Origin of the sequence: Aeromonas aquatica (assembly GCF_000764655.1) — a bacterium.
In the GTDB taxonomy this organism is placed as follows: Bacteria; Pseudomonadota; Gammaproteobacteria; order Enterobacterales; family Aeromonadaceae; genus Aeromonas; species Aeromonas aquatica.
The window spans coordinates 1-53,366 of the sequence record NZ_JRGL01000009.1; the positions used below are offsets into that span (position 1 = coordinate 1).

The window sequence follows — 53,366 nt, forward strand, 5'->3', positions numbered from 1 at the left end:
TCAGGACTAGACACGCATTAAAGTGAAAAGATGATTTTGACCGGTTCGGCCCGATGTTTCCTCGCGGCTTCCCCCTTCTGGCCACTGCCTTGATGGTATAGGAGTGGAGCCGATGGGGGGCAGGGTGCTACCTTGTGCCACTGGAGCGTCGGCGGTGGGCTGCAAGCCGTCATGTGAGCGGCATTGACGGAGGATGGACGGATGGATCGATTAGGGGCGATGGAGGTCTTCGTGCTGGCGGTGGAGACGGGATCCTTCTCGGCGGTGGCCCGCCGGCTGAGCCTGGGTCAGCCTGCGGTGTCCAAGCAGATAGCCCAGCTGGAGGCGCAGCTTGGCAGCCGGCTCTTGCTGCGCTCGACCCGTGGCCTGACCCCGACCGAGGCAGGAGAAGCCTACTATCAGCGCGCCAGGCAGATCCTCGATGACATCAGGGAGGCGGATGCCATGGTGGCGCAGTGCCGCGGTGAGCTGAGCGGTCGCCTGCGGGTGAGTGCCCCTGTCACCTTCGCCCGTTTGCACATCATCCCCCATCTGACCGCATTTATGGGCGCTCATCCCGGGCTCGAGATCGAGATCCTGCTGGACGATGGCAACGTCGATCTCATCTCGGCCGGGATCGACGTCGCCCTGCGGCTCGGGGAGCAGGCGGACTCGGCGCTGGTTGCCCGCCGCTTGTCCCACTGCGCGCGGCGGGTTCTGGGCACGCCGGCCTATCTGGCGGCCAGGGGTATGCCGACGTCACCCCAGGATCTGCAGGAGCATGACTTGGTGATCTACAGCCCCAAACCCGGTCTGGGCCAGCAGTGGTTGTTCTGTCGGGGGGAGGAGCAGATCGCATTTGCCGGGCGCGGACGACTGACGGTCTCCGCCGCCGAGGGCATGCGCGCCGCCGTGCTGGCGGGCATGGGGCTGGCCGTCAGCTCCGAGTGGATGTTTGCTCCAGAGCTGGCCAGGGGGGAGGTCGTGCCCATCCTTGCCGACTGGCAGTTGCCCCGGCTCGAGCTGTGGGCCCTGTTTCCCGCCGGTCGCCAGCTCAGTGCCAAGTCCCGCGCCTTCGTGGCGTTCGTGGCCAGCCTGCCCGATCTACAGCTGGCAGCCCATTCCCCTCTGGAATAGCTGTTATCGCGCCGGGCCTGCTACCGCCGTGCCCCGCTCATGTTTAGGCTGTGCTCATCCAGACCGTGCCTGGCACGGCGTTCAATCAGCCATGAGGATAACCACATGAGTGCATCTGTATCCACCCAGCCAACCAGGGCGTCAGCAACCTTGCTCAGCCCCGGGCTTGTCTTCGCCATGGCGCTGTCGTGTGGCGTGGCGGTGGCCAACATCTACTACAACCAGCCCATGCTGGCGGTGATGGCGCAGGATTTTCCCGGCCAGTCCGCCATTCCCATGATCGCCATGCTGACCCAGCTCGGCTATGCCGCCGGCCTGTTGTTGCTGGTGCCGCTCGGGGATGTGCTGGTGCGTCGCTGGCTCATCGTGGGGCAGTTTGTGCTGATCGCGCTGGCCTCCCTGCTGGCGGCCATGGCCACCGGCCCCGGCATGCTGATGTTGGCCTCTGTGCTGCTTGGCATAGGCGCCACGGCGGCCCAGCAGATAGTGCCGGTGGCGGCGACCCTGGCAACACCCGCCAGACGGGGTGCTGTGGTCGGCAGCGTGATGAGTGGGTTGCTCGGCGGGATCCTGCTCAGTCGTACCCTGGCGGGCGTCATCACGGCCTATGGCAGCTGGCGCGCCATGTTCTGGCTCGGGGTGCCATTGGCCCTGTTGGGGGCGCTGTTGATGGCCAGAACGATCCCCCTTGGCTTGCCGCGCGCCAACCTGAGTTATGCCAGGCTGCTGCGCTCGCTCGTCGGCTTGTGGCGTGAGGAGCCCAGCCTGCGCCGGGCGACCCTGACCCAGGCCCTGCTGTTTGCCTCCTTCAGCGCCTTCTGGACTGTGCTGGCTTTCTACCTCGCGGCTCCCGAATACCGGCTCGGGGCCGAGGTCGCAGGCCTGTTCGGGGTGATCGGGGTCGCAGGGGTCGTGGCCGCGCCGCTGGCCGGGCGGATGGCCGACCGGCGGGGGGCGAGATCAGTGGTGCTGGTCGGAGCCTTGCTGGTGGTGCTGGCCTGGATCTGCTTCGAGGCATGGCACTCCCTGCTCGGGTTGGCTCTGGGGGTCATATTGCTGGATCTGGGGGTACAGAGTGCCCTCATCGCCCATCAACAACTGATCTACGGCCTGCGGGAGGAGGCGAGGGGGCGGGTGAACACCCTATTCATGACGGGCATGTTCCTCGGGGGCACGCTCGGCTCGAGCCTCGCCATGCTGGCCTGGCAACAGGGGAGCTGGGTCGGAGTGGGGGGCGTCGGGTTGGTGCTGGCCTTGCTCGCGCTGCTCCTTGGGGTGGTCAGCAAGGGGGCAGGCCCGATTGCCTCATGAGGTGGCACGATACTTCAGAGACACAGAGACGAGAAAGGCGACCCTGAGGTCGCCTTTTGCATGCAGTGACTGTCGCCGACTCAGAGCACCATGGCGGCAATCCAGCCGAAGATGATGAGCGGGATGTTGTAGTGGATGAAGGTGGGCACCACGCTGTCCCAGATATGATCGTGCTGACCGTCGGCATTGAGGCCCGAGGTGGGGCCCAGGGTCGAGTCGGAGGCGGGGGAGCCCGCATCCCCCAGTGCGCCGGCGGTTCCCACCAGGGCGATGGTCGCCAGGGGGGAGAAACCGAGGTGGATGCACAGCGGCACATAGATGGTGGCGATGATGGGCACGGTGGAGAAGGAGGAGCCTATCCCCATGGTGATGAGCAGGCCCACCAGCAGCATCAGGAAGGCGGCCAGGCCCTTCTGATCGCCGATCACCCCGGAGACGGCCTGTACCAGGCTCTCCACCCCGTGGGTCTCTTTCATCACGGCGGCGAAGCCGGCGGCGGAGATCATGATGAAGCCGATGAGGGACATCATACGCACGCCCTGGGTGAAGGCATCCTGGCTCTCGCGAAACTTGATGACGCCGCCACAGGTGAAGATGACGAAGCCCGCCAGCGCACCCAGTACGATGCTGTTGGTCATCAACTGCAGCCCCAGTGCCACGGCGATGGCCAGCAGGGCCACCCAGATGTGGTTGAGGTTGAGCTCCACCGTCTCCGGCTCGGCGGCCAGGATCTTATCCAGATCATATTGGCGCGGCTTGCGATAGCTGAAGAAGACCGCGATCAGCAGGCCGATGAACATGCCGAGCACCGGAATGGCCATGGCCAGCGGCAGCTGGCTGTGCTCCACCGGCACGCCGTTGTCGATCAGGTTCTTGGCCAGGATGTTGTTGAGGAAGATGCCACCAAAGCCGACCGGCAACAGCATGTAGGTCGCGGTCAGGCCGAAGGTGATGACGCAGGCCACCTGACGGCGATCGATCTGCATCTGGGCCATGACGTGCAACAGCGGCGGGATCAGGATGGGGATGAAGGCGATGTGCACCGGGATCAGGTTCTGGGAGGAGATTGATACCCCCAGTACCGAGGTGAGCAGCAGGCTCTTGACCCAGAGGATGCGCGAGCTGCTGGCATCTTTCCCCAGCTGGCTTATCACCTTGCGGGCCAGCAGATCGGTGATCCCGGAGCGGGAGATGGCGACCGCGAAGGCCCCCAGCATGGCGTAGGAGAGGGCGATCTCGGCACCACCACCCAGGCCACCGGTGAAGGTGCTGAGGGTATGCTCCAGTGAGAGCCCGCCGATCAGGCCGCCGACGATGGCGCCGATGGCGAGGGAGACCACCACATTGATCCGCAGCAGGCTGAGCACCAGCATCAGCGCCACCGCGATAACAACAGGATTCATTTGTTTTCCTTATAGTTTCTATTGCTGTCTGTCTTCTGAAAGGCAGCTAGTTTGCGAAAAACGTGACAAATGTCTAGTAAAAAATCAGGCAAAAAGGCTATCGGGCAGCATCTTGTGGCACAAAGTTGATCGGCGCCGGGATTTGGTCTGCCAGCCGCGCCAATACTGGCTTCTGGTCAAACCAGCCTGGTCGCCACAGCCTCTCTTTTTTGCCCCGATAGACAGCAAACAGGCTGCCATGGGGCAGCCTGTTTGGGCGGGGTCTGGATGCCCTCAGGCATCCGCCTCCTCTGCGGGCATCTCATCCGGGTTGGCCGGCGGCCAGCCACCCAGGCTTTTCCAGCGATTGACGATGTGACAGAACAGCTCGGTGGTGCGTTCGGTGTCATAGAGGGCGGAGTGCGCCTCTTTATTGTCAAACGGAATGCGGGCGCTCTGGCACGCCTTGGCCAGCACCGTCTGCCCCAACGCCAGGCCCGAGAGGGCGGCGGTATCGAAGGTGGCGAAGGGGTGGAACGGATTGCGCTTGAGGCCGGCACGCTCGGCGGCGGCGGTCACGAAACCGTGATCGAAGGTGGCGTTGTGGGCGACGATGATGGCCCGGCCGCAATCCTGCTCCTTCATGCCCTTGCGCACCCCCTTGAAGATCTCGGTCAGCGCCTCTTTCTCGCTGACGGCGCCGCGCAGCGGGTTGAAGGGGTCGATGCCGGTGAATTCCAGCGCGGCCTTCTCCAGGTTGGCACCTTCGAATGGCTCCACATGAAAGTGGAAGATCTGATCGGGCATGAGCCAGCCCTGCTCATCCATCTTGAGGGTATAGGCGGCGATCTCCAGCAAGGCGTCGGTGCTGGCATTGAACCCGGCGGTTTCAACATCGATGACGACGGGGTAAAAGCCACGAAAGCGGCCCTTGAGGGTGTGAACGGCGTCGGTCATGGTATCTCGGTCGGCATAAAGTAAGGCGCGCATTATGGCAAAAAAGCACGGCCTTGTCCCACCCGCGCGATGAGGCGGTTCATTCCAGCGTCATGCCGCCGGCCCGCACCATGGGTCTTGGGACCCCGCGATGGGCCCGATGCGGCCATGCCCGACTTTCCCCGCTTTGTTGCTAAAGCTTGCCATCCCCCTGCCGATAGTTAATCCGAGATCGTATGGAGGGCAAGCCGTTGAATGCTTGGGTGTTAGGGTTGGTCAGCATATCCGTGAGTATGCAATTGCAGGCGGGGGTCACCGAATTTGGTGCCGGCCTGGATCAATCCGTCTGGCGGTTGACCTCGGACAGCCAGATCGAATGTCGCCTCGAGCACCCCATTCCCCGCTGGGGAACCGGGGCCTTCGTCAGCCGCGCCGGTCGCAAGATCAACCTGGACTTCGAATTGAAGGGGCAGCGCCCCCAGGCACGCACCCAGCGGGTGAGCCTCGGCATCATGCCGCCCATCTGGCGACCGGGCGTGGCGGGCCGGGAGATCAGCCAGCTGCAGCTATACCAGCAGTTTGATGGTCTGGTGGCCGGACAGACCGCCTGGACCATGCTGGACGAGCTGGAGGGGGGGCGCATGCCGACCTTCCAGTACCGCGACTGGTATCGCCAGGACAGGCCGGTGCGGGTGTCCCTCTCCTCGGTTAATTTCAGGGTCAAATACCAGGCCTTCATGGATTGCCTGAGCGGTCTGCTGCCCTACAGCTTCAACGACATCGCCTTCAGCGTGCTCTCCTACGACAAGAACAGCGATGCCCTGTCACCGGCCTCCAAGCGGCGGCTGGCGATGATCGGTGACTACGTGAAGGCGGACAAGAGTATCGACGTGGTGGTGATCGACGCCTACAGCGACAGCTACGGCGGGCGCTGGCCCAACCAGAAACTGTCCGAGAAGCGCGCCGATGCCATCAAGCAGGTGTTCGTGGACCTAGGGATAGAGGAGGGCAAGATCTCGGTGGAGGGGCACGGCGAGAAGCAGCACGTGGCCTCCAACGAGACGGAAGGCGGCCGTGCCAAGAACCGGCGAGTGGTGATCAACATGGGCCGCAACGGCACCATCTAATAGGCAGCGAACCCTGCTGCCTTGTCACGTTTTAGTATCGTCTTATGTTGTAAAACATTTCGGTGGTGACATATTGCACTGCATTCCAGGGGCCATCTCCCGCATCTCCTGCCATAGTGGTCGTCCCTCCTCCCTGATTTACGGGTATAAAAAATGCCAGTCGGCTGGGCCGACTGGCATTTTTTTCACGATAACGCGGGCTTATCTGGTCAGTTATTTAGCCAACGATTCCGGCAGGTTCTCGCGGATCTTGCCGAGCATCTCTTTGAGGACGCGCGGGTTGGCGACCACGATGTTGCCGGAGTTCTCGTAGTTGTGACCACCCACGAAGTCGGTGACGATGGCGCCGGCTTCCTTGGCCAGCAGCTCACCGGCTGCGCTTTCCCAGGGCTTCAGGCCGATTTCCCAGTAGCCGTCGATGCGACCGGCGGCCACATAGGCCAGATCCAGCGCAGGGGCACCGGCACGGCGGATGTCGGCACACTCGATGAACATGCTCTGGAACATCTTCAGGTAAGGTTCGATGTGGTGCTTCTGCTTGAACGGGAAACCGGTCGCCAGCACGGTGCCGGCCATCTCTTTGGCCTTGCCCACACGGATGCGGTAGCCGTTCAGCTGGGCGCCATTACCACGGGTAGAGGTAAACAGCTCATCGCGGATCGGGTCGTAGACGACGGCTTGTTCGGTCTTGCCCTTGACGCGCAGGGCGATGGAGACGGCAAAGTGCGGAATGCCTTTGACCAGGTTGGTCGTGCCATCCAGTGGGTCGATGATCCATTGGTAATCCGGATTGGTACCGGCGATCTCACCAGACTCTTCAGCCACGATGCTGTGTTCCGGGTAAGATTTTTTGATGGTATGAATGATGGCCGCTTCGGCTTCACGGTCAACGTTGGTCACGAAGTCATGGCTGCCTTTCTGGATAGCCTCGATGTTCTCAGGCTGGGAGAAGGCTTTTACTACAACTTGACCGGCGTTGCGCGCAGCGCGCACGGCGATATTCAGCATCGGATGCATAGGTTCACCACTGGATGTTAAAGAACGGGGGATAAAAGGACGCGGTATCTTACCAAGATATTCCGGAATGGCAACCGTTATCCGCATGGCAGCACCGGGGGCGACTGCCAGATCTGACGGCTCCAATAAAGACTCTTTTTGGTCTAGTCTTACTGCGGCAGTCGAATAACAGGCTGCGGTGAGCATAGGGATATGAACCATGAATCTGTCATTAGTCAGTCAAAAACCGTCAGCCGCGACGACCCTGGGTGTGCTGGCTGCGCTGCGAGCCTCCAGCGGATATGGGGACTATTTCAGCGAGGTGCGGGTCGCGCAGCCAGGCCAATGGCAACCGTCGAAGGAAGAGGCGGCCATCTTGTTGCTGGAAGGGGATGATGACACTTGGCCCGAGTTGGCCTGGTCAGCCAGCGGCGATCCCCTGGGATTACCCGTATTGCCGCTGCTGGTGCACCGCCTGGATGACAGTCTTCCTCAGGGGCCGGACGTCAGGGATCCGCGTTTCTACTTTGTTTCCAATGGTATAGTACTGGATGAGGCGGCGCTGGCGGATCCCGCCTGCAGCCACATCCTGCAGAGCAAGCTTGAGTCCTATTTTCCGCTCCTCTCCCGTCTCACCCTGCTGCGACAGCGCCAACCTCTGGGTCTGCGCAACTAACCTCTGGGTCTGCGCAACTAACCTCTGTTCCTGATGCTGGACTATTCAAACGGCGCAATATTTGTCATAACAGACCGATATTGCGCCGTCCTGATCGCGTCCATGCCCGAGATTTTGCACGATGATGACAAACGAACGCCCTGTCCACGGAGAATGAGATGAAGGTGTATGAGTTGAGACGTGCCCCCAACGCCCGCCGGGTCAGGATGTTTCTGGCGGAGAAGGGGGTCGAGATGGCCTACCAGCAAGTGGATCTGGGAGCCGGCGAGAATCTGAGTCCAGCGTTTCTGGCCAAGAATCCGGCGGGACGCATCCCGGTGCTTGAGCTCGATGACGGCACCCATATCAGCGAGACTCTGGCCATCTGTCGTTATTTTGAAGAGCTTCATCCCACACCGAATCTGTTTGGCAGCACACCGCTGGAGCGGGCAACCATAGAGATGTGGAGCCGCTTCATCGAGTTCAATCTCTGGCTGCCCACCGGCATGGCGTTTCGCCACATCACGGGGTTTTACAAGGACAGGGAGACCACCTTCCCCGAGTGGGGCGAGGAGTGCAAAAGGAACGCCCAGACGTGGTTTGACAAGCTGGACGCCCGCCTCGCAAAGGTCCCCTATATCGCTGGTGAGCGCTTCACCATCGCCGACATTCTGGCCCTGTGCACCATCGACTTTGGCAAGGTCGTAGACTTGCGCATAGCCCCGACCCAGTTTCATTTGCAGGCCTGGCACGAGCGGGTCAGTGCCCGTCCCAGCGCCAAGGCCTGAATCACAAGGAGTCCATCATGATCGATCTCTACACCGCCGCCACCCCTAATGGCTTCAAGGTCACCATTGCCCTCGAAGAGCTGGGACTGCCCTACCGGGTGATCCCCCTCGATCTGTCGGCGCTGGATCAGAAGAAACCCGATTTCCTGGCGATCAACCCGAACGGCCGCATTCCGGCCATCGTCGATCGGGATAACGGTAACTTCGCCGTGTTCGAGTCCGGTGCCATCCTGCTCTATCTGGCAGAGAAGGCGGGCAAATTGCTGCCGCAAGATCCCAAGCGCCGCTCCCAGGCGATCCAGTGGCTGATGTTCCAGATGGGGGGGGTGGGTCCCATGATGGGGCAGGCCAACGTCTTCTATCGCTACTTCCCCGAGAAGATCCCGGCGGCCATCGAGCGCTACCAGAAGGAGGGGCGTCGCCTGTTCGAGGTGCTCGACAGTCACCTGGCTCATCACGAGTATCTGGCGGACGAGTACAGCATCGCCGACATCGCCACCTGGCCCTGGGTGCGGATCTATGACTGGAGCGGCATCTCCATCGAGGGGCTGACTCATCTGCAGGCCTGGATGGCCAGACTGGATGCGCGCCCTGCTTGCCAGAAGGGCATCACCATCCCGCCGCGCAAGGAAGAGACGCCGGAAGAGGCGGCCAAACGGGTGCAGCAGATGATGACCCGCTGAGTGAAAGAAGGCCCCGAGAAGGGGCCTTTTTATTGCTTTTTGTTCTGATTGTCACAGCAAAAAATCTACTTTCCCACACGGCGAATGCCCCTTGTGATTGGTCATGCTGGCCTCTGTGATCGCCTTTTGCTCCCCACATCCATATCAATCGAAGACAAGAAAATAGTTCCATCGGATTTATTTGTTATGTTATAACAAATGATGTTCGTTGTTGGTAATGATTTTCGTTTGGATGGACGGGATGACAAAGAAATACAGCTATGCAGGATGGATATCGCTGGCTCTGGTGGTCGGGATGAATGCGGCCCATGGCAAGCCGCTCACCATGGTGGGGCCCTGAGAGGACCACAGCCTGGATCCGGCCAGCAACGGGGTCTTCTTTACCCGCTTGCAGGTCGCCGAGACCCTGGTGGAGGCCGATGACAAGGGCCAGCTTCAACCCGGGCTGGCCACTGTCTGGTCCCACTCCGACGATGGCGTGATCTGGCAATTCAGGCTGCGCCTCCAGGCCCATTTTCACGATGGCAGCGAGGTGAGTGCCGGGCAGGTCGCGTTTGCCTTGCAGCAGGCCTGGCGCAAGCCGGGTGTGCTGCAAAGCGCGCCTATCAGAGCGATTGAGGCAAAAGAGGGGGCATTGCTCGTCACCCTGACCCGGCCATTCCCCTCAGCCAGCAGCTGACCATGGCCTGCCTGCTGGAAGAGCTCGGCGAGATCGGCTGCGCCCTGCTGCTGGTGACCCACGACGAGGCCCTGGCCGACAAGGTCGGCGATCGCTGCCTGCGGCTGGGGAGGACGTTGGCGAGCCAGGATGAGGGGCAGGGGATGGCCAGAGTGCGGCGGGCGGGATGATGAGGTGGCCGGACGGGTGGGTGAGGATGCCCCTTGCGCCGGCCCCTTGGCGGGGCAGGCGACCCCGCCATTTCCAATGAACCAGAGCCGCATATGGCAGAGCAATATTCTTAAAGATCAACATCAATCACTGATATTTAATTGATAAATAGCGTGATGCCCTGCCACTGGCAGGGGTGTCCCGCGATGAAAAGGGGATGAGGATGTATAAGCGCAAGCGGGTGCAACAGCGGGAACAACAGATAACGGCAAGCCGGACGGCGCCGGCTGAATGGCGCCGTCCGGCTTGTCTGTCGAGGCGCTTCCCTCATGGCGGTGTCAGGGGGAGAGCGGCTGCCAACGTCCGTCAGCGGCGTGACTGGCCAGGCTGGCTTCGATGAAGCGCATCCCCGCCACCCCGTCCTCGACCGTGGTGAGGGTCAGGCTCTCGGGGGGCGGCGCCTCCCCGGCCGCCAGAGCGTGGATCTGCAGGGCCGCGTCCGTGTAGAGCTGGGCGAAGGCCTCCAGATAGCCCTCGGGGTGGCCGGCGGGCACCCGGCTGGCGTGGCGCGCCGCAAGGCTATCCACCCGGCCCCGGGTCAGCCGCTGGCTGGCGCCGCCAAAGGGGGTCAGCCAGAGCTGATTCGGCTCCTCCTGGCGAAAGACCAGACTGGCCTTGCTGCCATAGAGGCGGATCTGCAGCCGGTTCTCCTCGCCGCTGGCGACCTGGCTGGCGTTGAGCGATCCGCGCATCCCGTTGGGGTAGCGCAACCAGATCTGCAGATGGTCGTCCACCAGCCGCCCCGGCACGAAGCTGTGCAGCAGGGCGGCGAGCTCGCTCGGCAACTGCCCTGTGATGAAGGCCGCCAGCTGGTAGGCGTGGGTGCCGATGTCGCCGAGGCAACCCGCCCGCCCGGCGCGGGCCGGATCGGCCCGCCAGTCCGCCTGCTTGTTCTGACCGGGGGGGATGGGGTTGGCGAGCCAGTCCTGCAGGTACTCCACCTGCACGTAGCGCAGCTCGCCGAGCTCACCGGCGGCGACCAGCTCGCGGGCGTGGCGCACCATGGGGTAGCCCGAATAGGTGTGGGTGAGGGCAAACAGCCGCCGCTGCTGGCGGGCGAGCCGGGCGAGCTCCTCCCCCTCGGCCAGGGTCAGCGCCAGCGGCTTGTCGCAGATCACGTGGATGCCGGCTTCGAGAAAGGCACGCGCCACCGGGGCGTGCAGGTGGTTGGGGGTGGTGATGGCCACCACCTCTATGCCGTCGGGCCGGGCCGCCTCCGCCTGGGCCATCTTGGCGTAATCCTCGTAGGCGCGGGCCGGGTCCAGCCCGAGGGCGAGGGCGCTTGAGCGGGCGTTGGCGGGATCGGCGGAGAGGGCCGCGGCGAGCAGCTCATAGTGATCGTCCATGCGGGCGGCCAGCCGGTGTACGGCGCCGATGAAGGCCCCCTGGCCGCCGCCGACCATGCCCAGACGCAGTCGTCTCTTCATTTATTCTCTCCCATCTGGCCGCCCGAACTGCCGCTCAAGCTATCGCCGAGGCCGAGCAGGCTTCTGACCGCCTCCCGCGCCAGGCCGCTGCCGGCGAAGTCATCGAAGGGGCGCTCGGCGACCCGGATAATATGATTGCGAATGAAGTCGGCCCCCTCGGCGGCACCGTCCTGCGGGTGCTTGAGGGCGCACTCCCACTCCAGCACGGCCCAACCGGGGTAGTCGTACTGGGCGAGCTTGCTGAAGATGGCGCCAAAGTCGATCTGGCCATCCCCCAGGGAGCGAAAGCGCCCCGCCCGCCCGAGCCAGGGGGCATAGCCCCCATAGACCCCCTGGCGCCCCGAGGGCCTGAACTCGGCATCCTTCACGTGAAAGGCGCGCACCCGTTCGTGATAGTGGTCGAGGAAGGCGAGGTAATCGAGCTGCTGCAACAGCATGTGGCTGGGGTCGTAGAGCACGTTGACCCTGGGGTGTTCGCCGGTCGCCTCGAGGAAGCGCTCCAGCGTGGCGCCATCGAACAGGTCCTCCCCCGGGTGCAGCTCGTAGCAGACATCCACCCCGGCCTCGTCAAAGGCCTGCAGCAGGGGGAGCCAGCGCCGGGCCAGCTCGGCGAAGGCCTCCTCAATGAGTCCGGCGGGCCGCTGGGGCCAGGGATAGAGATAGGGCCAGGCGAGGGCGCCGGAGAAGGTGACGTGGGCGCTGAGCCCGAGCCGGCGGGAGGCGAGGGCGGCCGCCTTGAGCTGGTCGGCGGCCCATTGGGTGCGGGCGGCAGGCTTGCCGCGCAGCGCCGCCGGGGCGAAGCCATCGAACAGGCTGTCATAGGCGGGGTGGACGGCCAGCAGCTGGCCCTGCAGATGGGTGGAGAGCTCGGTGATGACCAAGCCCCGCTCGGCCAGCAGGCCGCTTATCTCGTCGCAATAATCCTGGCTGTTGGCCGCCAGGGTTAGATCGAACAGGCGCGGGTCCGTCGGCAGTTGCAGGCCGCGAAAGCCGAGGCCGGCGGCCCAGTCCGCCAGGCCGGTGAGCGTATCGAATGGCGGCTGATCCCCCATGAACTGGGCGAGGAAGATGGCCGGTCCCTTGATGGTCTTCATGGGCACTCCTGAATAAGAAGAGGGATGAGTCTCAGGACGACAGGCTGGCGACCGGAGCCTCCGGTCGCCAGCCTCCCCCTTAGAACGGGGAGTCGGGGAAGTAGAACTCCTTGGCCGTCTGCGGGGTGATCAGCACCGAGGGGATGATGGTGTTGGCCGGCAGGCGCTCGCCCTTGAGGCGGGCCTCTGCGGTCAGCATGATGGCGTCATACATGAACTTGGGGGAGTAGGAGACGTTGGCCTGGATGCGAGGATCGCTGCCGTCCATCAGGGTCTTGATCGCCCCCTTGGCCCCGGCACCGCCAAACACCAGCTTGATGTCGGTGCGCTTGGCCTGATCGATGGCCTTGAGCACCCCCACCGCCATGTCGTCATCGGCGGCCCAGACCGCATCGATGTGCTTGAAGCGAGTCAGGAAGTCCTGCATCACCTTGAAGGCATCATCGCGATTCCAGTTGCCGTATTTGGCATCGAGGATCTTGATGTCCCCATGCTGCTTCATCACGCCGGTGAAGGCATCGAAGCGCTCGTTGTCCAGGGTGGTGGGAATGCCGCGCAGGGCGACTATGTCTCCCTTGCCGTTGAGGGTCTTGGCGATGAACTCGGCGGGCAGCTTGCCGAAGGCGGTGTTATCCCCGGCCACGTAGGCATCCTGGGCGCTGGTGTCGGTCAGCCCCCGATCGACCACGGTGACATAGACCCCCTTCTGCTTGACCTGGGCCACCGGCTTGGTCAGGGAGGCTGACTCGAACGGGAAGATGACCAGCGTATCCATCTTGTTGACCGTCAGCAGATCCTGCAGCTGGTTGGCCTGTTCAGGGGCATTGGCGGCGGTCTTGACGATCACCTTGAGATCGGGGTGGGCCTTCTCCAGATCCTCCTTGGCCTTGTTGGCCCACCAGACGATGCCGGCGGTGAAGCTGTGGGTCGCGGTCGGGATGGAGACCCCCAGGGTCATCTTCTCGGCTGCCGAGGCGCTGCCGGCAGCGATCATCAGGGCGCAGGCGCCCAAGGTGTGTAGCGTTAAGTTGTGTAGCATCTTGTTCATCTTGATAGCCTCTGACTGTTGGGCTTGCGCCCGTTCCTTGTCCGGCGAGGGGAGCCCTCGCCACTCGTCTTACTGCTGCTTCCACCACAAGCTCAACGTCGGCGCTGCATGAAGGCGACCATGATGATCACGACGCCCTGCACGGCCGCATTGAGGTAAACACTGATGATGCTGGTCAGATTGAGGATGTTGCTGATGACCGACAGCAGTATGGCGCCCACCAGGGTGCCGAAGATGCGCCCCTCGCCCCCCTTGAGGGAGGTGCCGCCCACCACCACGGCGGCGATGGCCTCCAGCTCCCACAAGAGCCCGGTGGTGGGGGTGGCTGAGCCCAGACGCGGCACATAGAGCAGGGTGGCGATGCCGACGCAGAGCCCGAGCAGCGCATAGCTGAGCAGCTTGACCAGATCGACCCGTATGGTGGCGTAGCGCGCCACCTGCTCGTTGGAGCCGATGGCCTGCACATGGCGACCGAAGGCGGTGCGGTTGAGCAGCAAGCCCCCGGCCAGCGCCACCAGCAGGAAGACCCAGACCGGAATGGGGATCCCCAGCAGGCTGCCGTAATAGACGGGGCTGTAGATGTCGCCGAGGGCATCGTCCAGGGTCAGGGCGCCGCCGTCGGCCAGATAGGTCAGCACGGCCCGGAAGATGCCGAGGGTGCCGAGGGTAACGATGAAGGGCTCAATCTTGCCGCTGGTGATGAGCAGGCCGTGACCGGCCCCGAACAGCAGGCCGAGCAGCAGGGCCAGCACGATGCCGATGATCACCACCAGCAGGGGAGACTCCGCCAGTGGCCCCGCGCCGAGTCGGTTCATGATGAGGATCATGGCCCCGGCGATCAGGGCCGCCATGGCGCCGACCGAGAGATCGATGCCGCCGGACATGATAACGAAGGTCATGCCCACCGCTATGATGCCGATGAAGGCGGTGCGGGTCAGCACGTTGAGCAGGTTGTCCAGGGTGGCGAAGTCGGGGTTGAGCAGGGCGCCGAGCAGGCACAGCAGGATCAGCCCCAGCAGCGGGCCCGTCTCCGCTAGCAGGGAGAGCAACCGCTCTTTGCGGGTATCAGTGGGTACCGGTTGCATAGGCGATCAACTCCTCTTCGGTCAGATGATGGGCGGGCAGCACCGCCTGGAGGCGGCCGGCTCGCAGCACGGCGACTCTGTGGCACAGGCCGATCAGTTCAATAAGCTCGCTCGAGATGACGATGACGGCGCGCCCCTCGGCGGCCAGTCGCTGGATCAGGAAATAGATGTCACGCTTGGCACCGACATCCACCCCCCGGGTGGGCTCGTCGAGTACGATGACCCTGGGGTCCGGGTGCAGGAACTTGGCGAGGGCCAATTTTTGCTGATTGCCCCCCGACATCATGCGGGCGCGGATAGTGTGGGAGCTGGCCTTGATGCCGAAATCGGTGATGGCGCGGTCGAGGGCCGCCCGCTCGGCCCCCTTGTCCAGCCAGGGGTGGGCATAGCGCGCCAGCGTCATCAGGGTGAGGTTCTCGGTCAGCCCGAGCTGGGTATGCAGCCCCTTGCCCTTGCGATCCTCCGGCAGATAGGTGAGCCCCTGGCGCATGGCGGCGAGCGGGCTGTCGATGCGCACGGCCTTGCCGGCCAGCTCTATGCTGCCAGCCTGGCGCTCACGCAGACCCAGGATGGCCTCGAACGCCTCGGTGCGACCAGCCCCCACCAGCCCGGCGAAGCCGTAGATCTCGCCGCTGCGCACCTCGAAATCGAGGCTCTCCACCCAGCCAGTGACGTGCAGCCCCCTCACCGCGAGGGCGATCTCCGTGCCTTCCGGGGGCGGGAGCCTGGGGGGGAACATGTCCGACATCTCGCGCCCCACCATGAGGTTGGCCATCTGCTGGCGGCTGAAGGCCGCCGTCTCCCCCCGGCTGACGAAGCGACCATCGCGCATGACCACCACCTCGTCGGTGATCTGCTTGACCTCGTCCAGCTTGTGGGAGATGTAGATGATGGTGGTGCCCTGGGCCTTGAGCCTGGCGATGAGGGCGAACAGCCGCGCCGTCTCCCCCGGGGTCAGGGTGGCGGTCGGCTCATCCATGATCAGCAGGCGGGCCTGGCGTGACAGCGCCTTGGCGATCTCCACCAGCTGCTTCTCCGCGACGATAAGCTGCCGCACCCGGGTGGCAGGGGCCCGTTGCAGCCCGACCAGCTCCAGATAGTGCTGGGCCCGGGTCGCCATGGTGCGCTCGTCCAGCAGGCCGCCCCTGGTCAGCTCATGGCCGAGGAAGAGGTTCTGGGTCAGGGTCAGGTGCTCGGCCAGGTTGAGCTCTTGATGGATCAGCACTATGCCTGCCTGCTCCGCCTCGCGGGAGGAGGTCCAGCGGCGCTCCTCGCCATCGATGCGGATCTCCCCGGCGCTGATCGACTCGTAACCGGCGAGGATCTTCATCAGGGTGGATTTGCCCGCGCCATTCTCCCCCAGCAGGCCGTAGACGCGCCCCGCGGCCAGATCAAAATCGACCCCGTGCAGCACCCGGATGGGGCCGAAGTCCTTGCAGACGCCGCTAAATTCGACACTGAGACTCATGAGGTTCTCCGGTTGTGCCCGGCACTGTCGGGCGGCTGGCAAAGGGGGGTGAGCGGCATCAGGCGCTCCCTCTGCTGACGAGCCGATGGGGGAGCAGGCGGCCGATCAGCGGGGTGTCGGGGGCGTTCAAGCGCTGCAGCAGCAGACGGGTCGCCTCGGCACCGAGCTCGTCCATGGGTTGCGCCATGGTGGTGAGGGGCGGGTTGAGCTGGGCGCTCATGGCGATGTCATCAAAGCCCATGATGGCGATGTCGTCCGGGATGCGCAGGCCCGCCTCTTGCAAGCTGTGCATCAGGCCGATGGCCAGGGCATCGGCGACGGCGAAGATGGCGGTCGGGCGGTGCGGGCAACGGAGCAGTTGCTTTGCCGCCTCGGCCCCGGCCAGGAAGCTGAAGCTGGTGACCCGGATGTTCCACTCCTCCGCCAGGAGCAGTCCGGCCTCTGCCAGGGCCTGGCGCACCCCGGCCTCACGCTGGCGGGCGTAGAGGTAGGCGGGATCTGCGCCTATCAGCGCGATGCGGCGATGGCCCCGGCTCAGCAGATAGCGGATCGCTTCCGCCGCCGCCGCCTGGTTATCTATGCCCACGTAGGGAACCGGCATAGCGGGGTCAAACTCACAGCAGGCGACCCAGGGCAGCGCGTTGATCTCCTGGCTCAGCCCCTGCTGGATGGAGTCGGGATCCAGACAGATGGCACCGTCGGCTCTGTGGGTACGCAACAGCTCGAAGGCCGAGCGCTCCCGCCCCGGATCGGCGCCGGTGTCGCACAGCAGCACGAAGTAGCCGTGCTGGCGGGCCACCCGGTCTATGCCGCGCACGACCTCGATATAGAAGGGATTGGTGAGGTCGGGCACCATGATGAGCAGCAGCCAGCTCTTGGCGGTGCGCAGGCTGGTGGCCAGATGATTGACTCTGTAGCCGAGCGCGTGGACGGCCTGGTCGACCTTGGCCCTGGTCTTGGCGGTGACGCCCTCCTGCTGATTGAGCACCCGGGAGACGGTGGCGACCGACACCCCGGCCTGCTCCGCCACGGCGGCCATGGAGACGGGATTGATGGGGGAGGGGGCTCGGCTCATTCAGCGACCTGTGGGTGAAATGTAATCGATTACATTTTTAGGTTAGGCCAGCCGAGTTCGCAAGGCGACAGCAACAAAAAAATAACAATATGTTATCTCGTTGATTCTATTGGCCTGTTGAAGGCCGCATGGTAGTGAGAGGTGGCGTTATTTGCCGACGACACTGTCTTCAGGCTGACTCCTTGCTTGCACAGATGATGGACAGATTGCCCTTGAACGGGTGCAAGAGGCGGTGCCCTTGCCGGTGAGCCTGTTGAGGCGCTGGCCGACCAGATGGTGACGTGTTGCCCTGAACCTGGGAGAGCAGGGCCGGATCTCTACGGTGCACAAGCGGAGGCGTTGGCCGATAAAAAAAGGGGGTCTTGCCTGGATCTGGTCGAGAAATGGCGGGCCTTGGGCGATGGAAGAGGGATAGCCTTTGCTCTACCGGTCCCATCAGCGGGATCAGGCAGGGGAGTGACTGGCAATAACCGCCTGATTCTCATCCGAAACGAGGCAGTTTTTTCGTCACATTAGAAAAACTTGGGAAAGCAGATTATAAAGATTCGTTCGTTTTTTGTGACATGAATCACTAATATTACCGCAGCCAAGAGAGCGTCCTGCTTTCGGCTGGTGCGGGTCCTCCGCCTTGTTTTTACCCTTCAGTGACCCTTGTTTGGATCCCCTGCAGATGCCTGTCAGGGGCGTGGCAGCTTTTTGATGATTTGCGGGACAACAGCTATGACTCGGCACAGTTTCTATCCTCTGTTTTTTCTGACCATCCTGATGGTCGCCGTGGGCCAGATGACCCAGACCCTGTATGTGCCCTCCATTCCCATGATGGCGGGGGACTTCAACGTGGCCTCCGGCCAGTTGCAGGCGGTGATGGCCTGTTACCTCATTCCCTACGGGCTCTCCCAGTTCGTCTATGGCCCGCTGTCGGACAGGGTTGGTCGTCGTCCGGTGCTGCTCATCGGCATGATGGTGTTCCTGGTCGGGACCCTGACCATCCAGCTGATCCCGCACTTCAGCGCCCTGCTGGCCGGCAGCTTCATCCAGGGGCTGGGCACCGGGGCCGGTGGCGCCATGAGCCGGACCGTGATGCGGGATCGCTACAACGGCGCCGAGCTGAACCGGGCCAACAGCCTGGTGAGCATGGGGGTGATCTTCTCCCCGCTGCTGGCCCCGGTGCTGGGTGGTTGGCTGACCGAGCTGTTTAACTGGCGCGCCGGTTACTGGTTCCTGTTCGGCTTCGGCGCCCTGACCACCCTGGCGCTGCTGGCCTGGTTTGGCGAGACCCTGCCCGAGGCCGCGCGTCAGCAGCCGCTGCGGGTCGGTGCCGCCTATCGCCACGTGCTCGGCAACCCGCGTTTTCAGGGCAACCTGCTCTGCCTGATGGCGACCTTCGCGGGCCTGGCGGTGTTCGAGGCGGCGGCCGGGGTGCTGCTCGGCGATGTGCTCAAACTCAGCGCCCGTACCGTCAGCGTCCTGTTCGTGCTGCCGCTGCCCGGCTACCTGTTCGGTGCCTGGCTCTCGGCCCGCCTGAGTTTTCGCCTGAGTCAGGGCAAGCTGATGCGCCTTGGCATCGCCTTCCTGGCGCTGGGCTCCCTCATCATACTGGTGCCCGGGCTGTTCGGGCTGGTGAGTGCGGCGTCCCTGGTGGGCGGCGCGGCTGTCTACTTCATCGGTAGCGGCATCCTCTACCCGACCGCCACCTCCTGCGCCATCGAGCCCTTCCCGGGTCAGGCGGGCACCGCCGGTGCCATCCTGGGTGGCATGCAGAACCTGGGGGCCGGCGTGGTCACCCTGCTGGCGGCCAGCTTCCCGATGCAGGGTCAGCTGACCCTGGGCGCCATCATGACGGTGATGGTGGTGCTGGTGGCCATGAGCTTCGCCGGGCTGCGCCACCACGGCTCGCCCCACGAGCAGATGGCCGTCTGACGCGCACAACAAGAGAAAAGCCCGCCACCCTGGCGGGCTTTTTGTTTTCTGGGGGCGACCTGTGCCGAAAGAGAAGGATAGGGGATGTGTGTCAGAGGAAACCACTGCATGTAATCAAGATAAAAGTGGTAGTCGACTGGTAGAGTGAGAATAAGCGGTGTTATCTACCACCCAGATAAAGAAAAAGCCCGTCAGATGCTGACGGGCTTTTTGCTGTTGGTACCCCGGAATGCCGTTGCCGGTTTGGGCCCTTGAACCGTGAGTTCAAGGCGGAAATCTAAACTGGCCGCAGGCTTCTCGGTCGGGCCGAGCATGCGCAATAGTCAGAAGATAGATCTCCTGTTGGGTATGATTATCGGCTCGGGGACTTGAACCGGCTGACAAACATCCCAGGGAATTTTAAAACTCGGTGCGCTTAGGGCTTGGGGCCCTCTTCGCCGGAATCGCCATATTGTCCGTGCTCGATCAGTGCCGCTTCTATGGTGCGCTGCAGCATCTTGATCCGCTTGTCCATGGTCTCAGAGTATTGATGGTTTTTCTCTTTTTCAAGGCAGAGCTCATGACAGAAATTGAGCGCCGCCATGACGGCAAGCTGTTCGTTGCTGGAGACCTTGGAGCGTTGACGCAACTCGATGAGCTTGTCGGTCAGCTGGTCGGCGGCCTGGCGCAGGGCGTCCTGTTGTCCCAGGGGACAGGATACCTTGTAGGGACGTCCCAGAATGACGATTTCTACGGCCTCTATGCTCATGCCTTCCTCAATACGGCGGGGCTGATTTCCGCCTTTATCCACGTGGACAACTGGGCGGGACTATATAGCGCAGATGCAGAAGTTTCAAGGCCTTGCTGGCTCTGGAAGGGGGAGAATGCTAGGATCCTGACCATAAATTTTGCATATTTGCCTGAACTTTGAGCGGATCTTAGATGAGCAAAACAAACCCCCTGAAATACGCGGCCGTGGCCGACCTGATGGAGCGACATGAGCTGATGGCAACGGCTGTCGAGGCCCATGGCGTGATCTGCGGCCTGGTCTGCGGTGGTGTGGTACTGGACGACAAGAGCTGGCTGCCTCCCTTCAACGATCTGGTCAACGACGGTTTCGGCCTGCCGGCACCGGTGCGCCAGGTGATGACCGATCTCTATCAGGGCGTCATCGAGGGTCTGATGGCGCAAAAAGGCGTCGAACTGATGCTGCCCAGCGATGAGGCGCCGCTCGATGAGCGTATCGACGCCCTTGTTGACTGGTCCCAGGCCTTCCTCGCCGGCTTTGGCGTGGTGCAGCAGGAGCTGTCCAGGGCCTCGGAAGAGCTGCAGGAGATGATCCAGGACATCGCCAGCATCACCCAGGTCTCCGCCGAGTTCGATCAGGAAGATGACGAGAACGAGGCCTCCTTCCTGGTGCTCTACGAACACGTGCGGCTCGGGGTCATGATGGCCTTCGAGGAGTTTGGCAAGCGTCCCGATGCCCCGATCGCGCCGCCGACCCTGCACTGATCCCCGCAAGCGGGAGACTGTCAGTTCCTATTAAAGAGAGCGCCCCGGTGGCGCTCTCTTGCATCGAGGGCAATGAGCGCCGGCGGATGATGGGCCGGCTGGCGGAGGGCTCCAATCGGTTTTTGCCCGTGGGGTCGCATCCCGGTGAGCGGCTTTGTGGTAGCATCTCTCCCATGTTTTCAGCTTCTTCCCCTCATCTCATGTCTCAATCCTCTCTGGTTCACGTCGATGTGGCTATCGTCGGCGGTGGTATGAGTGGCGCCGTGCTGGCGCTCTCCCTCGCGGCCCTGCGCGGGCCGAGCGGTGCGCCCCTGCAGATCCTGCTGCTGGAGGCGAGCGCCCCGGAACTCAATGCTCATCCCGGCTTCGATGCCCGTGCCATCGCCCTCTCGGCGGGCACCTGCGAGGCCCTGGCCCGCCACGGCCTCTGGTCCCGTCTCGCCCCGCACTGTGCCCCCATCACCGACATCCACGTCTCGGATCGGGGCCATCCCGGTCAGGCTCGCCTGTCGGCGGTGGAATACGGCCTGCCTGCGCTCGGTCAGGTGATCGAGCTGTCGGCGGCGGGCATCGAGTTGCAGCAGGGGATCGCCGCCTGCCCGCAGATCCAGCTGCGCTGCCCTGCCCAGCTGTCGACGATCGCACCGCTGGAGGAGGGGGTGCAGCTGACCCTGGCCAGCGGTGAGCGCTACCAGACCCGGTTGCTGGTGGCGGCCGATGGGGGCAACTCCTTCGTGCGTCAGCACTTCAAGATGTCGGTCAGCCGCCACGACTACGAGCAGAGCGCCATCATCGCCACCGTCAAGACGGCCAAGGCGCCGGATGGCCGGGCCTTCGAGCGCTTCACCGAGGGCGGCCCCCTGGCACTCTTGCCGATGCAGGACGAGCTCTCCTCCCTGGTGTGGAGTGTCAGACGGGATCAGGCAGACGAGCTGATGGCACTGGATGACGTCGCCTTCCTCGCCCGCCTGCAACAGGCCTTCGGCTGGCGACTCGGGCGCTTTGAGCGTACCGGTGCGCGCCATCGCTATCCGCTGGTGCTGACCGCCGCCGACTACCCCCTGGCCCAGCGCACCGTGCTGGTGGGTAACGCCGCCCACCTGCTGCACCCCATCGCCGGGCAGGGCTTCAACCTCGGCATGCGCGATCTCGACCTGCTCACTCAGGCGGTCTCTCGGGCACTCACGGCGGGGGAGGATATCGGCAGCTTCGAGGTGCTCAGCAGTTACTGGCGCCAGCGCCGGGACGATCAGGACCACACCATCTGGCTGACCTCTTCTCTTGCCCAGCTCTTCTCCAACGGCCACGGCCCCCTGGTGGCGGGTCGCAACCTGGCACTCTCCCTGATGGGGCGATTTGCCTGCCTCAAGGGGCCGCTGGCGGCCCAGACCCTGGGCTTCGTCAGCCAGACGACGAGATGAGTGTGGCGCGGCCAACGGGCAGGCTCCCCTGCTAACCGATTGATGATGCCGGTGGCCAAGGCGGCCGGCCAGCGAAGGAACTAAAGAATGCAAATGCAGACGGTGGATCTGGTGATAGTAGGGGGCGGCATGGTGGGTCTCGGGCTCGCCGCCGCCCTTAAAAACAGTGCGCTGAGCGTGGCCGTGGTGGAGGGACAGTTGCCCGAGCCCGTGCTCGGGGAGGCGCCGGACAACCGAGTCAGTGCCCTGAGCCTCGCCAGCCAGCATATATTGCAGGGGGTCGGTGCCTGGGCCGGGGTCGAAGGGCGACGCCTGCAGCCCTACGACAAGATGGCGGTGTGGGAGCAAGACAGCTTCGGCCACATCGATTTCGACGCCGCCAGCCTGCGCCAGAGCGCCCTTGGTCATATCGTCGAGAATCGGGTCATCCAGCTGGCGCTGCTCGATGCTCTGAAAGGAGCAAACAATATCCAGCTGCTCACCCCGGCGCGGGCCCGGAGCCTGCAATGCGGCGAGGCGGGAGCCGTCTTGCTGCTGGAGGATGGTCGCGCCCTCTCGGCCAAACTGGTGGTGGCCGCCGACGGTGCCCACTCCTGGGTGCGCCGTCAGGCGGACATCCCGCTCACCAGCTGGGACTACGGCCATCACGCCCTGGTGGCGACGGTGCGCACCGGCGAGCCCCACGAAGGAGTGGCGCGCCAGATCTTCACCCCCGAGGGTCCGCTCGCCTTCCTGCCCCTGTGGGATCCCAACCTCTGCTCCATCGTCTGGTCGGTGCCCGCGGCGCGGGCCGAGGCGCTGTGCGCCTGCGATGACGAAGGCTTCAACCGTCGGCTCACCGCGGCGTTCGACGCCCGGCTCGGGCTGTGCAAGGTGGAAGGGGCGCGCAGCGCCATCCCGCTCACCGCCCGCTATGCCCGCGACTTTGCCCGCGAGCGGCTGGTGCTGGTGGGAGATGCGGCTCACACCATACACCCGCTGGCGGGGCAGGGGGTGAACCTCGGTCTGCTGGATGCGGCGGCCTTGGCCGAGCAACTGCTCAAGAGCCAGCGCACCGGCGCCGACATCGGTCTGCTCGCGAACCTGCGCGGTTACGAGCGCTGGCGCAAGAGCGAGGCGGCCCGCATGCTGGCGGCGATGGAGGGGCTCAAGCGGCTGTTCGGTGGCAGCAACCCGCTCAAGAAGCTGGTGCGCGGGGTGGGGCTGCGGGCTTTCGATGCCCTGACGCCGCTCAAAACCCAGGTGATCCGGGCCGCCATGGGGCTGGATGGCGAGCTGCCGGCCCTAGCCAAGGGTGAGAAAATCTAATATTATTCGCGGTTTTTCACAATAAAACTAATCTGATGAGGCGAAATGCCCCTCCGAGGCACTAGCCTTTAATGTTGGCGAGAGGCGAAACGTTTTTCTTTAAATTGTGACGAAACGGTGAAAATCAACATTAAATCCCGCAAAAGCCGGTTATCCACTGTTTTTATCACTGTTTTTGCCTTAGTGTCTGGTGTCAGTTTTACGGGGGTGGATTAGTTTTTTTTGAGCGGTAGCATGTCGCTCTTGTCATATAATCCGCTCCGTTCAAGGAATCACTCTTGCCCGGCAAGGGCAGGAACGAGCACAGACCTTGTGATCCTGTCTCTCTTCCCGAGAGGTAAGCGAGATGGAGGGGTCGCGAGTGTTGTCGCTAACGCTTTAGGGCTCTTTGCTAAGGAAAGAATGCGATGATCCAGACTACTGTACTGCATCCCAAGCACCTGGAAGCCGGCGCCAAGATGGTGGACTTCCACGGGTGGGAGATGCCCATCAATTACGGCTCCCAGCTCGAAGAGCACCACAGCGTGCGCAGCGATGCGGGCATGTTCGATGTCTCCCACATGACCATCGTCGACTTGACCGGCGAACGCGTCAAAGCCTTCCTGCAACATCTGCTGGCCAACGACGTGGCCAAGCTCACCGTCCCCGGCAAGGCCCTCTACAGCGGCATGCTCAACCCGGAAGGCGGCGTCATCGATGACCTCATCACCTATTATCTCGGCGATACCTTCTACCGCCTGGTGGTGAACTCCGCCACCCGCGAGAAAGATCTGGCCTGGATCCGTCACCACGCCATCGACTTTGCCGTGAGCGTCACCGAGCGCCCCGAGCTCGCCATGATCGCGGTGCAGGGCCCGCAGGCCAAGGCCAAGGCAGCCAAGGTGTTCAGCGCCGAGCAAAACGCGGCCGTCACCGGCATGAAGCCCTTCTTCGGCGTGCAGGCGGGGGATCTGTTCATCGCCACCACCGGCTACACCGGCGAAGACGGATACGAAATAGTGGTGCCCGAGCCCCAAGCCTGTGCCCTCTGGCAGGCGCTGCTGGACAACGGCGTGGCCCCCTGTGGCCTGGGTGCCCGCGACACCCTGCGCCTGGAAGCCGGCATGAACCTCTACGGTCAGGACATGGATGAGTCGGTTTCTCCGCTCGCCGCCAACATGGCCTGGACCCTGGCCTGGGAGCCCGCCGATCGCCAGTTCATCGGCCGCGCCGCGCTGGAGGCCCAGAAGGCCGCCGGTACTAGCCCTAAGCTGGTTGGTCTGGTGATGGAAGAGAAAGGGGTGCTGCGTGCCGGCATGCCGATCACCTTCACCAGCGCCAGCGGCGAGCCGCGCGAAGGGGTGATCACCTCCGGCTCCTTCTCGCCGACCCTGGGCTACAGCATCGCCCTGGCGCGGGTGCCCCGTGACATCGGCAGCGAGGCTCAGGTCGAGATCCGCAAGAAGCTGGTCACCGTGAAGGTCACCAAGCCGGCCTTCGTGCGTAACGGCCAGCCACTGGTGTAACAATCTATTGCGGCGCAGGGAGTCACCCTTCGCCGATTCTTTTTGTCGAAGCGATTCAAGAGCATAAAGGAAGCACAAATGAGCCATATCCCGAGCGAACTGAAATATGCCACCTCCCATGAGTGGGTCCGTGTTGAAGCCAACGGTGAGGCCGTGGTCGGTATCACCGAGCACGCCCAGGACTTGCTGGGAGACATGGTGTTTGTCGATCTGCCGGAAGTGGGCAAGCAAATCGGTGCCGGTGAAGACTGCGCCGTGGCCGAGTCGGTGAAAGCCGCCTCCGACATCTATAGCCCGGTGAGCGGCGAAATCATCGCCATCAACGAAGAGCTGGAAGGCAGCCCCGAGCTGGTCAACTCCGACCCCTACGGCGCCGGCTGGCTGTTCCGCATCAAGCTGGACGACGCCGGCGAGCTCGCCAACCTGCTGGATGCCGATGGCTACCAGAACGTGGTGGACGAAGCGTAATCCTGTTGGGCCCTGCAATCTTTGCAGGGCCTTTTTGTATGGCCGCCAGCGACATGACGTCGTGTGGCGGTCGGGTGAAGTCGCCCGCGCCAGCCCGTCCGATCCCGTTGGATGAGACGGGCAGGCCGCCAGAACCGCGACCCCCACGGATGCGCCAGGCGCATCCCGTGTCCGCACATGGTGCCAGCGACACATAGAACATGAGTGGAGTCGGCGCCGCCGGCTCGGGAATATCTATCAGGACTTATTTAGCAGGAATAGGGAAATGACCCAGTCACTGTTTGAACTCGAACAAAAAACCGATTTCATCCGCCGCCACATAGGCCCGGGTGAGGAAGAGCTGCGTGCCCTGCTGGCGGAAGTCGGCGCCGAGAGCCTGGACGATCTCATCGATCAGACGGTGCCCGCCGCCATCCGCCGCCCCGGCCCCCTCGGCATCGGCGCCCCCATGACCGAGGTCGAGGCGCTGGCCAAGCTCAGGGGCTACGCCGCCCAGAACCGGATCGCCAAGAGTTACATCGGCATGGGTTATCACGACACCCACGTGCCCCACGTCATCTTGCGCAACGTGCTGGAAAACCCGGGCTGGTACACTGCCTACACCCCCTATCAGCCCGAGCTGGCCCAGGGCCGTCTCGAGGCGCTGCTCAACTTCCAGCAGCTCACCCTGGATCTCACGGGTATGGACTTGGCCAGCGCCTCCCTGCTGGATGAGGCCACCGCCGCTGCCGAAGCCATGGCGCTCGCGAAACGCATGGCCAAGTCCAAGTCCAACCTCTTCTTCGTGGCCGACGACGTGCACCCCCAGGTGATCGACGTGGTCAAGGAGCGCGCTGTGCACTTCGGTTTCGAGGTCGCCGTCGGTCCCGCCTCCGAGGCGGTGAGCGAGGAGGTGTTCGGTGCCATGTTCCAGTACCCCGGCACCACCGGCAATGTGACCGATCTGCGCGCCTTGATCGCCGCGGTCCAGGCCCAGAAGGGGCTGGCCTGCGTCGGTACCGACATGCTCTCCCTGCTGCTGCTCAAATCCCCGGGTGAGCTGGGGGCTGACGTGGTGTTCGGCTCCGCCCAGCGCTTCGGCGTGCCCATGGGCTACGGTGGCCCGCACGCCGCCTTCTTCGCCACCCGCGACGCCTACAAGCGCTCCATGCCGGGCCGCATCATCGGTGTCTCCAGGGATGCCCGTGGCAAATCTGCGCTGCGCATGGCGATGCAGACCCGTGAACAGCATATCCGTCGCGAGAAGGCGAACTCCAACATCTGTACCGCTCAGGTGCTGCTGGCCAACATGGCGAGCTTCTACGCCGTCTACCACGGCCCGGTGGGGCTGAAAACCATCGCCTCCCGCGTGCACCGTCTGACCAGCATCCTGGCGCTGGGGCTCAAGACCAAGGGGCTGAGCCTCAAGCACGACAGCTGGTTCGATACCCTCACCGTGTTGACCGCGGGCAAATCCGAGCTGATCGCCAAGGCCGAAGGGCTGGGCATCAACCTGCGTGCCGATCTGGATGGCGCTGTGGGCGTGTCCCTGTCCGAAACCACCACCCGCGAGGACGTGGCCGAGCTGTTTGATCTCTTCCTCGGCCTGGGTCATGGCCTGGATGTCGCCGCTCTGGATGCCAAGGCACAGGCGCACCACGCCATCGCGCCGGATCTGCTGCGTACCGACGCCGTGCTGACCCACGAGGTGTTCAACAAGTACCACTCCGAGACCGAGATGTTGCGCTACATCCACCGTCTCGAGGCCAAGGATCTGGCCCTCAACTACGCCATGATCTCCCTGGGCTCCTGCACCATGAAGCTCAACGCCACCGCCGAGATGATCCCGGTGACCTGGCCCGAGTTTGGCAAGTTGCACCCCTTCGCGCCGCTGGCCCAGACCCAGGGTTACCAGCTGCTGCTGGCAGATCTGGAAGACTGGCTGGTGAAGGTGACAGGTTATGACGCCGTCTGCATGCAGCCGAACTCCGGCGCTCAGGGCGAATACGCCGGTCTGCTTGCCATCAAGAAGTATCACGAGTCCCGCGGCGAAGGGCATCGCGACGTCTGTCTCATCCCGGCATCGGCCCACGGTACCAACCCGGCCTCCGCCCAGATGGCGGGCCTCAAGGTCATAGTCACCGCCTGCGACAAGTTCGGTAACGTGGATCTCGACGATCTGCGCGCCAAGGCCGCCGAGGTGGGGGATCAGCTCTCCTGCCTGATGGTGACCTACCCCTCCACCCACGGGGTGTACGAGGAGACCATCAAGGAGGTGTGCGACATCGTTCACCAATATGGCGGTCAGGTGTATCTGGACGGCGCCAATATGAACGCGCAAGTAGGTTTGACGGCGCCAGGCTTTATCGGCGCGGACGTGTCGCACCTCAACCTGCACAAGACCTTCGCCATTCCCCATGGCGGTGGCGGCCCGGGCATGGGCCCCATCGGCGTCAAGCAGCATCTGGCGCCGTTCGTGGCCGGTCATGCCGTAGTGAAGACCGACAAGGAGAGCCGCAACAACGGCGCCGTCTCTGCGGCACCGTTCGGTTCGGCCAGCATACTGCCCATCAGCTGGATGTACATCGCCATGCTGGGTGACGAGGGGCTGAAAAAATCCACCCAGGTGGCCATCCTCAACGCCAACTACCTGGCCAAGAAGCTGGGGGAATCCTTCCCCGTGCTCTACACCGGTCGCAACAACCGCGTGGCCCACGAGTGCATCCTGGACATCCGTCCGCTCAAGGAAGCCTCCGGCATCAGCGAGATGGACGTGGCCAAGCGGCTGATGGACTACGGCTTCCACGCGCCGACCATGAGCTTCCCGGTGGCGGGTACCCTGATGGTCGAGCCGACCGAATCCGAATCCAAGCGCGAGCTGGATCGCTTCGTCGAGGCCATGACCCGCATCCGCGCCGAGATCGGCAAGGTGCAGGACGGCCACTGGAGTCTGACAGACAACCCGTTGGTCAACGCACCCCACACCCAGGATGATGTGATGGACGAGCAGTGGGCACGCGGTTACAGCCGTGCCGAGGCGGTCTTCCCCTCCGACGCCGTGCGGGCCAGCAAGCTGTGGCCCTCGGTCAACCGCATCGACGATGTGTACGGGGATCGCAACCTGTTCTGCTCCTGCATCCCGACCGAGGATTACGCCAAGTAATAGCGGTGGTGATTAGGGAAAAGTAAGTTGGAAACAAGAAGGCCTTGCATCAGCAAGGCCTTTTTTGTCTGCCATGGGACGATACTGTGAGAGGTGGGGCACCCTTGGGGTGTTCGCGGCGAGGGTAGCCGACGAACTCCTGCACCAAGTCGGGTCTAGGCTCAAAAAACGGTTATGTGCTGCATATTTGACGGATATTGATAGATGAGTAATTATGCCCGCTTGGTGGTAGTACATACGAGGCAATCCACCCCGTAGCGCACCCAAGCGACGCCGGTCAGAGCGGCCGGATAGACTGACAGATGCTGTACCCAGCAAGGAGGATTGGGAACGCATTGAACAAACAGGACGTTAGGAAGTCGATGAAAAAGCCATTATCCATGCTCGCCATCCTGGTGGCTGTCAGCCCCCTCGCGCAGGCGTCACAGTCTCCTTTCTTCACCATCGTCGATGATGAGATCCAGGGTTATGCCACCGGGATCAGCGAGGATGGCAGCCAGCTCGTCGGGATCAACACCAAAAACAATCAGGCCGACTACTTCTCCACGGTGCCCTTTGCCGACTTCCTGGTCGACCGGTTCCGGTTTGATGACAAGTGCATGCTCTCCGACAACGCCTGTGACGCCTTCTGGGGGGAGACTGAGCCCGGCTTTGCACATCAATGGCGCACCGACTTTCTGGATGACATCGATCAACGCAGCAACGTGGGAGGCGAGGGCGGTAGCGAGTCCGATGGCCTGATCACCGCACTGGGCGAAACCGCATCCACGCGGGTGGGCTACCAGATCCAAGAAAAGACCTCAGGCAAGGTGACTGGCATGAAACTGCGCACCGCCTTTGCCGTCATCGACAATGGTGCCCCCGTTTTCCTCTTCGATGAGGCCAGCGATGAGAACCATGAACCGCATAGTCTGAGCGTGGCGACCGGCATCAAGCGGCTGGATGACGATGAGCTCCTGGTGTTTGGCACCTCGGCCACGGGCCGAAACAAATCGCACTCGGTGGATGACGAGCCCTATGAATTTTGTTTCGCTGGACTCGATGACAAGGAGGAGGACGAGAACGCATTCAGGGAACTCAGCGAATACCGCTATTGCCCGGGGGTCGATACCCAGGCCAGCTTCTGGTGGCTGAAAAATGACGGCAGCCTCAAGGAGCTGCTGCTGCCCGAGCAGTATGCCTCCGGCGACAACCAGAGCGAGGCGCTGCAGACGGCTTCCGTCCTGGGCGTCGCCGAGGTATTCGATGGTAGAGACTGGTTTGGTGTGGGTTACAGCACAGTCGTTACAGGAAATGAGGAGCAGGTAGCCCTGCGGGGGCGTAACCTCGCGACCTACTGGCAACTGGATCTGGAGGGGACTGGCAAGGTGCACGAGACCACCGTCATTCCGTTGCCCGCCGGGGAGCCGGGGGGCGATCTGCGCCACACCTGGGCGGTCGGCATCAATGAGAATGGTTATGTGATAGGTAACCAGCGCCAGGCAACCGCGAAGGGGGAAAATCGCCCGGTGGAGATGTTTGTCTTCAACCTGGCCACCCCCGAGGTGGCAGCCGTCGTTCCCCTGCAAGACGACCCCATCGTCGGTGCCGGCTCCGAGGCGGCGGCGATCAACGACCACGACATGGTGGTGGGTTGGCGGGATGCCCGTGGCCAGGATGACAACGTCGTCGATGGCGCTGCCAATCGCCTGCAGGAGGCCTTCCTGCTCGATGCCCCGACCGGCAATAACTGGTACATCAACGACCTTATCTGCGGATTGGACGACGATGGCGAGAAGCTGTGCCAGCAGAACGGTTTCTACTATCACATCGCCAATGCCGTCGACATCAGCAGCGATGGCACCGTCGCCGCCACGGCCTATCGCTACAGCAGTGAGAGCGATCTCAACGAACGCATCAACGAGACGGTCGTCAGCGTCAGGCTGGTGCCGGTCGAGAAAGATTACGAGGGTGACACACCCGAAGATTATGAGGTCAGCGAGGACGGTGGCGGCAGCGCGTTCTGGCTGATGTTGTTGATGCTGCCCTTCGTCTGGTGGCGCCGTTACCAGCGGTAACAGTGAACCTGACAGAGGGTGGTGTGCAGTGCTGCCATGAGTGACATCGCCCCTCATTTCTGTGCCATCGTTAGGGTCGACGGCTCAACCTTCACCCGCCGTGGGTATCAATCCGGCATCGACCGGTGTTTCTACATAAAGGGAGACTTTTCCATGTTCAAGCCTTATCTACTTCCACTCTTGCTGCTCGGTGGCATGGCTGCTGCGGCGACCCCTCCGGCGTCCGACGAGCCTATGATCAAGGGCGACATCACCAAGGCCCAGTTTATGGACAGGGCAGAGAAGCGTTTCGTCAGGCGGGACACGAATGGTGATGGCATTCTGCAGGTGGCCGAGAAGGAGGCGGCCATGGCGAAGATGCATGAGATGATGAAACAGGCGGGCAAGATCCCCTCCGACAAGATGGCCAAGATGAAACCCATGAATGACACGACCAAGGCACAATTCATGGTGCGGCAGGAGAAGATATTCAGCCATCTCGACAAGAATGGTGACGGCGTCATCAGCGAAGCAGAAAGAAGTGCGATGAAGGAAAAGATGCAGCAGCACCGGCAGGATATGGACGATCCAGCCATGTGATGGCGAGGGAGCCAAGTCTTGCTTGAGTACTGCACAGCAAGCAGGCCATGGCTTCCAACATTGGGGTCGCCAAGTCAGCGACTGGCATTATCCGCCAGCCCAACAGGCTGGTTTGTTCACCGACAATCGAGTGGGAAATCGGAGGCCCTGCATCAGCAGGGCTTTTTTATTGCGATGAACGCTTCAGCCTCGCCGCCTCTATGGCCGCGATGTCGATCTTGCTCATCTGCATCATCGCCTGAATGGGTGCCTGGCGCCTGGCTGCGGCGAGATCGGGGTCGGCAATCGCTTGGGTCAGGGCGATCGGGGTGACCTGCCATGACAAGCCCCATTTGTCACTGCACCAGCCACACTCGTTCACCTGGTCGCCGTTGTCGATGATGGCGTGCCAGTCGCGACTCGTCTCGGCCTGGGAGGGTGAATAAGCCATAAGCCCTGTGTAAAAGCCTCCGTTTTTTAGAGCTCGGTTTGTATCGGGTCTCGGTGACAAGTGGTTTCCAGCCGGTTTGTTGCGTCAGAAGCTGTGTTCGGGGTCAGGGAAGGATCCCGCCTCGACATCGGTAGCGTAGTTGCACGCCGCCTGGTGCAGCAGGGGGCGCATGTCGGCGTACTGCTTGACGAATCGTGGCAGACGCCCGGTTCGCAATCCCGCCATATCTTGCCAGACCAGCATCTGGGCATCGCAGTGGACTCGGGTGCCTATGCCTACGGTGGGGATGGCGACCGCCGCCGTGATCTTCTCGGCCACCTCGACCGGTACCATCTCTATGAGCAGGGCAAAGGCACCGGCGGCTTCGAAGGCGAGGGCGCGCCCTCGAAGAGACGGGAGTGATCAGGGGCTATCGCGCGCAGCTCGATCCCGGCAACCTCGGCCTTAACTTCTCCGCCATCGTGTTTGTCACCCTGAGGGAGGGGGATCGCCAGGCCGTCGCCACTTTCGAACAAGCCCTCGTGGCGATCCCTCAGGTCATCCAGGCGCAGCGGTTGTTTGGCGATCCCGATTACTTGCTAAACGTCATTACCCGGGATCTTCCCGCCTTCCAGCGTTTGTATGATGCGCAGTTGTCGGCCCTGCCCAGTGTCCAGCGTCTCACCTCTACCCTCGTCATGAAGAGCGTCGTGCAAGACAGGCCTCTGCCGTTATGAAGGGGAGAGGAAACGTTCCGTGATGATGCCAGTCATCTGCCGATATGCAGGTTCATGGGCGGGCAGCTGCCTGTTGTTTAGCTTCACGCCAGTAAAAAGCCCCCGTCAATTGACGGGGGCTTTGCATTTTCGCAGAGTGCGGGTCAGTGCATGGGGCATACAACGACGATGGAGGCCTCAGCCACGCCGCGCTGCCTCTATGGTGGCGATATCGATCTTGCTCATCTGCATCATGGCCTCGAACGCGCGCCTGGCGGCGGCGAGGTCGGGGTCGGCAATCGCCTGGGTCAGGGCGAGGGGCGTGATCTGCCATGACAGGCCCCATTTGTCCTGGCACCAGCCGCACTCGCTCGCCTGGCCGCCGTTGTCGATGATGGCATGCCAGTAGCGATCCGTCTCGGCCTGGGTCTCGGTGGCTATCTGAAACGAGAACGCCCAGCTGTGCTTGACTCCTGGTCCGCCATTGAGGCCGAGGCAGGGTATGCCCATCAGGGTGAATTCGACCGTCAGCAGATCCCCCCGTTTGCCCGACGGATAGTCTGCCGGGGCGCGACACAGTGCGCCGACGGACGAGTCGGGAAAGGTGCTGGCATAAAACCGCGCCGCCTCTTCGGCATCATGGTCGTACCAGAGGCAAATTCTGTTCTTCGCTGATTGCATCATCTCAATTTCTCCGTTGATAAACCGCCTTTCGCCGCCGTCAAGGAGCGAACACTGCGCTGCAGATCACCATCTCTCATCGGCCATCTGCTGGCGCCTTGCCAGCTCCCTCTCGCTCGGCTCGTTACCCGGGAAGGTGCCGGGCTGGATGTGGCCGTCCAGCACATAGGTGCTCATCACCACGCCGGTGTTTGATACCAAAGAGCGGACGAGCCGCAGCGCCGAGGGGCTGGCGCGCTCGCCGAACAGGCGCTTGCCTCGTCCAAGCACCAGGGGGAAGGTCCACAGGTTGTATTCGTCGATCAGGGACGCGGCCTGGAGCGTCTGGATCAGCTGGCTGCTGCCAATCGTCTGAAGATCGGGGCCGGGCTGGGCCTTGAGCGCGGCGATGGCCGAGACGACATCCCCCTGCAGCAGGCTCGAATTGTGCCAATGAAGGTGCGTCAGGGTGCGCGAGGCGACGTGTTTCCTGGCCGCATTGAGGGTCCTGGCGATCGGGTGTTCCGCCGACTGATAAGGCCAGTAGGCCTCGAAGATCTGATAAGTCCGGCGGCCGAGCACCAGCTCGCGATCCTTGCCGTCAAAGCCCGCGGCCGAGATGTCCATGCCGGGATCTGCATAGCCGACCATCCAGCCGCCGAGGCCAAAGCCACCGGTGGGATCTTCTGCTGGTCCGCCGGGGGCCTGCATGATGCCGTCGAGGGAGACGAAGGCAGAGACGATGAGTCTTCTCATCAGGATGCTCCTGTGGTGCGAGTGGGCCTGGTGCCGGGCTCAAACCGACGGCGGCTGAGCCTGTAGTACATGAGCAAGTGCCATGCTGCCCGCTACTGGGGGGTGGTCGCCGAGGCTGCCGTCTCGGTACTTTGCATGGCGGCGCTCAGCTCCAGCTTGAATTGATCCAGCTGCGCCTTGGCCTGTTGGGCCTGCTCTGCCTGGAGCTTCCCCGTGGTGGCCGCGGTGCCGGCCAGCTCGGGGCCGCAGCCGCCGAGCAGCAGGGCGATGAGGGGCAACAGGTATCTGGATATCGACATGGGTTCTCCCGTCTGTCTCGTGGTGCCATCATCTGCGCCCTGCTCTTGTGGGGTCGCCCAAGGTTTGAGTGTAGCGGCAGCCTGACGCAGGCCACCGGTTCGGCGAGGTGTTGGTAGCGATACGCCAGGCGGATCCGAAGTGCAGGGTCTTCTTTGCCGTTCTTTGAGGCAACTTATCCAAGTCGGGGAGGGGAGTTGCCCCATCCAGGTGCCGGGGCCTGATCTGACCGAGCGTCTGTTGAAGGGGTTGTCAGCGGGTTGTTCCTGTGACCGAACCCGGATGCCCGGCAATAAAAACGCCGATCACAGGATCGGCGTCTTGTTGGTCGGCGCTGGCGCTATGCCCGCGGGACAGGGCCGGTGGCCCGCCAGCGGCTGTGCCACAGGGCCAGCTGATCGCGCGGCATGGGGTGCCCCACGTAATAGCCCTGGCACTCGTCGCACCCAAGGCGAGCCAGCTGATCCCAGGTTCCCTCGTCCTCCACCCCCTCGGCGACTGACTTGAGGCCTATCTTGTGCGCCAGGATCAGGGTCGACTCTATGATGGCGAGCCGCACCGGATCCTCATGGCAGCGATCGACGAAGCTGCGATCCAGCTTGAGCTCGGTGAAGGGCAGCTGGTTGAGCTGCTGCATCGAGGAGTAGCCGGTGCCAAAGTCATCGATGGAGAGGCCAAAGCCGTGCATCCGCAGCCGGCTTAGTCGCTCGAGGGATTGGCCGAGATCCTTGACGAAGGCGCTCTCTGTTACCTCCAGGGTGATGAGCTCGGGAGCGATCCCCCTCGATTCGCACAACGCGAGCAAGCGATCGCACAGATCCCCCTCGACCAGGCTGACGCTGGAGAGATTCATCGACAGCCTGATGGTCGAGCTGGCCGCCAGCCAGCCCTCCAGATCCCTCAGGCCTTGCTCGATGAGGTGCTCGGTCAAGGGGTCGATGAGGCCACTCTCCTCGGCCAAGGGGATGAAACGAGCGGGCGCTATGATGCCAAGGGTCGGGTGCTGCCAGCGGGCCAGCGCCTCCACCCCCAGCCACTCGCCGGTGGCGAGGCTCACTTTGGGCTGATACCAGGGCACTATTTCCCCCAGCGCCAGCGCCCTGGCGAGATCGGCTGCCTCGATGAGCGGACCTGTACCCGCCTGCTGCCGGCTGTCATCCGGCGCCCAGCTGGCGAGCAGCTCGGCGAGTCGCCCCAGGCTGGCGGGCTTATCCAGCCGGCCGAGCACCCGCAGGCCGTAGGCGTCGCTCATCCGTCGCACCGCCTCGACCACGTCCTCCTCGAGGGCGCTCACCAGTATGATGCCACCGCGAAACCCGTTCAGGGAGAGGCGGCGCAGCAGTGCCATGCCATCCATACCGGGCATGCGCAGATCGCAGAGGAGGATATCTACCTGCTGCTGTTGGCACAGGGCCAGCGCTGCCTCGCCATCTGCGGCCTCCAGCGGTACCCGGTAACCCAGGGCCTGGATCTGGTGCATCAGTACCTTGCGCTGAAAGGCGTTGTCTTCCACCACCAGAAGGGAAATGTCAGAGGGGAGGTTGTTCATTGAGCCATGCTCCTATCTCGCTGCCGATCGCCTGCATCCTGCCTTGCAGTCGACGCACCAGCTCGGCCAATGGCGCCGCTTGTTGCTGCTTGCAGCAGTGCTCCACGGCCTGTGCCAGCTCGGCCAGCTCGCTCTCGCCTGTCATCTGGGCCGCCCCCATGATGCTATGGGCCGCATTGAACAAGCGGTCCCACGCCAGCTCGGGTAGCGAGCCCTGCAGGCGCGCCAGATCGATACCGTTGCTGTTCACATATTCTGCCGCCAGGGTTCGGGCCACGGTTTCGCCGCCAAACAGGGCTATCCAGCGCTCCCTCATGGCGCTGCCTGCCGGCACTCCCGGGGCAAGCTCGGGTGCCGGCATCAGATACTCTCCCAGTATCCGACCGAGATCCTCCAGAGTGTAGGGCTTGTAGAGCATCTGGGTCATGCCAGCCCGGTCGCTCTGGCGACTCACCTCCCTGGAGGCATCCGCGGTCACGCCTATGATGGGTGCCGTCACCCCCAGATCACGCAGGGCCGCCGTCAGGCGGTAGCCATCGAGGGCGGGCATGTGGCAGTCGGTGAGCAGCAGATCGAAGTGGCCCTTCTGCCAGGCATCCAGCGCCAGCCTCCCGTTTTCACACAACTCGAACTCCACGCCAAGCAGGCTGAGCTGGCGTTGCAGCAGGGCACGGTTGATGGGGTGATCTTCGGCAACCAGCACCCGGCCTCTCAACCGCTGGATGGAGGGGGTTACCAGAGACTCGCTGCCGTGTGGTGCTGTCAGTTCGAGGCAACTCTCCAGCAGCAGATCGGGGTAGAGAGGTTGGCTGCCAAGACGCAAACAGTGGCGTTGATGCAGGCTGGTGCGCAGGCTCTCCTGCTCGGACAGGAAGATGATGCGATGGCCCTGCAGCTCGGGCGTATCGAACGCCCCCTCCCTGTTCAGACTTTGTGGCGGGCAGAGCCGGTACAGATCGGCCTCGTCGAGCAGCAGCAACCCGGGGGCGAGGGATCCGCCTTGCTCGCAAAGCCGCACCTCGGCCCCGAAGCTGCGCAGCAGGGCTGCGCCATCGTACAGGGACGCCGACACCTGCCAGCGGCTGCCCGCCAGCGGCTTCTCCTCCCAGCGTGGCTCGGGCAGTGGCAGCGACAGTATGGCCCGGGTGCCCTGGCCGGGATCACTCTCGAGGCTGAGCTGGCCCCCCATCCGCTCGGCCAGATTGCGGCTGATGGCCAGCCCCAGCCCGGATCCCCCGAAGCGGCGACTGATGCTGGTCTCGCCCTGCTCGAAGGGATTGAAGAGGCGGGCCAACCGCTCGGGGGGGATGCCGATGCCGGTGTCTTCCACCCGCAACCACAGTCGCTGGTCCTGATAGGCCAGGGTGAGGGTGATGCCACCGCGTTCAGTGAACTTGATGGCATTGTGTAGCAGGTTGGAGAAGATCTGCTCCAGCCGGTTGGGATCGAGCTCGGCCCGATCCGGCAGGGCCGGATCCCACAGCAGCTGGACCTGCAACCCCTTCTGGCGGGCGGTGGCCACGTTGCTGCGCACCACGGCGCACAGCACCTCGGCCAGGCGCACCGACCTTGGGTCCAGATGCAGCTGACCAGCCTCCATCTTGGAGTAGTCGAGGATGTCGTTGACCAGATAGAGCAGGTTGTTGGCGGAGCTGACCACGTTGCGCACCAGGTAGTGCTGATCCTCGCTGAGCTGACCTAATCGCAGCAACTCCAGCATGCCGTGCATGCCGGCGATGGGGGTACGCAGCTCGTGACTCATGGTGGCGAGGAACCGATCCCGGGCCTGGGTCGCCGCCTCGGCCTTCTGGCGCGCCTCCTCGAGCGCCCGCTGCTGGGCATTCATCGCCGTGATGTCCTGCACCATGCCATACAGCACAGCATGGCCATCGAGTTGGCGCGTGACGTTGCCACGCACCTGCAGGGTACGTGCCTGGCCGTTCACCAGACGGGACGGGAAGCTGAGATCGACCCGGTTCTCTTCATTGAGCTGGCGTTCCAGCTCGGTGAGCAGCAGCGAGCGCAATTGCTCGTCAAGATGGGGGAACAGATCGTGGTACTGGTTGGTGAGCAGTTCCTCACGGGTGCGCAGATCCATCTCCTGATAGCCGGCGCTGACGTACTGGAAGTGCCCCTGACCCTCGCCCAGATACTGGAACTGGAACACGAAACCGGGAATGCTGTTGGTGAGCCGCGCCAGGCGAGCCTCGGCCTCCTTGGCGCGGGCCTGGGCATGCAATTGTTCGGTCGTGTCGGTGAGGACGGTGAGTATCCCCGCCTTTTCCCCATCCGGGCCCCGAAACAGCCGCTTGTGGTAGGTGATGAGTCGTTCGCTGCCATCGGACTGCCAGGCTTCCTGAGAGTGGAGATCCTCCCCGCTTTCCCACACCCGTGCATCTTCTCCCTGGATCCGCAGTATGACCTCAAAGGGCAGTATGTCGGTGAGCAGCGCCGCATAATCTCCGTGGGTGTCTGCGCCACCGAGGTAGAACTGGCGATATGCTCGGTTGGTGATGGTGATTTCCAGGTGTTCGTTGGTGAGCACCACCATGTTGGGCAGAGTGTCGAGCAGGGTCTCCATCAGCTGCAACTGGTGCGAGAGCTGCGCCTCGGCCCGCTGGCGCTGGCGTACCTCGCGGCTCAAGGAGCGGTTCCACAGGTAGCCCAGCAACGCCACTAGCAGTATGCCGACGATCATCCCGAGCACGATCCGCAGCAACTGGGTGCGGTTGATGCCGGTCTCAATCTTCAGGTTGAACCACTTGTCCTGCAGCAGTTGCATCTCCTGCGGGCTGACAGAACCCAGGGCCTTGTTGAGGATGCTGGCCAGCATGGGGTTGTCCTTGGCCACCGCCATCGCCATGGGCACGTCCAGCTCGTTGCCGCTGTAGGCGATGTGAAGTTTCAGGTCTGACCCACGGCGCAAGAGCTGCTCGTTGATGCCCTCACTGGCGAGGATGTAGTCCACCTTGCCCGTGGCGAGGGCGGTCAGCTGTTCATCGAAGGAGAAAAAGGGCACGGGTTCGGCCTGCCAGGCGCTGATGATGGTGATGTCTGCCGAGGCGCTGCTCGCCGCCACCCTGGCACCCTTCAGCTCCTTGAGGGAACTGAGCTCCTCTCGCGTATTGTTGGAGATGAGCAGTCGTTTCAGGGTCAGATAATCGGAGGTGAAGAGCAGGTGCTGGCGCCGCGCTGGCAGGTTGACCACAGTGGGGGCCAGCGCCAGCTTGCCCTCTTCCACCATCACCAGGGAGTTTTGCCCCTGGGTGGGGTGCAGCGTGAAGCGCAGCCCGCTGCGCCGCTCGATCAGGGTCAGCAGGTCCGCCACCAGGCCGCTGAAGCGGCCGTTCTTGTCTATCTGGCCGAGACCGACCCAGGGGCCAGGGGCGAAACTCACCTCGGGGTGAGCGGCGATCCAGGCCGATTCCTCAGAGGTGAACAGGCTGGACTTTCGCGCCTTTTTCTTCGGCTTGTTATAGGCATCGGCCAGCCGGAGGAGGGCGTGTTTATCCTGGGGGGTGAGGCTGTCCACCGCCAGGCTCAGCAACTCCCCAAGACGCACATTGTTACCCGCCGTGGTCAGGGCCAGCTGGACGGGGTCTATCCAGGGGACCTCGACCAGAGAGCGGGCCTTGACGCCCTGATTGGGGAGGCTGCTCTCCAGGTAGGGGCGATCGGAGAGGTAGGCATCCGCCAGCCCGTATTTGACCATGAACAGGGCCTCGGTATTGACGTCCACCCGCGTGATCTTCTTGAAGCCGAGGTGCTCGAGCAGATCACAGCTGTCGTAGCCACGCTCGCAGACCCACTGCATCTGCGTGGCCTGTGCCAGGCTGGGGGATTTTCCGGGCTTGCCGAGCAGCACGGCGCGGGGGATCTCGATGAGCGGCGCGGTGAAATGCATCCAGGTCTGGCGTTGGGGGGTGATGGCCACCCCCGCCAGGGCATCCACCTCACCACTGCGCAAGGCGAGCTGGGCATCGTTGAAGGTGGGATAGGCGCGGTAGTGGAGACGGAGTCCGAGCCGCTGGCTGACGGTCTGCAGGTCGTCGTGCAGCAGCCCCTGATAGTGATCCTTGCCCGAGTAGTAACTGTAAGGTGCCCAGTTGGAAGCGGGCATGCCGACCACCAGGGTCTGCTTCTCGCGCAGCCACTCTTGTTGGCCGGGGTCGAGGCGCAGGGCATAGGGGGCGGGCACCTCGGCCTGAGCGCACCTAAGGGCCAGTAAAGTCAGCAAAATCAGTAGTCTTACAATCCCACGCAAGATGGATTTCCGGGTAATGTGATGGCGGTCACAGTGTAAGGGGCTGCTCCTCGCACTGTCTATTGATAAGGTTGGTATAGACAGCTCGAATTCAGCTCAAGTTCCAAAAGGAGTGAGGCATGGACAGTACCCAGCGATTCTCGGTCCGGGTTGAGGCCTATGTGAAATACCGACCCGGATACCCGACCGCCATGCTGGACTTTCTGGTCAGGGAACTCGGCATGGGGCCCCATGCCGTGGTCGCCGATATAGGGGCGGGCACCGGCATCCTGACCGCCTTGCTCGCCCCTCGGGTGAGCAAGCTGTGGGCGGTGGAGCCCAATGCCGAGATGCGCGGCGCCGCCGTGCGGTTGCTGGCGGGCGCCGACCATATCCACTGGCTGAGCGGCAGTGCGGAGCAGACCGGGGTGCCGACGGGGGCGCTGGATCTCGTCACCGTCGCCCAGGCCTTTCACTGGTTCGATCGGACTGCCTTCAAGGCGGAATGCCGGCGCCTGTTAAAACCGGGCGGACGGGTCGCCCTTATCTGGAACGACAGGTTGACCGATACCGAATTCCTCCAGGCTTATGAGGCGGGTCTGCGTGCCTATTCGGGGGACTATGAGGAGGTCAATCATCGCAATCTCGGTGAGGCCGACTTTGACGCCTTCTTCGAGGAATATCGGCTCGATCGCTTCGATAATTGCCAGCTGTTCGACCTCGACGGCGTGCTGGGACGGCTCAACTCCTCGTCCTATGCGCCCGTCATCGGCACGCCGGCCTATGAACGGCTGACGGCGCTGATCCGTCGCGAGTTCGAGCGTTGTGCGGTCAACGGCCAGATAGCATTCAATTATCAGACCCTGGTGTACAGCGGTCGGGTCTAGGTGCTGTCTCCAAAGTGAGCGCCATGGTGTCATGGCAGCAAAAAGCCCCCGCCAACTGGTGGGGGCTTTGCGTCTCAACCCGGTCACTCTCGACGGGGCGTCAGCCCTTGTCGATGCCAAGCAAGGTCATGGCCTTGGCCAGGGTGTCGACGGATTCCTGATGCTTGCCCGCCTTGTGCAGGGTTTCCCCTTCGGCCCGCAGCTGTTTCACCTCGGCCAGCTTCTCGGCGCTCAGGGCGGGGCCGGCGGCCAGGGCATCATCGATCTTCTTCATGTCCATGGGGCAGTGGAAGGCCAGTGCGCTGCCGGCGAAGAGCAGGCCGGCCAGCAAGAGTGCCGCTTTCATGTTCAGCTCCCTGTGTGGTGGATGCTTCTCAAGGATAGCGCTCGGGCAGGTGAGTGCGGCAAGCAGGGGGCAGCGCATATGAAAAAGCCGACTCCAGGGAGTCGGCTTTTTGCGGGGTCATGAGGCTATCAGGCGGTCACGGCATCGGCCTTGACGGCGACGGCTTCCGGCGCCGCATTGCGGATGAGGTAATCGAACGCACCCAGGGCGGCGGTGGCGCCGGCACCCATGGAGATGATGATCTGCTTGAACGGCACCGTAGTGGCGTCGCCCGCGGCATAGACGCCGGGCAGGGAAGTTGCGCCCTTGGCGTCGATCTCGATCTCGCCGAAGCGGGTCAGTGCTACTTCGCTCCCCTTGAGGAACTCGGTGTTCGGCACCAGGCCGATCTGCACGAAGATACCGGCCACCGCCAGGTGCTTGATCTCACCCGTGGTGCGATCCTCGTAATCCATCCCCACCACCTTGCTGCCATCCCCGATCACTTCCGTGGTGCGGGCGCTCATGATGATGTCGATGTTGCCCATGGAGCGAGCCTTCTTCTGCAGCACGTCGTCGGCGCGCAGGGTATCGGCGAACTCCACCACAGTCACATGCTCGACGATGCCAGCCAGATCGATGGCCGCTTCGATGCCGGAGTTACCGCCACCTATCACCGCAACCCGCTTGCCCTTGAAGAAGGGACCGTCGCAGTGGGGGCAGTAGGCCACGCCCTTGGTGCGGTATTCAACTTCGCCCGGCACGTTCAGATCGCGCCAGCGGGCACCGGTGGCCAGGATCACGGCGCGGCTCTTCAAGGTGGCACCGGAGGCGAGCGCCACGTTCACGTAGCCGTCCTTGCTGATGGCGGCGGCGCGCTGCTCGGTGATCACTTCCACGCCGTACTGCTTGACGTGTTGCTCAAGGCTCGCGGCCAGCTTGGGGCCTTCGGTGTAGGGCACAGAGATGAAGTTTTCGATGCCGACGGTGTCCATCACCTGACCACCGAAGCGCTCGGCGACGATGGCGGTGCGGATCCCTTTGCGGGCGGCGTAGATGGCCGCGGCCGCGCCAGCCGGGCCACCACCGACGACCAATACGTCGTAGGGGGCTTTCTCGCTGAGCTCGGCGGCCTTGCGATCGCTTGCGCCGGTATCGAGCTTGGCGACGATCTCTTCCAGCGAGGTGCGGCCCTGGCTGAACGGCTGACCGTTCAGGTAGACGTTCGGCACCGCCATGATCTGACGCTCGTTCACCTCATCCTGGAACAAGGCACCGTCGATCATGGTGTGGGTGATGCCGGGGTTCAGGGTGGCCATCAGGTTCAGGGCCTGCACCACGTCCGGGCAGTTGTGGCAGGAGAGGGAGATATAGGTCTCGAAATGGAACTCACCCTTCAGGTTCTTGACCTGCTCCAGCACGGCCGGATCGGCCTTGGAGGGGTGGCCGCCGCTTTGCAGCAGGGCGAGCACCAGGGAGGTGAATTCATGACCCATGGGGATGCCGGCAAAATGCACGCGCGGGGCCTGGCCCTTTGGCGCGATGCTCATGGAAGGCTTGCGAGCGTTACGGCCATCGGTCATGGAAATTTTGGGGGACATCTCGCTGATTTCTGTGGCCAGGGCCAGCAGCTCCGCGGATTTGTCGCTGTCATTGCCGGACACGCTGATCTCGATGGGATTGACGATGTACTGCAGGTAACCGTTGAGTTGTTGTTTGAGGTTGGTATCTAACATGGTCGAATTCCTTCTTAATGAATGCGGGTCGGCACTTTGTAGTCAGCCTGAGAGTCGCAGGCTTGGATATCGCGGGCCGGAAAGCAGACCGGCCCTGAAACGGGCCGGTCTTGGAGAGCAGGAGGCTTAGATCTTGCCTACCAGATCCAGGGACGGGGCCAGGGTGGCATCGCCTTCTTGCCACTTGGCCGGGCACACTTCACCCGGGTGAGCGGCAACGTACTGGGCAGCTTTGACCTTGCGCAGCAGTTCCAGAGCGTCACGGCCGATGCCGCCGGCGTTGATTTCAACGATCTGGATGACTCCTTGCGGGTCGATCACGAAGGTACCGCGGTCAGCCAGACCAGCTTCTTCGATCATCACGCCGAAGTTGCGGGTGATGGCACCGGTCGGGTCGCCGATCATCGGGTACTGGATCTTCTTGATGGTGTCAGAAGTGTCGTGCCAGGCCTTGTGAGTGAAGTGGGTGTCGGTAGAGACGGCGTAGATCTCGACGCCCAGCTTCTTGAAGGAGGCATAGTTGTCTGCCAGGTCGCCCAGTTCGGTCGGGCATACGAAGGTGAAGTCAGCCGGGTAGAAGAACACCACGGACCACTTGCCTTTCAGGTCAGCGTCAGACACCTGAACGAATTTGCCATTGTGGTAGGCGGTAGCGTTGAACGGCTTGATTTCAGTGTTGATATAGGTAGACATGTATTTGCTCCTTGGTGATGTACATATGCCCGTCCGGTAGTGAAGAGTCTTGCCAGACGAGGCGCTTAACTTTCGATGGGGTCATCATAGGGCCTTTCGCTAATCGGTTAAAGCCACAATTTTGAATCACTTAAATCTACTTATTAGATAGCCCATCGCAACTGTACCTAACATGAATATCTCAGGCCTTCAGAGATAACTCATTGTCGAAGTTCAATTTCTGTCCTGCAGGTCACATTTTCAAGGCCCGGATGGGATCTTGTTTTATACGGCGAGGCAGGAAGAGGGTGGCAAAGCGCCCGGGGAGGAGAGAAGAGGGCAGGGAAGCGGATAAAAAAATCCCGGCGCCATCGCACAGACAGGGCCGGGTCATCAAACAAGGAATGGCGATATAAAAATGCTTTACAGCAAAGACTCACTACGGGGTGTGCAAACTTGCAGACATATGAAGAGAAGACATCGGGTGCACAATCCCTCATCTCCCCTTCGGCAAACATTGCATGGCGGGCATCATAGTGTGACGACGATCACAAATCAAGTGTGTGGTGTAATTTTTCAATCAAAATGAAAGGCTTTCAGATTAATGGCCGATTTTTTCGGCTGAAAACGCTTTTATTGTAATTTAATTACAGTTTTTGGCGATCAGAATTCTGAGGGTGGCTCCTGCTCTTCCATCAATTCCAGCAGATTGATGGCCACCGCGATGAAATCCGACTCCGTGACTATGCCCACCAGTTTGTGGCCCCGGATGACCGGCAGGCAGCCGTATTTGTGGCGCTGCAGGTAGAGGGCGGCCTCCTTGATGCCCGCATGGGGATCCACGCTCGCCACCTGGCGGGTCATGATCTCGTCGAGCTGGACGCTGTCGGTGAACTCCGCTTCCCGCTCCGGGTTGATGAGCAGCAGCTTGGACTCGCGGGTGGCCAGGATGTCGGTGAGGGTGACCAGACCCAGCAGGTGATGGTGGTCGTCGACGATGGGAATGTGGCGGATCCGCTCCTGCTGCATCAGGTCCATCGCCTGCTTGACGCTGTTCTGCGGACCCAAAGTGAAGGGATGTTCGGTCATGATTTCAGACAGGGTCATCATGGTGGGCCTCCTTGTGTCTCTCTCTTCACCCTAGCCCAGCCTCAGGTGCCAGAACATGATCAGGGTCAATACAGACCGTTAAAGAATCATTAACCGGATGAGTGTCTCAATATTGCTCGCTATCCCTTGCCTGCCTTGGGTTTTTGGTCTTTTGGGTTGCCTTGCAAGGAGGGGATAACTAGACTAGCCGCCGATTCCCCCGAGGTGAAAGATGCAAGTATCCGATTTTCATTTTGATCTGCCAGACGAGCTGATTGCCCGCTATCCCATGACGGAACGTACCGCCAGTCGTCTGTTGCAGCTCGATGGTCAAAGCGGCGCCCTGCGCCACGGTCAATTTGTGGATGTGCTGGACCAGCTCAATCCCGGCGATCTGCTGGTGTTCAACAACACTCGCGTCATTCCGGCGCGCATGTTTGGCCAGAAGGCCAGCGGTGGCAAGCTGGAGGTGCTGGTGGAGCGCATCCTGGACGAGCACAGCGTGCTGGCCCATGTGCGCTCTTCCAAGTCGCCCAAGCCGGGCACCCGTCTCATTCTGGATGGTAGGCCCGACGGTGAGAAAGTCGAAGCCGAGATGCGCGCCCGCCACGACGCCCTGTTCGAGATCCACTTCCTCGACCCCCGTCCCGTGCTGGAGATCCTGGAGGCCATCGGCCACATGCCGCTGCCCCCCTATATCGACCGCCCCGACGAGGATGCCGACAAGGAGCGCTACCAGACCGTCTACAACCAGAAGCCGGGCGCGGTGGCGGCACCGACCGCCGGCCTGCACTTCGATGAGCCGCTGCTCGAGCGGATCAAGGCCAAGGGCGTGGAGCTGGCCTTCGTTACCCTGCATGTGGGGGCGGGGACCTTCCAGCCGGTGCGGGTTGACAAGATTGAAGATCACCACATGCACTCGGAGTATGCCGAGGTGCCGCAGGAGGTGGTGGATGCCATCGCTGCGACCCGCGCCCGGGGTGGCCGCGTCATCGCCGTGGGTACTACCTCGGTGCGTTCCCTCGAGAGCGCCGCCAAGGTGACCCTGGCCCAGGGCAAACCCCTGGCGCCCTTTTTCAGCGACACCGACATCTTCATCTTCCCGGGCTACGAGTTCCAGATCGTCGATGCCATGGTCACCAACTTTCACCTGCCGGAATCGACCCTGATCATGCTGATCAGCGCCTTCGCCGGCTATGACCATGTGATGGCGGCCTATCAGGCGGCGGTGGCCGAGCAGTACCGTTTCTTCAGCTACGGGGATGCCATGTTCATCACCCGTCGCCGGGCAGAGGCTTGAGGCCTCGCTCTTCAGAACTTGTTCACGATCGTCGAGTAAGATCGCGCGCAGCTTCTTATATGGGTCCTCGCGGGCCCGCTGTTGTCAGACTGTTTCTCTGACTGAATCGAGGTAGCAATGAAATTTGAACTGAAAACCACCGACGGCCGTGCCCGTCGCGGCCAGCTGGTGTTCGAGCGTGGCGTGGTGCAGACCCCGGCCTTCATGCCGGTCGGCACCTACGGCACCGTCAAGGGGATGACTCCGGAAGAGGTGCGCGAGACCGGCGCCCAGATCCTGCTCGGCAACACCTTCCACCTCTGGCTGCGGCCGGGGCAGGCGGTGATGCGCGCCCACGGCGATCTGCACGACTTCATGAACTGGCAGGGCCCGATCCTGACCGACTCAGGTGGTTTCCAGGTGTTCAGCCTGGGTCACATTCGCAAGATCACCGAGGCGGGTGTGCATTTCCGTCACCCCATCAACGGCGAGAAGATCTTCCTCGACCCCGAGAAATCCATGGAGATCCAGTACGATCTGGGCTCCGACATCGTCATGATCTTCGATGAGTGCACCCCGTACCCCGCCACTTATGAAGAGGCGCGCAAGTCCATGGAGATGTCCCTGCGCTGGGGCAAGCGTTCCCGCGACAAGTTCGATGCGCTGGGCAACAAGAATGCCCTGTTCGGCATCATCCAGGGATCCGTGTATGAAGAGTTGCGGGATGTGTCGCTGAACGGCCTGCTGGACATCGGCTTCGACGGCTATGCGGTCGGTGGCCTCGCCGTGGGTGAGCCCAAGGAAGACATGCATCGGATCCTCGAGCACGTCTGTCCGAAGATCCCGGCCGACAAGCCCCGCTACCTGATGGGCGTGGGTAAGCCGGAGGATCTGGTGGAAGGGGTGCGCCGCGGCGTCGACATGTTCGACTGCGTGATGCCGACCCGCAACGCCCGCAACGGCCATCTGTTCACCACCGATGGGGTGGTCAAGATCCGCAATGCCAAGTATCGCGAAGACACCAGCACCCTGGATGCGGACTGCGATTGCTACACCTGCAAGAACTACACCCGCAGTTATCTGTACCATCTGGACAAGTGCAACGAGATCCTCGGCGCCCGTCTGAATACCATTCATAACCTGCGTTATTACCAGCGTGTCATGCAGGGTTTGCGGGACGCGATCGAGCAGGGTAAATTAGACGACTTTGTAACTGAGTTTTACCGTCGGCAAGGGAAGCCTGTGCCTCCATTAGCTGAAAACGACGCGCAATAACCGCCGCGTATCAGCTCGTTATCTTTGTGAATCTACATCAATCAAGAGGTTGTTAAATGAGCATTATCTCCAAGGCATATGCAGAAGGCGCGGTTCCGGGTGCACAGGGTGGTGGTATGGAAATGATCATCATGCTGGCCGTGTTCGGCCTTATCTTCTATTTCATGATCTATCGTCCCCAGGCCAAGCGTGCCAAGACTCACCGTGACCTGATGAGCTCTCTGGCCAAGGGTGACGAAGTGCTCACCTCCGGCGGTCTGGTTGGCAAGATCGCCAAGGTTTCCGCCGATAGCGAATACCTGGTGCTGGCCCTGAACGATCAGACTCAAGTCACCATCAAACGTGATTTCGTCTCTGCCGTTCTGCCCAAGGGTTCTATCCAGTCCCTTTAATCTCCCGAGGAGCACAGCGTGTTAAATCGCTATCCGCTGTGGAAATACCTGATGGTGGTCTTCGTGATCGCCATCGGTTTTCTATATGCAGCCCCCAATCTTTACGGCGAAGACCCGGCCCTGCAGGTATCTGCCAGCCGCGGCGCCGAAGTCAAACTAGAGACGCTGGATCTGGTGAAGGAGACGCTCGAGGCGGCTCAGATCCCGGTCAAGCATGCGGCGTTCGAACACGGCTTCATCCTGGTCCGTTTTAACAACACCGAAGATCAGCTCAAGGCGCGCGATGTCGTCGCCGGCAAGCTGGGCGACAACTTTATCACGGCCCTGAACCTGGCTCCGTCCACGCCTGCCTGGCTCGAAGCCATAGGTGCGGCGCCGCTCAAGCTGGGTCTGGACCTGCGCGGTGGTGTGCACTTCCTGATGGAAGTGGACATGGCCGAGGCGCTGACCAAGCAGCAAGAGCAGATGGTGCAGGATTTCCGCACCGAGCTGCGTACCCAGAAGATCCGTTACTCCGGCGTGCGCCGGGTGGGCGATCAGGTCCAGGTGGTGTTCCGCGAGGAAGAAGATCAGGTCAAGGCCGCCTCTTTCCTGCGCCGCCAGAATCCGGATCTCACCTTCACCACCGAGCAGAAGGGTGACGACTTCATCCTGCTGGCCGGCTTGAGTGACGCCAAGATCAAGGAAGTGAAGAAGTACGCCCTCGAGCAGAACATCACCATCATCCGTAACCGGGTGAATGAGCTGGGTGTGGCCGAGCCGCTGGTGCAGCAACAGGGTGCCGAGCGCATCGTGGTTGAGCTGCCCGGTATTCAGGACACCGCCCGTGCCAAGGAGATCCTGGGCGCAACCGCGACCCTGGAATTCCACATGGTCGATGAGAGCGCCGACATCCAGGCTGCCGCCGATGGTCGTGTACCGCCGAGCTCCAAGGTCTACAACGATCGCAACGGCCGTCCCGTGGTGCTGCAAAAGCGCATCATCCTGACCGGTGACCACATAGTGGGTGCCCAGTCCGGTTTCGACGAATACAGCCGTCCCCAGGTCAACATCAAGCTCGATGGCCAGGGTGGCAACAAGATGGCCAACTTTACCAAGGACAACGTTGGTAAGGGCATGGCGACCGTGTTCATCGAGTACAAGCCGGTGGGTCAGCCTGGTCCGGATGGCAAGCGCAAGTTCCGCAAGCAGGAAGAGGTGATCAACGTCGCGACCATACAGTCACGACTGGGTAGCCAGTTCCGCATCACCGGGATCGACAACGCCAACGAAGCCCACAACCTGGCGCTGCTGCTGCGTGCCGGTGCCCTGATCGCGCCCATCCAGATCGTGGAAGAGCGCACCATAGGCCCGAGCCTGGGTCAGCAGAACATCGACAGCGGGATGGAAGCCATCGGCTGGGCCATGCTGGTGATCGTGCTGTTCATGGGGATCTACTACCGTGCCTTCGGTTGGGTCGCCAACCTGGCGCTGACCATGAACCTGGTGCTGATCGTCGGTATCATGTCGATGATCCCGGGGGCCACCATGACCCTGCCGGGCATCGCCGGTATCGTCCTGACGCTGGGCATGGCGGTGGATGCGAACGTGCTGATCTACGAGCGTATTCGTGAAGAGATCCGCAACGGGCGCGGGGTGCAGCAAGCCATTCACATGGGCTTCGACCGTGCCTTCTCGACCATCGCCGACTCCAACGTTACCTCGCTCATCACCTGTGTGATCCTGTTCGGTATCGGCACCGGCGCCATCAAGGGCTTCGCCCTGACGCTGGGCATCGGTCTGACCGCCTCCATGTTTACGGCCATCACGGTATCCCGCGCCATTATCAATCTGGCCTGGGGTGGACGGCGCATCGACAAGCTGCCGATCTAAGGAAGAGACATGTTTCAGATTCTACATTTTGAAAAGCCGATCCCCTTCATGCGCTTCGCCAAGTCGGGAATGGTGTTCTCTGCCCTGCTGACGATGTTCGCCCTGTTCTGCCTGTTCGATCGCGGTCTGAACTGGGGGCTGGACTTCACCGGCGGCACCACCATAGAGGTGGGGTTCCAGCAGTCGGTGAGCCTGGACAAGATGCACGAGGCGCTGGATGAGCAGAAGATTGAAGGGGCGACCCTGCAATTCTTCGGCTCCAGCCGCGACGTGCTGGTGCGCATGACCCCGAAAGAGGGGGTCAAGGTGGAACAGCAGGGCAACGAGGTACTGGCGGCCGCCAGGCTGATCGATGAAGGTGCCGTGCTCAAACGCGTCGAGTTCGTCGGTCCTTCGGTGGGGGACGAGCTGGCGACAGACGGTGCCCTGGCCATGCTGGCCTCCATCCTCTGTATCCTGGCCTACGTGGCGGTGCGGTTCGAATGGCGTCTGGCCATGGGGGGTATCCTCTCCCTGGCGCACGACGTCATCATCACCCTCGGTATCTTCGCCTACTTCCAGTACGAGTTCGACTTGACCGTGCTGGCGGCGCTGATGACGCTGGTGGGCTACTCCCTGAACGACACCATAGTGGTGTTCGACCGCCTGCGGGAGAACTTCCGCAAGGTGCGCAAGGGGGATACCAGCGAAATCATGGATCTCTCCATGACCGAGACCCTGAGCCGGACCATCATCACCTCGGGGTTGACCTTCGTGGTGGTGGTGGCGCTGCTGCTCAAGGGCGGTCCGCTGATCCACGGTTTTGCCATCGCCATGGTGATCGGGGTGGCCTTCGGGACCTACTCCTCCATCTATGTGGCGAGCGCCTCTGCCATGTTCTTCGGGGTCAAGCGGGAGCACATGCTGCCGACCCAGGTGGAAAAAGAGGGCGCGGATCAGCAAGAGATCCTGCCGTAATCGACAAGGGCGCCACAAGGCGCCCTTTCTCTTATGGTCCAGCTGAGTCATTATGCTCATCATGGTGGGCAACATGCGCGAGAACAAGGAGCAAGTCATGCAACACAATCCCCGTTTTCTGGCCCTGGTAGAGGCCGTTCGCCCCCAGGTGCAGGAGACAGACGTACACCAGATAAAGCACTGGCAGGATGAGGGCCGCGCCTTTCATCTCATCGACGTGCGCGAAGAAAGCGAGTGGGCCAGGGGCCATCTGCCCGGGGCCGAATACCTGGGCCGTGGCGTGATAGAGCGGGACATCGAGACCCGTTACCCGGACCCAGCCACCGAGCTCTACCTCTATTGTGGTGGGGGCTTTCGCTCCATCCTGGTGGCGGCCAACCTGCAGAAGATGGGTTATAGCCGGGTTGTCAGCGTCGATGGAGGCTTTCGGGGTTGGCGTGACGCCGGATACCCTGTCGAATCCTGATTTATTTGAGGGATAGGGGTTGCGCCACATGACAAACTCTCGGTTGACCTTTACCATATGCCGGGTCAAGCGTAAGCGTCGGAGTGTTCATTGAACGTCAGGATAGGGATTGGGTACCTCACGGGTATCCTGTTGTTGCTCCCCATGTGGGGATGCAGCAGTAGCAGTCAGGTTGAAGCGCCTCAAGTTCCCAAGCCACAACCCGCTTCACTGGTATTGGCGACCCCTCTGCAGGTCTCTTACCAGAGCGAGTTGGCGCTGGCGCGACTCGGGCAGATGCTCAGTGAAATGGAATTGACGACGGAACAACGGGCCGAGCTGTTTTATGAGCGTGCCGTGGTATTTGACCGGGTCGGGTTGCGTTCCCTTGCCAGATTGGATTTCAACCGCGCCCTGCGGGAGAAACCCGATTTTGCCGAGGCCTACAACTTCATCGGCGTCTATCTGGTTCAGCAACAGAACTATGACGAAGCCTATGAGGCATTCGACTCCGCCCTCGAACTCGCCCCGGATTACGACTACGCCTACCTCAACCGTGGCATAGCGCTCTATTACGGCAACCGTCCAGAACTGGCGGTGGCCGACATGAAGCGCTTCTACGAGGCGCAGCCGGAAGATCCCTACCGGGTGCTCTGGCTCTATCTGGCCGAGCAGAAGCTCAATGCCCCTGCCGCCATGAGCCGGATGCGCGAGCGGTTAAACAAGTACGACGACGACGCCTGGAACTGGGATCTGGTTCGCCTCTACACCGGCGAGATCAACGCCACCCAGCTGATGGGCAACGTGGTGAAAGGGGTAAAGGATAACCGGGAGCTGGCCGAGCGCCTGTGTGAAACCTACTTCTACCTCGGCAAGTTTGAGCTGGCCAAGGGCAACCGCAAGGAAGCCATCAGCTACTTCAAACTGGCGCTCGCCAACAACGTCTATGACTTCATCGAGCACCGCTATGCCCTGCTCGAGCTGGAGCTGATGGCGCGTAAACCCCTGCCACCGGGTGCACAGGGCAAGAGTAGCAAAGCCTCCTGACAGACTTGTGCTGCCGGATGTAAAACAGGCCTCCTGATGAAGCCTGCGTATGTCATGTAAGATAATGAAATAAAAGAATTTATTTTAGTCAATGTCCATATGTTGACCACATCGAGAAAAAACCAAAGCCCCGCGTCGTCGGGGCTTTGTCTTAATTGCAGTTGAGCCTGTAGTGTGATCGGACCCATTTTATAAAAAGCCAATCTTCTCTCAAATGTGCAGGCCAATGCATATCGGCGGCAGCGGTATTTGTGGGACGGAAATCCAGTCTTATCCTAAGCGCCGCCTATTAACATAATCACATTATGTGCGGTCAGGGTTTATAGGGGTAAGAGTAAGGAGCCGGAGGCCCCTTGATTCTCATACAGGACTCTTGAGGCCTTGCAGCTCCGCTCCTATGCCTTTACGCTCTGTATCTCTACCAACATTTCGTCACAGCTCGTCATCTTGCGTAGCGAGGTGCGTCGGGCCAATGGACTCAGCCGTGGCTCCGCAGAGGCCCGGACGATAGCTGACATAGTGACCCAGTACGGTATTACTGAGCCGTTATCGCGCAGGTAAACTGATGAAAACGCTGGTGTTCGTCAGTAGCCAGCTCCCCGTGCACAAGTACCAACGCGCGCAGCAGGAGCATGTCAGCATCCCCAACCGGTTAGCGCGCCAGTTTGCGGTGACCAGACCGGATCAGGTGTGGTGTGGCGATATGATCTACATCTGGAGCGGCCAGCGTTGGGGCTATCTGGCGGTGGTGATGGAGTTTGCCAGAAAACCGGCGGGTTGGGCTTTTAGTCTGTCGCCGGACAGCGAACTGACAGCCAAGGTCTGACCATGGCCTTCGAGGCGCGTGGGCGGCCGACGGGAGTCATGTTTCACTCGGATCAAGGTAGCCATTACAGCAGCCGTCGGTACCGCCAGCAGCTGTGGTGATATCGGATAGAGCAGAGCATGAGTCGGCGGGGAAATTGTTGGGACAATGCGCCGATGGAGCGGCTGTTTCGCCGTTTGAAAAGTGAATGGGTACCAGCGACGGGATACAGGAATATGGCGGATGCCCAACAGTCGATAACCGAGTAGTTGATGGAGTATTACAGCGATATCAGACCCCATCAATACAAGGGGGGGTTAACCCCCAACGAATCTGAGCGCCTCTACAGGAATGCTGATAAAACCGTAGCCAGTTTTGCTTGACCACTACAGATGCAGGGCTGCCTGATGGCGTCATGTATACGGCGCCCTTCCCTGGCAATGCCAAGTGATCCTGCCCCCTATCTATCAGCCGCCGACTCAGATACCAAACAGCGCCTCCAACTCTCTGCACAAGCAATGAAAACAGGATTACAGTCTTATCTGAATTCAAGGAGAGTACTTGCCAATGCTGAAAGAGGAATCGAATGTGCAGAACAATCAAATTCAGCCCCCTGGCTGGTACCCCGGTTCGTACAGTGATGAGATCGACCTGAGCGAATTGATCATCGTGTTATGGCGCAAGAAGTTATTGATCTTGTTGATCACAGGTTTGTTTACTGCTGCAGGTATTGCTTATGCGTTGTTGGCACCACAAGTCTGGTCGGCCAAGGCCGTGATCAAGGCTCCTCTGCAGCAAGATCTGCTGCCTATGACGCGGATTGCCAACCAGGCCATGTTGTTGGGGCTCACCGGATTTCCTAGCAGCAAGGTGATTCATGATGATTTCATCCGTGAATTCAACTCCTATGATAATCAACGGGAGTATTTGCAAGAGAGCGAGCTCTTCAAGCGCCATATTGCAACAGCTAAGCCAGATGAACAG

The 53,366-nt window shown here is 62.0% G+C and carries 48 protein-coding genes, 1 other RNA gene and 1 pseudogene; 28 read left to right on the forward strand and 22 right to left on the reverse strand.

Annotated elements, in window-relative coordinates:
• Nucleotides 1-201 precede the first annotated feature (201 nt).
• Together LG30_RS0102040 and LG30_RS0102045 are read left to right on the forward strand one after the other, a co-directional pair.
• Nucleotides 202-1,116, forward strand: coding sequence for a LysR family transcriptional regulator (locus tag LG30_RS0102040; protein WP_033129052.1), 915 nt, complete (start codon nucleotides 202-204; stop codon nucleotides 1,114-1,116).
• Nucleotides 1,117-1,221: 105 nt separating this feature from the next.
• Nucleotides 1,222-2,427 (forward strand): MFS transporter, encoded by a 1,206-nt coding sequence (locus LG30_RS0102045; RefSeq protein WP_033129053.1) that lies wholly within the window; start codon nucleotides 1,222-1,224, stop codon nucleotides 2,425-2,427.
• An 80-nt stretch (nucleotides 2,428-2,507) separates the two neighbouring features.
• Here the strand turns inward: LG30_RS0102045 and LG30_RS0102050 are convergent, their stop codons facing one another.
• Together LG30_RS0102050 and rnt are read right to left on the reverse strand one after the other, a co-directional pair.
• Nucleotides 2,508-3,830 (reverse strand): Na+/H+ antiporter family protein, encoded by a 1,323-nt coding sequence (locus LG30_RS0102050; RefSeq protein ID WP_033129054.1) that lies wholly within the window; start codon nucleotides 3,828-3,830, stop codon nucleotides 2,508-2,510.
• A gap of 273 nt (nucleotides 3,831-4,103) precedes the next feature.
• Nucleotides 4,104-4,766: a ribonuclease T gene (gene rnt / locus LG30_RS0102055; RefSeq protein WP_033129055.1), complete on the reverse strand. Its 663-nt coding sequence runs from the start codon at nucleotides 4,764-4,766 to the stop codon at nucleotides 4,104-4,106.
• Nucleotides 4,767-4,996: 230 nt separating this feature from the next.
• On the opposite strand from rnt, the gene LG30_RS0102060 reads away from it, so the two are divergent.
• Complete coding sequence (locus LG30_RS0102060) at nucleotides 4,997-5,872, forward strand: flagellar protein MotY (protein ID WP_033129056.1); 876 nt, start codon at nucleotides 4,997-4,999, stop codon at nucleotides 5,870-5,872.
• A gap of 213 nt (nucleotides 5,873-6,085) precedes the next feature.
• Here the strand turns inward: LG30_RS0102060 and suhB are convergent, their stop codons facing one another.
• On the reverse strand, nucleotides 6,086-6,889 hold the full coding sequence (suhB, locus tag LG30_RS0102065) for an inositol-1-monophosphatase (protein WP_033129057.1): 804 nt from the start codon (nucleotides 6,887-6,889) through the stop codon (nucleotides 6,086-6,088).
• 199 nt (nucleotides 6,890-7,088) lie between these two features.
• On the opposite strand from suhB, the gene LG30_RS0102070 reads away from it, so the two are divergent.
• From LG30_RS0102070 to LG30_RS21250, 5 genes are all read left to right on the forward strand, one after another.
• Nucleotides 7,089-7,544 carry a hypothetical protein gene (locus tag LG30_RS0102070; RefSeq protein ID WP_033129058.1) on the forward strand — a complete coding sequence of 152 codons (456 nt, stop codon included), beginning with the start codon at nucleotides 7,089-7,091 and terminating at the stop codon, nucleotides 7,542-7,544.
• Between the two features lie 158 nt (nucleotides 7,545-7,702).
• The gene (locus tag LG30_RS0102075; protein ID WP_033129059.1) at nucleotides 7,703-8,311 is read left to right on the forward strand and encodes a glutathione S-transferase family protein; all 609 of its coding nucleotides are present in this window, start codon (nucleotides 7,703-7,705) and stop codon (nucleotides 8,309-8,311) included.
• 17 nt (nucleotides 8,312-8,328) lie between these two features.
• The gene (locus tag LG30_RS0102080; RefSeq protein WP_033129060.1) at nucleotides 8,329-8,994 is read left to right on the forward strand and encodes a glutathione S-transferase family protein; all 666 of its coding nucleotides are present in this window, start codon (nucleotides 8,329-8,331) and stop codon (nucleotides 8,992-8,994) included.
• 388 nt (nucleotides 8,995-9,382) lie between these two features.
• Nucleotides 9,383-9,673, forward strand: coding sequence for an ABC transporter substrate-binding protein (locus LG30_RS0102085; protein WP_033129061.1), 291 nt, complete (start codon nucleotides 9,383-9,385; stop codon nucleotides 9,671-9,673).
• Between the two features lie 2 nt (nucleotides 9,674-9,675).
• On the forward strand, nucleotides 9,676-9,843 hold the full coding sequence (locus LG30_RS21250; RefSeq protein ID WP_238566365.1) for a hypothetical protein: 168 nt from the start codon (nucleotides 9,676-9,678) through the stop codon (nucleotides 9,841-9,843).
• Nucleotides 9,844-10,161: 318 nt separating this feature from the next.
• On the opposite strand, the gene LG30_RS0102090 is transcribed toward LG30_RS21250, so the two are convergent.
• The 6 genes from LG30_RS0102090 to LG30_RS0102115 form a co-directional block, all read right to left on the reverse strand.
• Nucleotides 10,162-11,310, reverse strand: a complete 1,149-nt coding sequence (locus tag LG30_RS0102090; protein WP_033129062.1) for a Gfo/Idh/MocA family protein — start codon at nucleotides 11,308-11,310, stop codon at nucleotides 10,162-10,164.
• Nucleotides 11,307-12,404: a sugar phosphate isomerase/epimerase family protein gene (locus LG30_RS0102095; protein ID WP_052100809.1), complete on the reverse strand. Its 1,098-nt coding sequence runs from the start codon at nucleotides 12,402-12,404 to the stop codon at nucleotides 11,307-11,309. The genes LG30_RS0102090 and LG30_RS0102095 overlap by 4 nt, the downstream gene beginning before the upstream one ends.
• Before the next feature lie 79 nt (nucleotides 12,405-12,483).
• Nucleotides 12,484-13,452, reverse strand: coding sequence for a substrate-binding domain-containing protein (locus LG30_RS0102100; RefSeq protein ID WP_033129063.1), 969 nt, complete (start codon nucleotides 13,450-13,452; stop codon nucleotides 12,484-12,486).
• A gap of 92 nt (nucleotides 13,453-13,544) precedes the next feature.
• Complete coding sequence (locus LG30_RS0102105) at nucleotides 13,545-14,537, reverse strand: ABC transporter permease (RefSeq protein WP_033129064.1); 993 nt, start codon at nucleotides 14,535-14,537, stop codon at nucleotides 13,545-13,547.
• On the reverse strand, nucleotides 14,518-16,005 hold the full coding sequence (locus LG30_RS0102110; RefSeq protein ID WP_033129065.1) for a sugar ABC transporter ATP-binding protein: 1,488 nt from the start codon (nucleotides 16,003-16,005) through the stop codon (nucleotides 14,518-14,520). Before LG30_RS0102110 ends, LG30_RS0102105 begins: the two co-directional genes overlap by 20 nt.
• 58 nt (nucleotides 16,006-16,063) lie before the next feature.
• On the reverse strand, nucleotides 16,064-17,080 hold the full coding sequence (locus LG30_RS0102115) for a LacI family DNA-binding transcriptional regulator (protein ID WP_052100810.1): 1,017 nt from the start codon (nucleotides 17,078-17,080) through the stop codon (nucleotides 16,064-16,066).
• Between the two features lie 720 nt (nucleotides 17,081-17,800).
• Here LG30_RS0102115 and emrD point away from each other — a divergent pair.
• On the forward strand, nucleotides 17,801-19,000 hold the full coding sequence (gene emrD, locus LG30_RS0102120; RefSeq protein WP_033129066.1) for a multidrug efflux MFS transporter EmrD: 1,200 nt from the start codon (nucleotides 17,801-17,803) through the stop codon (nucleotides 18,998-19,000).
• A 217-nt stretch (nucleotides 19,001-19,217) separates the two neighbouring features.
• Here emrD and ssrS read toward each other — a convergent pair.
• Together ssrS and zapA are read right to left on the reverse strand one after the other, a co-directional pair.
• Nucleotides 19,218-19,399: non-coding RNA, 6S RNA (gene ssrS, locus LG30_RS21255), on the reverse strand.
• Nucleotides 19,400-19,415: 16 nt separating this feature from the next.
• Nucleotides 19,416-19,748: a cell division protein ZapA gene (gene zapA, locus LG30_RS0102125; RefSeq protein ID WP_033129067.1), complete on the reverse strand. Its 333-nt coding sequence runs from the start codon at nucleotides 19,746-19,748 to the stop codon at nucleotides 19,416-19,418.
• A gap of 173 nt (nucleotides 19,749-19,921) precedes the next feature.
• Between zapA and LG30_RS0102130 the strand changes: the two genes are divergently transcribed.
• The 8 genes from LG30_RS0102130 (at nucleotide 19,922) to LG30_RS0102165 (ending at nucleotide 30,971) form a co-directional block, all read left to right on the forward strand.
• Nucleotides 19,922-20,491 carry a UPF0149 family protein gene (locus LG30_RS0102130; protein ID WP_033129068.1) on the forward strand — a complete coding sequence of 190 codons (570 nt, stop codon included), beginning with the start codon at nucleotides 19,922-19,924 and terminating at the stop codon, nucleotides 20,489-20,491.
• A gap of 200 nt (nucleotides 20,492-20,691) precedes the next feature.
• Nucleotides 20,692-21,912, forward strand: a complete 1,221-nt coding sequence (gene ubiH / locus LG30_RS0102135) for a 2-octaprenyl-6-methoxyphenyl hydroxylase (RefSeq protein WP_033129069.1) — start codon at nucleotides 20,692-20,694, stop codon at nucleotides 21,910-21,912.
• 87 nt (nucleotides 21,913-21,999) lie between these two features.
• Entirely contained in the window at nucleotides 22,000-23,220 is a 1,221-nt protein-coding gene (locus LG30_RS0102140) for an FAD-dependent 2-octaprenylphenol hydroxylase (RefSeq protein ID WP_033129070.1), read from the forward strand.
• A 407-nt stretch (nucleotides 23,221-23,627) separates the two neighbouring features.
• Nucleotides 23,628-24,725, forward strand: coding sequence for a glycine cleavage system aminomethyltransferase GcvT (gene gcvT, locus LG30_RS0102145; protein ID WP_033129071.1), 1,098 nt, complete (start codon nucleotides 23,628-23,630; stop codon nucleotides 24,723-24,725).
• Between the two features lie 78 nt (nucleotides 24,726-24,803).
• Nucleotides 24,804-25,193: a glycine cleavage system protein GcvH gene (gene gcvH / locus LG30_RS0102150; RefSeq protein ID WP_033129072.1), complete on the forward strand. Its 390-nt coding sequence runs from the start codon at nucleotides 24,804-24,806 to the stop codon at nucleotides 25,191-25,193.
• Between the two features lie 265 nt (nucleotides 25,194-25,458).
• The gene (gene gcvP / locus LG30_RS0102155; protein WP_033129073.1) at nucleotides 25,459-28,335 is read left to right on the forward strand and encodes an aminomethyl-transferring glycine dehydrogenase; all 2,877 of its coding nucleotides are present in this window, start codon (nucleotides 25,459-25,461) and stop codon (nucleotides 28,333-28,335) included.
• 362 nt (nucleotides 28,336-28,697) lie between these two features.
• Nucleotides 28,698-30,392: a DUF3466 family protein gene (locus LG30_RS0102160; RefSeq protein WP_033129074.1), complete on the forward strand. Its 1,695-nt coding sequence runs from the start codon at nucleotides 28,698-28,700 to the stop codon at nucleotides 30,390-30,392.
• 36 nt (nucleotides 30,393-30,428) lie between these two features.
• Complete coding sequence (locus LG30_RS0102165) at nucleotides 30,429-30,971, forward strand: EF-hand domain-containing protein (protein WP_238566366.1); 543 nt, start codon at nucleotides 30,429-30,431, stop codon at nucleotides 30,969-30,971.
• A gap of 166 nt (nucleotides 30,972-31,137) precedes the next feature.
• On the opposite strand, the gene LG30_RS0102170 is transcribed toward LG30_RS0102165, so the two are convergent.
• On the reverse strand, nucleotides 31,138-31,401 hold the full coding sequence (locus LG30_RS0102170; RefSeq protein WP_081965945.1) for a VOC family protein: 264 nt from the start codon (nucleotides 31,399-31,401) through the stop codon (nucleotides 31,138-31,140).
• Between the two features lie 84 nt (nucleotides 31,402-31,485).
• Nucleotides 31,486-31,734: a 3-methyl-2-oxobutanoate hydroxymethyltransferase gene (locus LG30_RS0102175; protein ID WP_238566367.1), complete on the reverse strand. Its 249-nt coding sequence runs from the start codon at nucleotides 31,732-31,734 to the stop codon at nucleotides 31,486-31,488.
• A 65-nt stretch (nucleotides 31,735-31,799) separates the two neighbouring features.
• Between LG30_RS0102175 and LG30_RS0102180 the strand changes: the two genes are divergently transcribed.
• Entirely contained in the window at nucleotides 31,800-32,117 is a 318-nt protein-coding gene (locus tag LG30_RS0102180; RefSeq protein WP_081965949.1) for an Lrp/AsnC family transcriptional regulator, read from the forward strand.
• A 177-nt stretch (nucleotides 32,118-32,294) separates the two neighbouring features.
• Here LG30_RS0102180 and LG30_RS0102185 read toward each other — a convergent pair whose 3' ends face one another.
• The 5 genes from LG30_RS0102185 to LG30_RS0102205 form a co-directional block, all read right to left on the reverse strand.
• Nucleotides 32,295-32,780, reverse strand: coding sequence for a VOC family protein (locus tag LG30_RS0102185; RefSeq protein ID WP_033129075.1), 486 nt, complete (start codon nucleotides 32,778-32,780; stop codon nucleotides 32,295-32,297).
• A 63-nt stretch (nucleotides 32,781-32,843) separates the two neighbouring features.
• A complete protein-coding gene (locus LG30_RS0102190; protein ID WP_033129076.1) occupies nucleotides 32,844-33,512 on the reverse strand; it encodes a dihydrofolate reductase family protein in 669 nt (222 codons plus the stop codon).
• A gap of 92 nt (nucleotides 33,513-33,604) precedes the next feature.
• Nucleotides 33,605-33,811, reverse strand: coding sequence for a hypothetical protein (locus LG30_RS0102195; RefSeq protein ID WP_033129077.1), 207 nt, complete (start codon nucleotides 33,809-33,811; stop codon nucleotides 33,605-33,607).
• 338 nt (nucleotides 33,812-34,149) lie between these two features.
• Nucleotides 34,150-35,358: an EAL domain-containing response regulator gene (locus tag LG30_RS0102200; protein WP_033129078.1), complete on the reverse strand. Its 1,209-nt coding sequence runs from the start codon at nucleotides 35,356-35,358 to the stop codon at nucleotides 34,150-34,152.
• Nucleotides 35,339-39,595, reverse strand: coding sequence for an ATP-binding protein (locus LG30_RS0102205; protein ID WP_152598983.1), 4,257 nt, complete (start codon nucleotides 39,593-39,595; stop codon nucleotides 35,339-35,341). Before LG30_RS0102205 ends, LG30_RS0102200 begins: the two co-directional genes overlap by 20 nt.
• A 146-nt stretch (nucleotides 39,596-39,741) precedes the next feature.
• On the opposite strand from LG30_RS0102205, the gene LG30_RS0102210 reads away from it, so the two are divergent.
• A complete protein-coding gene (locus tag LG30_RS0102210) occupies nucleotides 39,742-40,488 on the forward strand; it encodes a class I SAM-dependent methyltransferase (protein WP_033129079.1) in 747 nt (248 codons plus the stop codon).
• Nucleotides 40,489-40,588: 100 nt separating this feature from the next.
• Here LG30_RS0102210 and LG30_RS0102215 read toward each other — a convergent pair whose 3' ends face one another.
• From LG30_RS0102215 to LG30_RS0102230, 4 genes are all read right to left on the reverse strand, one after another.
• Nucleotides 40,589-40,834 carry a hypothetical protein gene (locus LG30_RS0102215; protein WP_033129080.1) on the reverse strand — a complete coding sequence of 82 codons (246 nt, stop codon included), beginning with the start codon at nucleotides 40,832-40,834 and terminating at the stop codon, nucleotides 40,589-40,591.
• Between the two features lie 128 nt (nucleotides 40,835-40,962).
• Nucleotides 40,963-42,549, reverse strand: coding sequence for an alkyl hydroperoxide reductase subunit F (gene ahpF / locus LG30_RS0102220; RefSeq protein ID WP_033129081.1), 1,587 nt, complete (start codon nucleotides 42,547-42,549; stop codon nucleotides 40,963-40,965).
• Between the two features lie 126 nt (nucleotides 42,550-42,675).
• Nucleotides 42,676-43,242, reverse strand: a complete 567-nt coding sequence (ahpC, locus tag LG30_RS0102225; RefSeq protein ID WP_033129082.1) for an alkyl hydroperoxide reductase subunit C — start codon at nucleotides 43,240-43,242, stop codon at nucleotides 42,676-42,678.
• A 642-nt stretch (nucleotides 43,243-43,884) separates the two neighbouring features.
• Entirely contained in the window at nucleotides 43,885-44,331 is a 447-nt protein-coding gene (locus tag LG30_RS0102230; RefSeq protein WP_033129083.1) for a CBS domain-containing protein, read from the reverse strand.
• Nucleotides 44,332-44,542: 211 nt separating this feature from the next.
• On the opposite strand from LG30_RS0102230, the gene queA reads away from it, so the two are divergent.
• The 9 genes and pseudogenes from queA to LG30_RS0102275 all read left to right on the forward strand — a co-directional run.
• Entirely contained in the window at nucleotides 44,543-45,610 is a 1,068-nt protein-coding gene (gene queA / locus LG30_RS0102235; protein WP_033129084.1) for a tRNA preQ1(34) S-adenosylmethionine ribosyltransferase-isomerase QueA, read from the forward strand.
• 117 nt (nucleotides 45,611-45,727) lie between these two features.
• Nucleotides 45,728-46,864, forward strand: a complete 1,137-nt coding sequence (tgt, locus tag LG30_RS0102240) for a tRNA guanosine(34) transglycosylase Tgt (RefSeq protein ID WP_033129085.1) — start codon at nucleotides 45,728-45,730, stop codon at nucleotides 46,862-46,864.
• A 56-nt stretch (nucleotides 46,865-46,920) separates the two neighbouring features.
• Complete coding sequence (yajC, locus tag LG30_RS0102245) at nucleotides 46,921-47,256, forward strand: preprotein translocase subunit YajC (protein ID WP_033129086.1); 336 nt, start codon at nucleotides 46,921-46,923, stop codon at nucleotides 47,254-47,256.
• A gap of 18 nt (nucleotides 47,257-47,274) precedes the next feature.
• Entirely contained in the window at nucleotides 47,275-49,128 is a 1,854-nt protein-coding gene (gene secD, locus LG30_RS0102250) for a protein translocase subunit SecD (protein WP_033129087.1), read from the forward strand.
• 9 nt (nucleotides 49,129-49,137) lie between these two features.
• Nucleotides 49,138-50,085 (forward strand): protein translocase subunit SecF, encoded by a 948-nt coding sequence (secF, locus tag LG30_RS0102255; RefSeq protein WP_033129088.1) that lies wholly within the window; start codon nucleotides 49,138-49,140, stop codon nucleotides 50,083-50,085.
• Between the two features lie 97 nt (nucleotides 50,086-50,182).
• On the forward strand, nucleotides 50,183-50,551 hold the full coding sequence (locus LG30_RS0102260; RefSeq protein ID WP_033129097.1) for a rhodanese-like domain-containing protein: 369 nt from the start codon (nucleotides 50,183-50,185) through the stop codon (nucleotides 50,549-50,551).
• Between the two features lie 90 nt (nucleotides 50,552-50,641).
• Complete coding sequence (gene nlpI, locus LG30_RS0102265) at nucleotides 50,642-51,577, forward strand: lipoprotein NlpI (RefSeq protein WP_310597479.1); 936 nt, start codon at nucleotides 50,642-50,644, stop codon at nucleotides 51,575-51,577.
• Nucleotides 51,578-51,970: 393 nt separating this feature from the next.
• Nucleotides 51,971-52,765, forward strand: a pseudogene (locus LG30_RS22635) (IS3 family transposase); the annotation flags it as partial.
• Nucleotides 52,766-52,949: 184 nt separating this feature from the next.
• A partial coding sequence (locus LG30_RS0102275) for a Wzz/FepE/Etk N-terminal domain-containing protein (protein ID WP_238566368.1) occupies nucleotides 52,950-53,366 on the forward strand: 417 nt, incomplete at its 3' end.

Bases quoted from the DNA above. Each gene is read 5' to 3' on its own strand.
- LG30_RS0102040 (WP_033129052.1), top strand. From the start codon at position 202: ATGGATCGATTAGGGGCGATGGAGGTCTTCGTGCTGGCGGTGGAGACG.
- LG30_RS0102045 (WP_033129053.1), top strand. From the start codon at position 1,222: ATGAGTGCATCTGTATCCACCCAGCCAACCAGGGCGTCAGCAACCTTG.
- LG30_RS0102050 (WP_033129054.1), bottom strand. From the start codon at position 3,830: ATGAATCCTGTTGTTATCGCGGTGGCGCTGATGCTGGTGCTCAGCCTG.
- rnt (WP_033129055.1), bottom strand. From the start codon at position 4,766: ATGACCGACGCCGTTCACACCCTCAAGGGCCGCTTTCGTGGCTTTTAC.
- suhB (WP_033129057.1), bottom strand. From the start codon at position 6,889: ATGCATCCGATGCTGAATATCGCCGTGCGCGCTGCGCGCAACGCCGGT.
- LG30_RS0102070 (WP_033129058.1), top strand. From the start codon at position 7,089: ATGAATCTGTCATTAGTCAGTCAAAAACCGTCAGCCGCGACGACCCTG.
- LG30_RS0102075 (WP_033129059.1), top strand. From the start codon at position 7,703: ATGAAGGTGTATGAGTTGAGACGTGCCCCCAACGCCCGCCGGGTCAGG.
- LG30_RS0102080 (WP_033129060.1), top strand. From the start codon at position 8,329: ATGATCGATCTCTACACCGCCGCCACCCCTAATGGCTTCAAGGTCACC.
- LG30_RS21250 (WP_238566365.1), top strand. From the start codon at position 9,676: ATGGCCTGCCTGCTGGAAGAGCTCGGCGAGATCGGCTGCGCCCTGCTG.
- LG30_RS0102090 (WP_033129062.1), bottom strand. From the start codon at position 11,310: ATGAAGAGACGACTGCGTCTGGGCATGGTCGGCGGCGGCCAGGGGGCC.
- LG30_RS0102095 (WP_052100809.1), bottom strand. From the start codon at position 12,404: ATGAAGACCATCAAGGGACCGGCCATCTTCCTCGCCCAGTTCATGGGG.
- LG30_RS0102100 (WP_033129063.1), bottom strand. From the start codon at position 13,452: ATGAACAAGATGCTACACAACTTAACGCTACACACCTTGGGCGCCTGC.
- LG30_RS0102105 (WP_033129064.1), bottom strand. From the start codon at position 14,537: ATGCAACCGGTACCCACTGATACCCGCAAAGAGCGGTTGCTCTCCCTG.
- LG30_RS0102110 (WP_033129065.1), bottom strand. From the start codon at position 16,005: ATGAGTCTCAGTGTCGAATTTAGCGGCGTCTGCAAGGACTTCGGCCCC.
- LG30_RS0102115 (WP_052100810.1), bottom strand. From the start codon at position 17,080: ATGAGCCGAGCCCCCTCCCCCATCAATCCCGTCTCCATGGCCGCCGTG.
- emrD (WP_033129066.1), top strand. From the start codon at position 17,801: ATGACTCGGCACAGTTTCTATCCTCTGTTTTTTCTGACCATCCTGATG.
- zapA (WP_033129067.1), bottom strand. From the start codon at position 19,748: ATGAGCATAGAGGCCGTAGAAATCGTCATTCTGGGACGTCCCTACAAG.
- LG30_RS0102130 (WP_033129068.1), top strand. From the start codon at position 19,922: ATGAGCAAAACAAACCCCCTGAAATACGCGGCCGTGGCCGACCTGATG.
- ubiH (WP_033129069.1), top strand. From the start codon at position 20,692: ATGTCTCAATCCTCTCTGGTTCACGTCGATGTGGCTATCGTCGGCGGT.
- LG30_RS0102140 (WP_033129070.1), top strand. From the start codon at position 22,000: ATGCAAATGCAGACGGTGGATCTGGTGATAGTAGGGGGCGGCATGGTG.
- gcvT (WP_033129071.1), top strand. From the start codon at position 23,628: ATGATCCAGACTACTGTACTGCATCCCAAGCACCTGGAAGCCGGCGCC.
- gcvH (WP_033129072.1), top strand. From the start codon at position 24,804: ATGAGCCATATCCCGAGCGAACTGAAATATGCCACCTCCCATGAGTGG.
- gcvP (WP_033129073.1), top strand. From the start codon at position 25,459: ATGACCCAGTCACTGTTTGAACTCGAACAAAAAACCGATTTCATCCGC.
- LG30_RS0102160 (WP_033129074.1), top strand. From the start codon at position 28,698: ATGAAAAAGCCATTATCCATGCTCGCCATCCTGGTGGCTGTCAGCCCC.
- LG30_RS0102165 (WP_238566366.1), top strand. From the start codon at position 30,429: ATGAGTGACATCGCCCCTCATTTCTGTGCCATCGTTAGGGTCGACGGC.
- LG30_RS0102170 (WP_081965945.1), bottom strand. From the start codon at position 31,401: ATGGCTTATTCACCCTCCCAGGCCGAGACGAGTCGCGACTGGCACGCC.
- LG30_RS0102175 (WP_238566367.1), bottom strand. From the start codon at position 31,734: ATGGTACCGGTCGAGGTGGCCGAGAAGATCACGGCGGCGGTCGCCATC.
- LG30_RS0102185 (WP_033129075.1), bottom strand. From the start codon at position 32,780: ATGATGCAATCAGCGAAGAACAGAATTTGCCTCTGGTACGACCATGAT.
- LG30_RS0102190 (WP_033129076.1), bottom strand. From the start codon at position 33,512: ATGAGAAGACTCATCGTCTCTGCCTTCGTCTCCCTCGACGGCATCATG.
- LG30_RS0102195 (WP_033129077.1), bottom strand. From the start codon at position 33,811: ATGTCGATATCCAGATACCTGTTGCCCCTCATCGCCCTGCTGCTCGGC.
- LG30_RS0102200 (WP_033129078.1), bottom strand. From the start codon at position 35,358: ATGAACAACCTCCCCTCTGACATTTCCCTTCTGGTGGTGGAAGACAAC.
- LG30_RS0102210 (WP_033129079.1), top strand. From the start codon at position 39,742: ATGGACAGTACCCAGCGATTCTCGGTCCGGGTTGAGGCCTATGTGAAA.
- LG30_RS0102215 (WP_033129080.1), bottom strand. From the start codon at position 40,834: ATGAAAGCGGCACTCTTGCTGGCCGGCCTGCTCTTCGCCGGCAGCGCA.
- ahpF (WP_033129081.1), bottom strand. From the start codon at position 42,549: ATGTTAGATACCAACCTCAAACAACAACTCAACGGTTACCTGCAGTAC.
- ahpC (WP_033129082.1), bottom strand. From the start codon at position 43,242: ATGTCTACCTATATCAACACTGAAATCAAGCCGTTCAACGCTACCGCC.
- LG30_RS0102230 (WP_033129083.1), bottom strand. From the start codon at position 44,331: ATGATGACCCTGTCTGAAATCATGACCGAACATCCCTTCACTTTGGGT.
- queA (WP_033129084.1), top strand. From the start codon at position 44,543: ATGCAAGTATCCGATTTTCATTTTGATCTGCCAGACGAGCTGATTGCC.
- tgt (WP_033129085.1), top strand. From the start codon at position 45,728: ATGAAATTTGAACTGAAAACCACCGACGGCCGTGCCCGTCGCGGCCAG.
- yajC (WP_033129086.1), top strand. From the start codon at position 46,921: ATGAGCATTATCTCCAAGGCATATGCAGAAGGCGCGGTTCCGGGTGCA.
- secF (WP_033129088.1), top strand. From the start codon at position 49,138: ATGTTTCAGATTCTACATTTTGAAAAGCCGATCCCCTTCATGCGCTTC.
- LG30_RS0102260 (WP_033129097.1), top strand. From the start codon at position 50,183: ATGCAACACAATCCCCGTTTTCTGGCCCTGGTAGAGGCCGTTCGCCCC.